This is a genomic window from Parabacteroides sp. 20_3, assembly GCF_964238835.1.
In the GTDB taxonomy this organism is placed as follows: domain Bacteria; phylum Bacteroidota; class Bacteroidia; order Bacteroidales; family Tannerellaceae; genus Parabacteroides; species Parabacteroides distasonis.
On record NZ_CAXSNO010000009.1, the window covers coordinates 173,015 to 230,685 of the forward strand.

General features: G+C 45.7%; 48 protein-coding genes and 1 pseudogene (2 of these 49 running past the window's edge). 18 read left to right on the top strand and 31 right to left on the bottom strand.

From position 1 onward, the window contains the following. The 16 genes from ACESPU_RS18025 to ACESPU_RS18100 all read right to left on the bottom strand — a co-directional run. Window positions 1–219 carry the beginning of a DUF452 family protein gene (locus ACESPU_RS18025; RefSeq protein ID WP_005864854.1) on the bottom strand. Its footprint begins 447 nt before the window's first position, so 219 of the gene's 666 nt are visible here — the first part of the coding sequence; the start codon lies at window positions 217–219; its stop codon lies beyond the left edge, outside the window. A gap of 25 nt (window positions 220–244) precedes the next feature. Then, window positions 245–1,450, bottom strand: a complete 1,206-nt coding sequence (locus tag ACESPU_RS18030; RefSeq protein ID WP_005864856.1) for an 8-amino-7-oxononanoate synthase — start codon at window positions 1,448–1,450, stop codon at window positions 245–247. A gap of 30 nt (window positions 1,451–1,480) precedes the next feature. After that, the gene (bioA, locus tag ACESPU_RS18035; protein WP_122368849.1) at window positions 1,481–2,761 is read right to left on the bottom strand and encodes an adenosylmethionine--8-amino-7-oxononanoate transaminase; all 1,281 of its coding nucleotides are present in this window, start codon (window positions 2,759–2,761) and stop codon (window positions 1,481–1,483) included. Further along, window positions 2,758–3,741: a biotin synthase BioB gene (bioB, locus tag ACESPU_RS18040; protein WP_373133580.1), complete on the bottom strand. Its 984-nt coding sequence runs from the start codon at window positions 3,739–3,741 to the stop codon at window positions 2,758–2,760. Before bioB ends, bioA begins: the two co-directional genes overlap by 4 nt. Window positions 3,742–3,747: 6 nt before the next feature. Next, window positions 3,748–4,212 carry a hypothetical protein gene (locus tag ACESPU_RS18045; protein ID WP_057326690.1) on the bottom strand — a complete coding sequence of 155 codons (465 nt, stop codon included), beginning with the start codon at window positions 4,210–4,212 and terminating at the stop codon, window positions 3,748–3,750. A gap of 31 nt (window positions 4,213–4,243) precedes the next feature. Beyond that, window positions 4,244–5,899: a peptide MFS transporter gene (locus ACESPU_RS18050; RefSeq protein WP_057326691.1), complete on the bottom strand. Its 1,656-nt coding sequence runs from the start codon at window positions 5,897–5,899 to the stop codon at window positions 4,244–4,246. Between the two features lie 26 nt (window positions 5,900–5,925). Next, the gene (locus ACESPU_RS18055; protein WP_008773393.1) at window positions 5,926–6,993 is read right to left on the bottom strand and encodes a DUF4831 family protein; all 1,068 of its coding nucleotides are present in this window, start codon (window positions 6,991–6,993) and stop codon (window positions 5,926–5,928) included. Window positions 6,994–7,153: 160 nt separating this feature from the next. Next, the gene (locus ACESPU_RS18060) at window positions 7,154–7,894 is read right to left on the bottom strand and encodes an endonuclease/exonuclease/phosphatase family protein (RefSeq protein ID WP_036651545.1); all 741 of its coding nucleotides are present in this window, start codon (window positions 7,892–7,894) and stop codon (window positions 7,154–7,156) included. 88 nt (window positions 7,895–7,982) lie between these two features. Further along, window positions 7,983–9,629 carry a RagB/SusD family nutrient uptake outer membrane protein gene (locus ACESPU_RS18065; RefSeq protein ID WP_122378797.1) on the bottom strand — a complete coding sequence of 549 codons (1,647 nt, stop codon included), beginning with the start codon at window positions 9,627–9,629 and terminating at the stop codon, window positions 7,983–7,985. 17 nt (window positions 9,630–9,646) lie between these two features. After that, complete coding sequence (locus ACESPU_RS18070; RefSeq protein ID WP_048927649.1) at window positions 9,647–13,048, bottom strand: TonB-dependent receptor; 3,402 nt, start codon at window positions 13,046–13,048, stop codon at window positions 9,647–9,649. Window positions 13,049–13,239: 191 nt separating this feature from the next. Beyond that, window positions 13,240–14,109: a FecR family protein gene (locus ACESPU_RS18075; protein WP_036612949.1), complete on the bottom strand. Its 870-nt coding sequence runs from the start codon at window positions 14,107–14,109 to the stop codon at window positions 13,240–13,242. 82 nt (window positions 14,110–14,191) lie between these two features. Next, complete coding sequence (locus ACESPU_RS18080; protein WP_083434115.1) at window positions 14,192–14,746, bottom strand: RNA polymerase sigma-70 factor; 555 nt, start codon at window positions 14,744–14,746, stop codon at window positions 14,192–14,194. A gap of 97 nt (window positions 14,747–14,843) precedes the next feature. Continuing rightward, a complete protein-coding gene (locus tag ACESPU_RS18085; protein ID WP_048927651.1) occupies window positions 14,844–15,698 on the bottom strand; it encodes a sugar phosphate isomerase/epimerase in 855 nt (284 codons plus the stop codon). Between the two features lie 21 nt (window positions 15,699–15,719). Continuing rightward, window positions 15,720–17,234 (bottom strand): Gfo/Idh/MocA family oxidoreductase, encoded by a 1,515-nt coding sequence (locus ACESPU_RS18090; RefSeq protein ID WP_005854795.1) that lies wholly within the window; start codon window positions 17,232–17,234, stop codon window positions 15,720–15,722. A gap of 29 nt (window positions 17,235–17,263) precedes the next feature. Then, complete coding sequence (locus tag ACESPU_RS18095; RefSeq protein ID WP_005864875.1) at window positions 17,264–18,532, bottom strand: DUF1080 domain-containing protein; 1,269 nt, start codon at window positions 18,530–18,532, stop codon at window positions 17,264–17,266. Window positions 18,533–19,226: 694 nt separating this feature from the next. After that, window positions 19,227–20,738: an NAD(P)H-hydrate dehydratase gene (locus tag ACESPU_RS18100; RefSeq protein WP_227805141.1), complete on the bottom strand. Its 1,512-nt coding sequence runs from the start codon at window positions 20,736–20,738 to the stop codon at window positions 19,227–19,229. Window positions 20,739–20,861: 123 nt separating this feature from the next. Between ACESPU_RS18100 and hpt the strand changes: the two genes are divergently transcribed. The 9 genes from hpt to rny all read left to right on the top strand — a co-directional run bounded on the left by hpt (window position 20,862) and on the right by rny (window position 27,408). Continuing rightward, window positions 20,862–21,398 (top strand): hypoxanthine phosphoribosyltransferase, encoded by a 537-nt coding sequence (hpt, locus tag ACESPU_RS18105; RefSeq protein WP_010183721.1) that lies wholly within the window; start codon window positions 20,862–20,864, stop codon window positions 21,396–21,398. A gap of 36 nt (window positions 21,399–21,434) precedes the next feature. After that, window positions 21,435–22,007, top strand: coding sequence for an adenylate kinase (locus ACESPU_RS18110; RefSeq protein ID WP_005854805.1), 573 nt, complete (start codon window positions 21,435–21,437; stop codon window positions 22,005–22,007). A gap of 15 nt (window positions 22,008–22,022) precedes the next feature. After that, window positions 22,023–23,183: a GTPase ObgE gene (obgE, locus tag ACESPU_RS18115; protein WP_005854807.1), complete on the top strand. Its 1,161-nt coding sequence runs from the start codon at window positions 22,023–22,025 to the stop codon at window positions 23,181–23,183. Then, a complete protein-coding gene (gene pgeF / locus ACESPU_RS18120; protein ID WP_036612935.1) occupies window positions 23,155–23,982 on the top strand; it encodes a peptidoglycan editing factor PgeF in 828 nt (275 codons plus the stop codon). The genes obgE and pgeF overlap by 29 nt, the downstream gene beginning before the upstream one ends. A 27-nt stretch (window positions 23,983–24,009) precedes the next feature. Next, window positions 24,010–24,699 carry a B3/4 domain-containing protein gene (locus ACESPU_RS18125; RefSeq protein ID WP_005854811.1) on the top strand — a complete coding sequence of 230 codons (690 nt, stop codon included), beginning with the start codon at window positions 24,010–24,012 and terminating at the stop codon, window positions 24,697–24,699. Window positions 24,700–24,821: 122 nt separating this feature from the next. Continuing rightward, complete coding sequence (locus ACESPU_RS18130; protein WP_005854813.1) at window positions 24,822–25,022, top strand: winged helix-turn-helix domain-containing protein; 201 nt, start codon at window positions 24,822–24,824, stop codon at window positions 25,020–25,022. Window positions 25,023–25,172: 150 nt separating this feature from the next. After that, window positions 25,173–25,466 carry a hypothetical protein gene (locus ACESPU_RS18135; protein WP_005864886.1) on the top strand — a complete coding sequence of 98 codons (294 nt, stop codon included), beginning with the start codon at window positions 25,173–25,175 and terminating at the stop codon, window positions 25,464–25,466. Between the two features lie 5 nt (window positions 25,467–25,471). Continuing rightward, complete coding sequence (locus ACESPU_RS18140; protein WP_005864888.1) at window positions 25,472–25,762, top strand: cell division protein ZapA; 291 nt, start codon at window positions 25,472–25,474, stop codon at window positions 25,760–25,762. Window positions 25,763–25,869: 107 nt separating this feature from the next. Further along, on the top strand, window positions 25,870–27,408 hold the full coding sequence (rny, locus tag ACESPU_RS18145; protein WP_005854819.1) for a ribonuclease Y: 1,539 nt from the start codon (window positions 25,870–25,872) through the stop codon (window positions 27,406–27,408). A gap of 63 nt (window positions 27,409–27,471) precedes the next feature. Here rny and ACESPU_RS18150 read toward each other — a convergent pair whose 3' ends face one another. From ACESPU_RS18150 to ACESPU_RS18160, 3 genes and pseudogenes are all read right to left on the bottom strand, one after another. Further along, on the bottom strand, window positions 27,472–29,340 hold the full coding sequence (locus tag ACESPU_RS18150; protein WP_005864890.1) for an LTA synthase family protein: 1,869 nt from the start codon (window positions 29,338–29,340) through the stop codon (window positions 27,472–27,474). Further along, window positions 29,337–30,953, bottom strand: coding sequence for an ABC-F family ATP-binding cassette domain-containing protein (locus ACESPU_RS18155; RefSeq protein ID WP_158532310.1), 1,617 nt, complete (start codon window positions 30,951–30,953; stop codon window positions 29,337–29,339). Before ACESPU_RS18155 ends, ACESPU_RS18150 begins: the two co-directional genes overlap by 4 nt. Window positions 30,954–31,113: 160 nt before the next feature. After that, a pseudogene (locus tag ACESPU_RS18160) lies at window positions 31,114–31,608 on the bottom strand (Bro-N domain-containing protein); the annotation flags it as partial. Between the two features lie 972 nt (window positions 31,609–32,580). On the opposite strand from ACESPU_RS18160, the gene purH reads away from it, so the two are divergent. From purH to rodA, 6 genes are all read left to right on the top strand, one after another. Then, window positions 32,581–34,104, top strand: coding sequence for a bifunctional phosphoribosylaminoimidazolecarboxamide formyltransferase/IMP cyclohydrolase (gene purH / locus ACESPU_RS18165; RefSeq protein WP_008780189.1), 1,524 nt, complete (start codon window positions 32,581–32,583; stop codon window positions 34,102–34,104). An 11-nt stretch (window positions 34,105–34,115) separates the two neighbouring features. Beyond that, entirely contained in the window at window positions 34,116–35,135 is a 1,020-nt protein-coding gene (locus ACESPU_RS18170; protein WP_008773378.1) for a rod shape-determining protein, read from the top strand. A 102-nt stretch (window positions 35,136–35,237) separates the two neighbouring features. After that, complete coding sequence (gene mreC, locus ACESPU_RS18175) at window positions 35,238–36,092, top strand: rod shape-determining protein MreC (protein ID WP_057326697.1); 855 nt, start codon at window positions 35,238–35,240, stop codon at window positions 36,090–36,092. Continuing rightward, entirely contained in the window at window positions 36,085–36,603 is a 519-nt protein-coding gene (gene mreD / locus ACESPU_RS18180) for a rod shape-determining protein MreD (protein WP_005854832.1), read from the top strand. The genes mreC and mreD overlap by 8 nt, the downstream gene beginning before the upstream one ends. Beyond that, entirely contained in the window at window positions 36,593–38,461 is a 1,869-nt protein-coding gene (gene mrdA, locus ACESPU_RS18185; protein ID WP_005864905.1) for a penicillin-binding protein 2, read from the top strand. The genes mreD and mrdA overlap by 11 nt, the downstream gene beginning before the upstream one ends. Then, complete coding sequence (gene rodA / locus ACESPU_RS18190) at window positions 38,451–39,896, top strand: rod shape-determining protein RodA (protein WP_057326699.1); 1,446 nt, start codon at window positions 38,451–38,453, stop codon at window positions 39,894–39,896. The genes mrdA and rodA overlap by 11 nt, the downstream gene beginning before the upstream one ends. Here rodA and gldH read toward each other — a convergent pair. The 3 genes from gldH to ACESPU_RS18205 all read right to left on the bottom strand — a co-directional run bounded on the left by gldH (window position 39,856) and on the right by ACESPU_RS18205 (window position 43,201). After that, window positions 39,856–40,428, bottom strand: a complete 573-nt coding sequence (gene gldH, locus ACESPU_RS18195; protein ID WP_009018219.1) for a gliding motility lipoprotein GldH — start codon at window positions 40,426–40,428, stop codon at window positions 39,856–39,858. The genes rodA and gldH overlap by 41 nt on opposite strands. Then, entirely contained in the window at window positions 40,349–41,839 is a 1,491-nt protein-coding gene (locus tag ACESPU_RS18200; protein WP_373133581.1) for a stage 0 sporulation family protein, read from the bottom strand. The genes gldH and ACESPU_RS18200 overlap by 80 nt, the downstream gene beginning before the upstream one ends. A gap of 174 nt (window positions 41,840–42,013) precedes the next feature. After that, window positions 42,014–43,201: an aminotransferase class I/II-fold pyridoxal phosphate-dependent enzyme gene (locus ACESPU_RS18205; protein WP_005854840.1), complete on the bottom strand. Its 1,188-nt coding sequence runs from the start codon at window positions 43,199–43,201 to the stop codon at window positions 42,014–42,016. 198 nt (window positions 43,202–43,399) lie between these two features. Between ACESPU_RS18205 and ACESPU_RS18210 the strand changes: the two genes are divergently transcribed. Continuing rightward, window positions 43,400–44,371 carry a diacylglycerol kinase family protein gene (locus tag ACESPU_RS18210; protein WP_005854843.1) on the top strand — a complete coding sequence of 324 codons (972 nt, stop codon included), beginning with the start codon at window positions 43,400–43,402 and terminating at the stop codon, window positions 44,369–44,371. On the opposite strand, the gene ACESPU_RS18215 is transcribed toward ACESPU_RS18210, so the two are convergent. Beyond that, window positions 44,356–45,069 carry a tRNA1(Val) (adenine(37)-N6)-methyltransferase gene (locus ACESPU_RS18215; RefSeq protein WP_034530446.1) on the bottom strand — a complete coding sequence of 238 codons (714 nt, stop codon included), beginning with the start codon at window positions 45,067–45,069 and terminating at the stop codon, window positions 44,356–44,358. The genes ACESPU_RS18210 and ACESPU_RS18215 overlap by 16 nt on opposite strands. 88 nt (window positions 45,070–45,157) lie before the next feature. Here ACESPU_RS18215 and lon point away from each other — a divergent pair, with 88 nt between their 5' ends. Then, on the top strand, window positions 45,158–47,629 hold the full coding sequence (lon, locus tag ACESPU_RS18220; protein WP_005864912.1) for an endopeptidase La: 2,472 nt from the start codon (window positions 45,158–45,160) through the stop codon (window positions 47,627–47,629). Between the two features lie 137 nt (window positions 47,630–47,766). Here lon and ACESPU_RS18225 read toward each other — a convergent pair whose 3' ends face one another. The 5 genes from ACESPU_RS18225 to ACESPU_RS18245 all read right to left on the bottom strand — a co-directional run bounded on the left by ACESPU_RS18225 (window position 47,767) and on the right by ACESPU_RS18245 (window position 53,044). Then, window positions 47,767–48,582 (bottom strand): sugar phosphate isomerase/epimerase, encoded by an 816-nt coding sequence (locus ACESPU_RS18225; protein WP_057319811.1) that lies wholly within the window; start codon window positions 48,580–48,582, stop codon window positions 47,767–47,769. 2 nt (window positions 48,583–48,584) lie between these two features. Beyond that, window positions 48,585–50,066 carry a Gfo/Idh/MocA family oxidoreductase gene (locus tag ACESPU_RS18230; protein WP_008773369.1) on the bottom strand — a complete coding sequence of 494 codons (1,482 nt, stop codon included), beginning with the start codon at window positions 50,064–50,066 and terminating at the stop codon, window positions 48,585–48,587. Window positions 50,067–50,098: 32 nt separating this feature from the next. Then, window positions 50,099–51,013 (bottom strand): endonuclease/exonuclease/phosphatase family protein, encoded by a 915-nt coding sequence (locus tag ACESPU_RS18235; protein WP_005854855.1) that lies wholly within the window; start codon window positions 51,011–51,013, stop codon window positions 50,099–50,101. A 69-nt stretch (window positions 51,014–51,082) separates the two neighbouring features. Continuing rightward, window positions 51,083–52,246, bottom strand: coding sequence for a Gfo/Idh/MocA family protein (locus ACESPU_RS18240; protein WP_005854857.1), 1,164 nt, complete (start codon window positions 52,244–52,246; stop codon window positions 51,083–51,085). A gap of 21 nt (window positions 52,247–52,267) precedes the next feature. Next, a complete protein-coding gene (locus ACESPU_RS18245; RefSeq protein ID WP_008773367.1) occupies window positions 52,268–53,044 on the bottom strand; it encodes a DUF1080 domain-containing protein in 777 nt (258 codons plus the stop codon). Between the two features lie 168 nt (window positions 53,045–53,212). Between ACESPU_RS18245 and ACESPU_RS18250 the strand changes: the two genes are divergently transcribed. Then, the gene (locus tag ACESPU_RS18250; RefSeq protein WP_005854860.1) at window positions 53,213–54,106 is read left to right on the top strand and encodes an AraC family transcriptional regulator; all 894 of its coding nucleotides are present in this window, start codon (window positions 53,213–53,215) and stop codon (window positions 54,104–54,106) included. A 74-nt stretch (window positions 54,107–54,180) separates the two neighbouring features. On the opposite strand, the gene ACESPU_RS18255 is transcribed toward ACESPU_RS18250, so the two are convergent. From ACESPU_RS18255 to ACESPU_RS18265, 3 genes are all read right to left on the bottom strand, one after another. Further along, on the bottom strand, window positions 54,181–54,771 hold the full coding sequence (locus ACESPU_RS18255; RefSeq protein WP_158532312.1) for a sugar O-acetyltransferase: 591 nt from the start codon (window positions 54,769–54,771) through the stop codon (window positions 54,181–54,183). 64 nt (window positions 54,772–54,835) lie between these two features. Next, complete coding sequence (locus tag ACESPU_RS18260) at window positions 54,836–55,765, bottom strand: glycyl-radical enzyme activating protein (protein ID WP_048927661.1); 930 nt, start codon at window positions 55,763–55,765, stop codon at window positions 54,836–54,838. Beyond that, a protein-coding gene (locus ACESPU_RS18265; protein ID WP_158532313.1) for a pyruvate formate lyase family protein crosses the window boundary here: on the bottom strand, window positions 55,755–57,671 show its 3' portion. It continues 363 nt past the right edge of the window; only the last 1,917 of its 2,280 coding nucleotides appear in the window; its start codon lies beyond the right edge, outside the window; its stop codon occupies window positions 55,755–55,757. The genes ACESPU_RS18260 and ACESPU_RS18265 overlap by 11 nt, the downstream gene beginning before the upstream one ends.

The window sequence follows — 57,671 nt, forward strand, 5'->3', positions numbered from 1 at the left end:
GGTGGCTACCCATACGCCTAAAGACCAAGCGACCAGATGCACCTCCTTATAGGGGGCGAACGTCTCTTCGAACCCGAGCGTCCTGTAATCGTAGGCAATCCATAGGTCTGTCTGCTCCGGTACTTCCAGATGGCGGAAAAGCTCCGGCGAGGTGGACCAGCCGGCGAGACAGAGGATCAGACTAGGGGATCGCTTATTTATTATCTTATCTATATACATACTATCAATTCAATTTATATACATACTATCTATCCAGTTCTCTATCCGGGGGGGTAGAGACGGGGCGTGTCCCGGTGGGAGACGAGGTACGCCCCGTCTCTACAATCAGTTGATGCATATTTTTTATCGTGAGGTTTGCCGTAAGGGAGAAGCGGATACGGGAGGTACCTTTGGGCACTGTCGGCGGGCGAACGGGGAGGCAGTAGAAGCCTTTTCGTTGTAGCTCTTCCGCTTTCCGTACGCAATCCTCGCTCTCTCCCACGATGAAAGGGATGATGTGGCTTTGGCTGATCTCGCCACCTTTGCTCGTTAAAGCTTCCGCTAACAATCGGCTATACGCTAGAAGATTCTCCCGTTCCTTCGTGAACGAGGGGAGTTGCTCCCAGATGAAGGAAGTCCATGCGATTTGGAACGGTGGCAGGGCCGTACTGAATATGAGCGGTCGCATCGTATTGACCAGATATTCCCGTATCGTATGGGAACAAACCAAATAGGCCCCCATAGATGCTAACGCCTTGCCGAAAGTACCGACCAATAGATCGATCTCTTGGATACAGCCTTGTTCCTCGGCGATACCTAGCCCCGTCTTTCCACGGGCTCCGATGGCATGAGCCTCGTCTACGTACAATAGGATATTGGGATATTGCCTTTTGATAGCTATCAGGCGGTTTAAATCCGCTACATCCCCGTCCATGCTGAAAATGCTTTCGGTCAAGATGATGATCGTCTCGTATTGACAGGCGTTCTTTTGTACGAGGCGTTCCAGTTGGTCATAGTCGTTGTGGCGGTAACGGAGGAATGGGGAGCCACTCAACAAGATGCCATCGATGATGCTGGCGTGCACCAGCTTGTCGGCGAGTAATAAGGTCTGTTTATCGGTTAAGGCCGGGAGGATTCCGGTGTTGGCATGATAGCCGCTATTGAAGATCAATGCGGCTTCCCGGTCGAAGGAGCGGGCGATCTGTTTCTCCAGTTTCGTATATACGGAGAAATTACCCGTTAGCAAGCGGGATGATGAGGAGGAGTAGGGATAGAAGCGGTCTTGTGTGGATGCTTGAAACTCCTCTTGTAAATCCTGCCGGCTGGCTAATCCAAGATAATCGTTGGAAGAGAGATTCAGCATACGCATTCCCTCTTTTAATATCCATATTCCTTGATGCTCGACTTCCGGTAGGTGCCTAAGATTCCCGGAGGCTCGTAAAGCCGTAAGTTGCTCGTTATATGATTTCATATATCTATATATTACCCGGTTGTAGATATGTTAATTATGCGTTAATACTCTCAATAATCCGGAGGTTAGTCTGGATAGTTCATACGTGGAGATAACGAAAGGAGGCATGAGATAAACCAGCCGTCCGAATGGACGTACCCATATCCCTTCCTCTACGAATCGACGTTGCAATACCGCCATATCCACCGGATGCTTCATCTCGATCACCCCGATCGCCCCCAATACCCGTACCTCAGCGACTTCAGGCAGCTTGGCGGCTGGCGCTAACTCCGCCCGCAATTGTTCCTCTATAAGCTTCACTTTCTCCTGCCAATGACTGGCGATCAATAAAGAGATCGAGGCCGAAGCGATAGCGCATGCCAAGGGATTTCCCATAAACGTAGGTCCATGCATAAAGCATCCCGCCTCGCCGGAACAGATCGTGTCGGCTATCGGCTTTGTCGTGATCGTGGCGGAAAGCGTAAGATAACCTCCCGTCAATGCCTTTCCGATACACATGATATCGGGTTCGACTCCCGCATGTTCCCATGCGAACAACTTTCCGGTACGCCCGAAGCCAGTCGCTATCTCGTCGAATATCAATAAGACGTTATACCGGTCGCAAAGTTCCCGGGCACGAACGAGGAAAGTGGGGGAGTAGAAATACATGCCTCCTGCCCCCTGTACGACCGGTTCCAAGATCAAGGCGGCGATCTCGTCGGCATGCCGCTCTAGTAAATCCCGCAAGGGAGCCATGGCCTCCTCTCTCCATTCCTCGCCGAATCGGACCGAAGGTTGAGGTATGAAGTATTGGATGGGTAGGCTTCCGGAGAAGATCCCATGCATACCTGTCACCGGATCGCATACCGACATGGCGTGCCAAGTATCCCCGTGATAACCGCTACGGATCGTGGCGAAGGTATGTTTTCCCGGTATGCCTTTGGACTGCCAGTATTGGATCGCCATCTTTAAGGCTACCTCCACGGCGACCGAGCCGCTATCCGCTAGGAATATCTTTTCTAGGGAAGGGGGCAATAGCGGTAGTAATTTAGCGGCCAACTCGACAGCCGGCTCGTGCGTGAATCCCCCGAACATGATATGGCTCATCTTATCCAGTTGGGTTTTAGCCGCCGCGTTAAGTACCGGATGGTTGTATCCGTGGACTGCCGCCCACCAAGAAGACATTCCGTCTATTAGCTCCCTGCCGTCCGCAAGGGTTATCGTTACGCCCTCCGCTTTGGATACCGGATAGACGGGAAGTGGATCGATGGTCGAGGTGTAGGGATGCCATAGATGATCCCGGTCGTATTGTAAAAGTTCGGTTGTTGTCATTTTTCCCAATCGGTGTTTTCGGTGAGTGAATAGCCTTCGGAGGTAAATAAGACTTTGTCTTCCTCTACCTTGCTTCCGATAGTCGTTAATAAGTCTCCGATGATCGCGGAGTTAATCCCGATATATAGGGATTTCCGTTGCGTGGCCTCGCTTAATTGTGCCCGTCCGCCGGAGAAACGGAGAAATGCGTTCGGATTGATCAAGCGGAAAAGGGCGATCGTTGTTAGCCATTCCTCTTCTTCTAGGATCTGTGTATTCTCCATAGGAGTTCCCGGTATCGGCTGTAATAAATTGAGAGGGATGGATAAGACACCTTCTTGCTGTAAGAAACAAGCCATCTCGATTCGCTCCTCCATCGTCTCGCCCATGCCGATAATGCCACCGCAGCAGATACGGAAACCGATTTCCCGGGCGGTATGGATGGTTTCCATCTTCTGCTCGATCGTATGCGTGGAACAGAGTTGACGGAAATAGGAAGGGGCGGTCTCGATATTGCAGTGATAATTCTCCACTCCGCTATCGTAAAGCGATTGGAGTTGGGAGCGGGTTAGCAATCCCATGGAGGCACAGCATTTAATATCGCTTTGCCGCTTGATTTGCCGGATCGTATCGGTGATCTGTTCCAATTCTTTATCCGATACTCGCTTACCGCTAGTCACCAAGGCAAAACGCCGGATACCCTGTTTCCGGTTATATACCGCATGATAGACACATTCCTTGGGCGGAAGCAAAGGATATAAGTTTACGAGGGTCTTGTAATGTCCCGACTGCGCGCACCATTTACAATCCTCGCTGCAATTACCGCTTTTGGCGTTGATGATGGAACAAGTGTCGAACTTATTCCCCATAAAATGGCGGGTGATTTGGTGGGCGGCCTTGTAAAGCGCCTCTTTGTCCGGGTGATTCGCCAAGCTTAAAGCCTGTTCCTCAGTAATTTTCCCACCCTCTAGGATGTACTGCTTTGCTTCTTCTATTGTCATTTTCTCTCATTTAATAATTCCGTGTATATATATACCCAGTTGTAGAGACGGGGCACGCCCCGTCTCTACAACCGGATGGAAATAAGAAAGGCGGGAAGTATTCTTTCGGATACTTCCCGCCTTTACTATATTATATAATGTATAGTGAGCTACACGATGAGCCGGATGAGCGATCTCATTTGATACTAATACCGGGAGTAATGCCGTAAACAGTCCATGCGATACCGCGAGGCTCCGTTTGTTCTCCTCGGTATTCTCCCTCTCCTCGTTATCCTCTTCGAAAAATCCGTCCGTGAACGTACCGATACCGGTATGTAAAGACTGGTTCTTTTTCTCGAAGCGATCGGCTACGGAAAAGGATAATTGTCCGATCGTAACAGCCCTCTGTATACTGATGAAAGCCGCATACGCCTTCCGGCTCCATCTTCTGAAACGGAGTGCCTGCGAACGATATGTATACGACTTCCTCATCCTCTAATTTTCAATTCTCAATTCTCAATTGTCAAGCCACTTTATCCAGTTTCTTCATGATAGAAAACATGAACAACGCAGACAGTAAGCAAAGAACGATCAACACGCTCCATACCATCCATAATTGCATGCTTCCCCACAAATAACCGATGATAGCGACCAGATAGTTACCGATAGCCGTAGCCACGAACCAACCACCCATCATCATACCTTTGTATTTAGGAGGAGCCACTTTGGATACGAAAGAGATACCCATCGGAGAAAGCAATAATTCGGCGAAGGTCAATACCAGATAAGTTGAGATCAACCAGTTCGGAGAAACCAATACCTGCAATTTGCTATCCGCCGCTAAAGCGTCCGGTGTAGGCAAGCCCATAGAACCGATCGCCAAGATCAAGAAACCGCAAGCGGCGATCATCATACCCAATCCGATCTTACGAGGAGCGGACGGCTCTTTCTTCTTATTAGCCAGATAACCAAAGATCGCCAACGATACCGGAGTCAATACAACCACGAAGAACGGGTTAAATTGCTGGAAGGTCTGCGGAAGGATCGTTACGGTTTCCGGCAGAGCCATATATTTGATACCTAGAGCGGCTAATGCGCCCACGGTCACGATGCTGGCGATCGTCTTACCTTTGCTCGTTGTGGATTGTGCGATAGCGAATCCTCCATACACGGCGATAACCAATAATGTTAAGTTAATCACATCAAAGCCGATACGATCCAGTCCGGTCACTTGGTTGGCCGTATAGTCGCGAGCAAAGAACGTCATTGTCAGACCATTTTGATGGAAAGCCATCCAGAAGAACAATACCACGGCGAATACCAGCAGCAAGGCGGTGATACGTTGTTTCGTCTCGGCAGGTGACAATTCCTCTTGCGGAGCGTGGGAAGCCTGTGCTTGTTTGGTATTGACATCCGCATGCTTAAAGGTAGAGCGGAATCCCATATAGATAGCCATCGATATGATCAATGAGATACAAGCTACGCCGAATCCATAGTTGTATGCCTCGGACAACTTCTCGATATACGTGGAACAGAACGTAGCCATATCGCCAGTGAAACCTTGTGCGCTTTGCAGAGCGGCGAGTGCCTCTTTGTTCTCTGCGGAGATTGTTCCGTTTAAGAATTGGTGAGCGAGTGCCGGAATTTGTGACTCGTAGAAAAGGTTATACTTACCCAACATCCAGTCTGTCATTTTAGTGGCAGCCGTAGGTGCGTACATGGCACCGATATTGATCGCCATATAAAACAAACTAAAGGCTTGGTCACGTTTACTTCTATATTCCGGGGCATCATAAAGATTACCTACCATCACTTGTAAGTTACCTTTAAATAATCCGGTACCGCAAGCGATTAGCGCTAGCGAGCCGAACATCATGATTTTTCCCGAGGCGGCATCTGTTGGGATGGCTAATAAAAGATAACCGACAAACATGATGATGATACCCGAGGTAACCATCTTTCCATAACCGAACTTATCGGCCATCATACCGCCAATCAATGGCATAAAATACACGAACGCTAAGAAGCTAGCGAAAATCGTTGATGTCTCAGCGGCCGTATAGCCGAATTTCGCTTGCAAGAATAATGTGAAAATCGCAAGCATCGTGTAATAACCGAAGCGTTCGCCCGTGTTTGCGAGTGCTAGGGCATAGAGACCTTTAGGTTGTCCTTGTAACATGTGTTTTAGATAATATTAGTTTATACTTATTGAATAATTTGCTTTATGGCGCCGGTTTCCGGATAGAAAAGAACCTTGACAGGGGCTTTCTTATCCTCAAACATAACAGGGGCTAATCCTTCCCGTGTTCCGAATTGAGTGATTTGGGCCTCTCCTTTGTAGAGTGTTTTTTTGTTCATTAGTATTTCTATGCTGGCTTTTCCCGGAACATTGTAGACGATTCCTTTCAATGATTTGTCTTTCTTCTCGGCTTCCTTGGCATCAAGGATCGGAGCTCTTTCTGTCGCTTTCAAGTTCATATAGACAGGGGTACCGCCCAAATCGTCAGCGTCTACGATACCTAGCTGCTTGGAGAAACGGAACAATACTTCTTTGTCTAGGTTGTCGTGAGGGATAATGCTTACCTCATAATGCTCGGTTTCTTTGGTCAAGATTCCGGTGAATAGGTTTGTTAATGCTTTTTCTTGCTCCTCCAATTGCTGGATCACCAGTTTCATGGCTTCACCATCGGGGGGTAAATTATCCGCCTCGCCGGTCAAGATGTTCAAACGGCTTTCCCGGATACGGTAAATTTGTTTAGCGGCCACCTCCGCTTGTTTGGCGGTGGAGCCTGCCATTAGTAATTCCTCCGAGAAAACGGAAGCGTCTGTCACTTTTTGCTGAGGACCTTTATTTTTCTTTACAGCATCTAGCTCGGATTCAACAGGCGTATATTCTGCGTTTATCGAGCATAATAATCCATCTTCGGTAAGATAAGCGTAAGGGGCGACCGTACCTTGCTTGAATTCTACGATATAGGTATTATCCGCATCGGGTAATCCCCGGTTGATCAGACTGATTTTTCCGAGATCGAAATAAACCTTGTCTTCCGTGACTGCATCCTTTACGCCTAGATACTTCTCTGCATATTGGTAGTAAGGCCCGGCTTTACAAGTTACTTTCGTCACTTCGGCGTCTACGACTAGCGAGGTCTTGGGCAACGAGTAGGTGATTCCGAAATTATTTGCTTTTACGGCGTTCTTTTTTACCACCTTGGTTTGTGCCATAAGCGGCATTCCGAGGAGTAAACTAGCTATAATGATTATATTCTTCATATCCCAGTTTATTTTAATTCTGTAATATTATTGCGCAAAACTAGGAAATATTTTGCTTAAAACCAATTGGAAGCATTCTTATTGCATGAAAATCCCGGACAACGTTAAGAATTTCTAGATTCGTATTGTTCGGGATTCTGAGGATGTCCGGGGAGAAAGCTTAAAATAGCACGTCTATATAGATCGGCAGGTGATCGGACGACTGGATATCGATCACTTGGTCGTTGATAATCCTAAATTCATGCTTTAGGTCGCCGAAGATATAATCTAAACGCAAGCGGGGATGATCCGAGGGGTAGGTCTCTAACGTAGGGTCGGATAAGAGCCTCCACGTTTGTTTCATCGCCTTGAATTCTTTAGAGTCTGGCTCCATGTTGAAGTCTCCGGTGATCAGGATTGGTTTGTTTTCTCTTTTCATCGTCTCATTGATGAGTCGTATAGAGGCCAGGCGAGAGTCTGGGTCGAGCGAGAAATGTGTGTTACACAAGGTATAGTTCGGATATTCGAGACAAAGGAAGGTACGTGGCTCTTCCTTTCCCGGCAGGGGTATGTATTGGTAGCTGCGAGGTTTCTTGCGGGAGAGTGCGGCGATTCCGTATAATCCCTTAGAACGTTCTGTGGCGGGTGCGAAGATTGGATACATGCCGGTCAACCGTGCCAATTCTGCATATTGGTTGATCCATCCAGAGCGTTCGCATACACTGTCCACCTCTTGTAGCCCGACATAGTCCGGCTGGACCTTGTTGATCACTTCAGCGATTCGCTTCAAATTGGTCTGTTGGTCCATACCGATCCCGATGCGGATGTTGTAGCTCATGATTCTTAACGATTGTCGTGTCTTGCATAGGCCACTTCCCAAATTTAGGAGGGCGATGGTTAGGAGAAATAAGATTCGTTTCATGGATTTCTAAGGTATTTCGTGAATAGAAACCCCCGCAGACAACAAGAAAGGACTGTCTGCGGGGGGCTACAGTTATAAAAATTGAAGATTAATAATTATCGTTCTGTGTTAATGCGCCTCCTACATAGTCGATCTCGCTTTGTGGAATCGGGTAGGGGTATGTCTTATCGGTGACGAGTGTCCCGGCACCGGAATACTTGCCCTCATCAGTCTTGCCGAATTTCTGCATCGTAGATACGAAGGTGCCCCAGCGAATTAAGTCGTAGAAGCGTAATCCCTCGCCTGCAAGTTCGATACGGCGTTCGTGGCGAACGGCGGCACGCAGATCATCGGAAGCTTTCACTTTATACTTAGCGTTGAAAGTATCTTCGGTCACTCGATCGCTCTCCTTGAGATTGAACTTACGGTATTTTGCGTAGCTATCTGTCAAGGAGGTTGTCACGAAGGCACGGTAACGTACTTGGTTGATCAGGTCGGCCGCCAGTTGTTTGTCGCCATCCGTCTCGATCAGGCACTCAGCGTACATCAGCAATACATCGGCATAGCGGATGTGATAGTGGGTCCAATCTGTGTTCAATAAATCGTTTAGTGGCCGTCTGGAGAAGTCTGGATACTGCTTGCGGCTGTGTTGCTGTGGGAAATTGTCGTAGCCGGAATAGTCGTGTACCTCTTCGGAACCATCGTTCTTGACGAATATATCGCCGGATGACAATACCGTGTGTACCAAGCGTGGATCGCCTACCTCATATTCGTCTACCAAATCCTTCGTCGGACACTCGCCGCCCCATCCGCCGGCAATACCGCGACCGACATTCATTTGTGGACAAACGCTACCGCCAGTGTAGCTAGGAATGTAAGAGCGCAGGGTGATGAAGACGGACTCTTTTGACATATAGCCCTCTGTAGCGCTATTGAATAGCTTCTCGTAGTCATCTACTAATTCATAGCTTCCGGATTCGACAACTGCCTTCAGGTCTTTCAGAGCCTCTCCGTAGTTGCCGTAGAACATCAATACCCTAGCACGGAAAGCCATGGCGGCCTCTTTGGTGATTCGCCCAATCTCGCTGGTCGGAAGGCTTTTTGCATTAGGTAGATTAGGTTCGGCAATTGCGGTGTTCAGGTCTTTCAGGATAAAGTTCATGACCTCCTCCTTGCTGGATTTCGTGATCGTACTTTTGTCGACGACTTCCATGGGCTTGTCAATTAGTGGAATATTCTGGAAGATTGTAGCTAGGTCGTAGTAATAGAACGCACGCATGAATTGAGCCTCTGCGATCCATCGCTGTTTGGTTTCTGTGCTGACCAAGCCTCCGGCATCATCGATCAATTCTGATTCAGGTGTGATTAGCGACAGGAATACGTTGCAGGCTGAGATCGCTGTTTGGTAGCGATGAGTCCAAAGGTCGGACAAGACTTGATTAGTCGCCATTGGTGTTCCGCGGGCGATTTCCGTGATACGAACGCGGTCTCCTGCATCAGAGCCGCCTTTGGAGCAGTCATCACTCAATTGATCTCCCAAGACAAATTTCATGTCCTGATAGTTCCAGCTATCCTGTAAGGGCTGATAGCAATTGACCAAAAGTTTGTAGCCGGCATCCTTGGTACTCAGATAAGTTACCTCATCCAATGTTCCCAATGGCGGGCGGTCTAGAAAGTCGCTGTTACAGCTTGTCGTAAGGGCACCGACGCATGCGATCGATACAAGTAATTTCCCTATGTTAACTATAGATTTCATAATAATTCATTTTAAGATTATAATTTCAAACTAAGACCGAACATGAATGTACGCGGTTGCGGATAGAATCCCATATCACAGCCTTTGTAAAGAGGCGAGTTATTGATCTCTCCGATCTCAGGATCTAGTCCGGAATAACCGGTGATCGTGAATAAGTTCTGTGCGGCAACAAAGAAACGAAGGTTGTTGATCGTGATCTTCTTAGTCCATTCGGACGGAAGCGTATAACCGATTGTCAGGTTCTTCAAACGAACATAAGAACCGTTTTCCACATACCAATCGGACATTTCCAAGTTCATGCGGCTATCCGCATCGATTGCGAAGTTCTCGTTTGTACTACCTGGTCCGTTCCAGTAGGTTGTTAATATATCTTTCGGAGCATTGTACCAACCGGTACCTGAATAGATGTCATATTTCAATATGTTTAAGATGTCGTTGCCGACTGATCCTTGGAAGAAGGCGGAAATGTCGAATCCTTTCCATTCTGCGCCTAAGGTCAAACCAAAGGTGAAGTCTGGATGAGGATTTCCTGTCATCGTGCGGTCTTCGTCGTCTAGTTTACCATCTTTGTTTAAATCTTGGAACTTTAAGTCGCCCGGCTTTGCGTTTGGCATTACCATTTGACCGTTGTTCTTGTAGTTGTCGATCTCTTCTTGGGTCTGGAAGACACCATCGGTTTTATATCCGTAGAAATAACCGATCGGTTGTCCTGGCTCTGTCATCGTATAGGAGAAGTATCCTAGATGGATGCCTTTACCCGGAATATTCGCTCCACTGCCTAGGCTTTTTACCTTATTTTTATAGGTGGATACGTTTCCGTTGATATGATATTGGAAGTCGTTCCCGATCTTACCGTCGTATCCTAGCGTTACTTCAAAACCTTTATTGCTTACGCTACCGGCATTCATCCACGGCGTGTTGGGGAATCCTAGTGAACTGGGCACGGGTACTTGCACCAACATATCACTTGTCTGACGGTCAAAGTAGTCGAAGGTTGCTCTCAAGGAACCTTGGAAAAAGGCCAAATCCAATCCGAAGTCCAGTTGGCGAGTAGTCTCCCATTTCAGATCCGGATTACCCACCTGCGTACGTCCGGCATACAAGTTCGTCTGATACGGATTACCGAAGAGGTAGTAGCTACCATTTCCGAATGTATTCATATAGGCTCCGGAGGAGATAGTCTGGTTACCGATCTCACCCCAAGCTGCTCTTAACTTACCTTGTGACAGCCACTCAAGGTTATTCATGAAGCTCTCTTCCGAGAAATTCCAACCGGCGGATACGGAGGGGAAGCAACCCCAGCGATTACCATCCGCAAATTTAGAGGATCCATCCCAACGGATATTGGCTGTGATCATATAACGGTTGTCAAAGGAATAAAATACACGACCGAAATAAGAATTCAGCGTACTTGTGGCGTAGTAGCCTGATGCGGCGGGATTCATGGTACCGGCGTTGATGATCTGCTGGTTCGGGTTGTTGTTGACCTGTCCTTCTTTATAGGCGTAGATCTCTTCGTAGCGTTCTTTCTCCGCGGAGGTACCGACCATGGCTGTTACCGCATGTTTGTCGAATTTTTGATTGTAAGTTAGGTAATTGTCGAATACCCAGTAATCTTTATTCGCTACGCTCCGACTGGCGCCCGCATAAGTGGAGTACTCATCTCCATCCAGATAGTAAGAAGGACGGAAAGAGTCGCTTTGGTTACGGACTAAGTCAAGAGCGATACTGGATTTGAAGGTTAAGAAGGGTAACAACTTGACTTCGCCGGAGATATTACTTTTCGTGGCGATCCCGTGCCATTGATTTAATGCGGAGCGGTCTACCTGTCCAACCGTGTTCGGTTTGTTTGAGTAAATCACGCCTGTATAGCGAGACCAAGGATTGGTCGGCTCATAACCACCCATAATCCGGTTTTGCAAGAAATCTGGGATATCCACTAGGTTGTCGCGATATACCGGAGTGATTGGGTCTGCCGCAAGGGTACTGAACACGGTTGCTGTGTAAGAGTTATTCTCATCTAGGTTGCGCCTGGATTCGTACGTGACGTTCACATTTGCGGAGAGGTTCAACCACTTGGTTACCTCAGAGTCTACGTTCAATCGACCGGAGAGGCGTTCATAGTCGGAACCTTTCAAGATTCCTTGTTGATCCATATAGCCAAAGCTAGCACGGTATCTGAGTTTCTTCATACCTCCAGAGAAAGCTAGGTTGTAATTCTGACTGATAGCTTCCTTGGGTTTACGGGTACTCTCTTTCCACCAATCCGTACCGGATCGTCCTCCGTTTTTCCCTAGGAAAGTAAGGATCTGCTCTCGCTTCTCTGATGTGGCGAAATCATCGATCAAGGCTTTCCCGGATGCGGCGTAAGCCCGGTTCTTATATTCCATGAAACCTTCGGCGTCTAGCATGTCATACGTTTTCACTACATCTTGGAAACCAATGTTCATATCAAACTCGATGTTGCTTCGGTAACTCTCGCCGGAAGCTCCTCGCTTTGTGGACACTAGGATCACACCGTTGGCAGCACGGGCACCATAGATCGCTTGTGCGGAAGCGTCTTTCAATACCTCTATGCTCTCGATATCACGGGCATTTAACCAACCGATATCACCTTGAGGTAGACCATCTACTACATACAACGGATCATTATTATTGATAGTACCGACACCACGGATACGGACATTACCGAGTGAACCTGGGCTACCGGAACTAGATGTTATGGTTACACCGGCTGCTTTTCCTTGCAAGGCGTCGGCAGCGCTGCGAAGCGGTAGGTTCGAGATCTCATCTCCTTTTACTTGAGAAACAGCTCCGGTTAAATCTCTTTTCTTGAAGGAACCGTAACCAACAACTACTACCTCATCCAACTTTTGAGTGTCTTCCGCTAAAGTGACGTTGAGGTTACTTTTATTGCCTATGTTGATACTTTGTTGGAGATAGCCGATGTACGAGAATTCAACGGTAGCGTTGGAGGGAACATTCTCTAGAATGTAGTTTCCGTCCATATCGGTCATAGATCCGATTGTCGTACCTTTCACTACAACGTTTACTCCGATCAGAGGCTCCCCATCTTGTCCTACTACTTGTCCGGTTAGCCGTTTGCGATTTTGGTTGGTGGATGGCAACTCCGTATCTTTCATGGTCTTGTTGGTAAGTACTACGTGATTCTTGACGATCTTATACGTAATATCCGTACCTCTAAAGACATTGTTTAATACTTGTTCTATGGATTCTTCATGGATATTGACATCAACCCGTTTATTCAAATTGATTTGATTGTCATTATAAAAGAATTTATATTCACTTTGGTCTTCAATCGCCTTAAAAACTTCAGTGATAGTTCCTTTTGTGATATTTAAGGATATAATTTGTGCTGATGCCGCTACTGTGTACGGCTGGAAAAAGGTTAAGCACAAACCTAAAAATAATGATTTTTTCAGGGTTCTGTAATTAGTTCTACCGGAACTCCCTATCTGATTAGCCATAATTAATAAATTTAAGATTAATAATAAGATCTAACAATGTTACGTTTTTATCCGTATTACACTAAAAATCATCCATTTCTCATAAGCAAGACTGTTTTTAAGATTAATAATTCAATGATTTATTATTTGATTACTATAGTATCTTTCAGTATTTGATAGCGAATGCCCGTATTCGTCTTTATCACATTGAGAATCTCCGATAAATCTTCGTTGTTACGGAAACTTCCGCTAAACCTTAATTTTTTTATCCCTTGATTTTCATAACGAAATACAACGTTATAGTTCCTTTCCAACAACTTTGTTATATCTTGCAGATACATCATTTCAAAAGACAAGAAACCTCCTCTCCATTGAGCGAATAGTTTCTTATCGTAAGGTACTACTTCTATCTTATTTCTACTTTTATCATAAACCGCCACTTGGTTAGGCTCAAGTAAGACCTCTTGTTTAGTCAACGTAGGTTGTACGGCGACCTTTCCATTGAACAAAGTTGTGGTTAGTTGCGAGTCTTCCATATAAGCGGAAACATTAAAGGCCGTACCAATCGCTTTCACATCGATACCGTTTGCCTTTACAACAAATGGTAAGTCTTTATTCTTTGCGACTTCAAAATAAGCTTCTCCATCCAAATAAATGCTACGATTGGAATGGCCATAGTTCTCCGCATATTCTAAAGTTGTACAAGAGTTAAGCCAAACCCTCGTACCATCCGGTAATTGCAAATAGCTCTTCTCACCTTTGCTCGTTACTAATTTATAATTTCCAACTGTCGATAAGTTCTCTTGATTCGTAAGATACAACGTTGATAGTGAAATACCTATACCCAAAAGCACAGCAGCGGCATATTTCATGTATTGAAGGAATAGCCTTCTTGTTTTCATTTTGGAAATAGTTTTTTTCTCTATGGATGAAAACAAACGCTCCCACTCCCTATCAACATCTACTTCGTCTTTGAGACTTTCCGCAATTATATTTTTTATATATTCTTTCATTGTTTTTTCTCGATTCTATATGTATGACACTTCAAAACGATGTGCTACTTACAAGATTGATAGATTTTTGTATTATATTTTTTCAAGAAACCAGATAGTCTTTCAATCTACTTTTCAAAATCTTAAGGGCTCTATATATCTGTGTTTCCACTGTACGGACGGAGATAGCCAATTTATCTGCGATCTCTTGGTTCTTGAGTCCATTTATACGACTCAATTTAAAAATGGATTTACATTGATCTGGTAATTCCTCTATCGTATTTTCCGTGATTCGTTCTATTTCAAAAATACTAAGTATCGAATAAGGATCATTATCTTCCACAGCCTCTTGTTTATCCATCTCTGATATTTCATATCGGGGAATGTCAATGGTTCCGGTAGAACGAAGGTAATTGAGGCATTCGTTCTGTATAGCCCTGTATAAATAAGCGTTTAAAGACGTGTGAATATCGATGTTCTCACGCTTTTCCCAGAAGCGGAGGAAGACGTTTTGTAAGATGTCTTTTGCGTCTTCCGGGTCGGGGATAAATTTTCGGCAATGTATATAAAGTTGGAGATAAACAGACTTGAACAGGGTATTAAAGGCGGCTATATCTCCTTGTTTGATCAATTCGATTATTTTGTTGTCAGATGCCATTTTATTCCCGTGTATTATTAGAAAGGTGGAGCGTATAGGCAAGGAGAACATTCCTTGGGCCTATACGCTTACTGCCTGTCAATTAATGCTAACCCTATTATAAGATTTCGTTTGCGGTTTTATTGAAATATTGGATACATTCTTTAATATCCGGTACTGAGTTTTCCCAGTTGTATTCATACTCGATAGAGAATACTCCCTTGAAATTCTGGGATTTGAGTTCTTTCAACATTTCCTTTACATCTAGGATGCCTGTGCCCCAGATCACGTCGTGCTGCTCATTCTCTCCTGCTTTTTTCGGGGCGATATCCTTGAAATGCAAAGAGATGATTCGACCTTTGAGTTGCTTTAAGCAATCAATCTGGTTTAGCCCCTCCCGACGCCAATGCCCCACATCTGAACAAGAACCTAGCAAGTGGCTGCGTCCGGAAATGGCTTTCAACAAGTTCTCCGGTTTCCAATACTCGGAAGGCTGCGGGTGATTATGGACGGAGATCTTAATGTTGTATTGCTTGGACAATTTTTCTACCAGGTCCCAATCGCTTAAAGCCGGTTCGCAAGTAATGAACTCTAGGTCCATCGCTTTCGCGAATTTGAACATCTTTTCCCAATCGGACGACTTTTCGGCTACATACACCCCGGTTCCTACGATCTTGATACCTTTGGATGCCGCAAGCTCCTTGATCTCTTTCTGAGTTTGTGCATCGAGGTTAAAATCGAATACTTTATCTCCCCATTTACCACCGAGCTTATGGCCGGGATAAATCTCGATGTATTTCAATCCCAGTTCTTGTGTCTTATCGAGAGCTTCCGTCAAAGGGAACAGGTGGAAACTATAGGATTGCATCCCTAGACGCCATCCGTTCTTCTCGGCCTTCGTTTGCGCTTCGGTTGGAATAGCCAATAGGCAGCAAACGATCGCTATCATTATTTTATAGATATGTCTTATCATATTCGGTTGTTATTAAAAGGTTTATCTTGGCATATCCGGCAGAGAGAAACCGTTGTTATACGTATGCTTGATCCATTCGTTGGCCATCTCCGCAGCGTTAAACTCGGCGAAGCGACGGTCGAAACGCGGATCTCCGTCAATTACCTTGAAATCATCCACCGTGACGATCTTGATCTTATCGTTCGGGGAGATGTTCGTAAACCGCATATTCTCTCCATCCCATTGCAACTCACGATGCAAACCTTGCAGTCCGGAGAGGCGAACGGCCAAGACTCCCATCACGACCATCTCGTTGAACGGACCGGAGAATTGGAAGTTGGATGAGGCTTCCGTACGATTTTCCGGGGATTCCTTACATGCACGGATCCAGTCTTGCTCATGGGCGTTGGTAGACCATATGTCTCCATTGCCACCTTTCACTCTCGGGATCGTCGGTTTGGGCTGGTTGAAATGTTCCATGTCGGAAACCGGTAATAAGGTCGGGTTCATTCCGTAACAGCCTGTCATGATCTTTCCTTTCGTTCCGATGAAGATGATACCGCCGTTCTCGTCGCCCATCATCTGCCCGTCTTTCAATTCTTCCGGACGGGGAGGCATCAAGCCACCATCGTACCAATAGACTTTTACTTCCGGCATCTTGACATTTCCTTTGGGCGGACGTGCGGGGAATGTATACGTTACGATCTGTGCGTGAGGAGGGGAGTACAGATTACTCAAAGTCGAGCTGCCGATTACGCTGGTCGGATATTTTAAGTCGAGTGCCCAATACAACGGGTCCATGATATGGCAAGCCATATCGCCCAAGGCCCCGGTTCCGAAGTCCCACCATCCACGCCAGTTCCAAGGGGTATAGACCGGATTATAAGGCCGCTTTTGAGCCGGGCCGATCCATAAATCCCAATCCAGTGTCTTCGGGCACTTCGGGGTATCGTTCGGCTTCATCAAGCCTTGGGGCCAGATGGGGCGGTCTGTCCAACAATGTACCTCATATACATCGCCGATTACGCCAGACTGTATCCACTCCGCGATCTGCCGGCACCAGTCGAATGAGTTACCTTGGTTACCCATTTGGGTGGCTACCTTATATTTCTTCGCCAGTTTGGTAAGCAAACGCGATTCGTAAACGGAGTGGGTAAGCGGTTTTTGCGTATAGCAATGCTTGCCTAGCGTGATTGCGTGGGCGGTCACGCCGGCATGTGTATGGTCTGGGGTGGCTACCATAATCGCGTCGATGGACTTACCCATCTCATCGAACATGACACGCCAGTCTTTAAAGCGTTTAGCCTTCGGATAGTCCTTGAAGGTCTTGTCCGCATAGTGCCAATCTACATCGCATAAAGCTACGATATTCTCCGTGTTCATGTTGGCGAGGTTACGACGTCCCATACCGCCGACACCGATACCCGCGATATTCAGTTTGTCACTAGGAGCTGTATAGCCAAAGGATTTACCGAGCACGGAACCCGGAACGATCGTTAGTCCGGCTGCCGCTACGGCTCCGGTCTTGAGGAAACTTCTTCTCGAAATGTTTTTCATAACTATTAAATTTTAAGAAAACGATAATTCTATAATGTTTGTAAATGAAGGTTGCGCCAAAGAACCTTGATGCCGCCACCATCATGTATTTGTAACGCGATACGCCCTTGACCGGCTCCGATCTTTTCATCCCGGATGTTTACCATCTCCTCTCCGTTGAGCCAAGTCTGTACATTATCTCCTTGTACCCGGATACGCATCGTGTTCCACTCTCCTTGTTTTAGGATGTTCTCCTTCTCGTCCGGGATCTGTATCAACCATCCTCGTCCGTAGGATTCGTAGATACCGCCCGTGTCAAAGCCTTTGGGGGCGACTTCCACTTGCCAGCCGTTTACCTTTACATCTTTTTCTTCTACAAAGGAACGAATAAATACGCCAGAATTACCATCCGCTTCCTGTTTAAATTCCACGGTAAGGTCAAAATCGTCGTAATATTCCCGGGTGGCTAGATAGCCGTATTGTTTATCCGGGCCACTTTCGCATATTAATAAACCATCTTTTACATACCATAATTCTGTGCCGTATTTATCCCAGTTCGTAATGTCCTCGCCGTTGAATAAACGAGCCTCTCGTGTCTTGCGGGGAAGTTCCTTGATCTTGATATTACGGAACCATGCGGGATAACCGTGGTCTTGCAAACAAATCAAGCCTTTATGCGCTAATCCGTATTCAGGAGCGTTCGCCCATTTACCGCTGTTCTTACGGGAGAACCAATCATCAGACCATGCATCGAACTCTACGGTTTTGTGCCCGTTCATAAAGTAGGTGACATGTCCGTTGTCAAAAATAATCTTAGAGTTGTTCCATTCGCCGGCCGGATGTACTTTTATCGTGTTGAAGTCCGGTAAATACATCGCGTAATCCACTCCGCAACGTTGCCAATCTTCCAATGGCTCCGCGAAATTGATATCATCAATCAATTGATACTCGGGGCCGGTAACGTAGGGAACCGGGAATTGAGGACGTTCTACCACATGATATAATAAACCGCTATTTCCTCCTTTCGAGATTTTCCAGTCCCACGAAAGCTCAAAATTCTCATAAGCCTTGTCGGTGACGATGTATCCGCTGGCATCGCTACCTTGCCCGTCCGCTTGGATGGTTCCGTTTACAACTTCCCAAGGTCCGGTCAAGGCGGTTCCGTTATAATCCCGCCAGCCATCCAAGGTTTCCCCATCGAATAGAAGTTCCCAACCTTCCGCTTTCTCTTGTTCGGTCAATGTGTTATGCTTCGTGTTATCACAGGCGATTAAACCGAAAGCAGCTGTCATTACGAACGATACGATTGTTATTTTCATGTACGTATAGCTTTATTGTTAATACAAATTTGTCGGTGTTTTATATATGAGACAACTCTGGGGCAAGGGATACGTAAGCTCTTTTTCCTTTTTTATTTATTTTAACGGAAGTGTATGGCAATCGGTCATTTATTAGTCGGCAAACGCAGTAGTACTGACTTTGCCAAGTAATATATACTAACATCGCCAACGCAGTATATCTGATTTGGATACACTAAATACATTATATGATGTAGCCAAATGTTGCTGTAATAGTTATGGTATCAACGACTGAAGCTTTTCTTTACAGAAAATACTACAATAAGCCAGTAATCGAATACTTTATTTAAAGTGTTGATAATCAATATTGTGAAAATATCATGATGTTTATGCTGAAACACGTACGTGTTTTCGAAAAAAGTCGTACATGTTTAAAAAAATTCATGTACGTGTTTTTCTATAAAATGATAGGGATACAACTATACATGTTTAAAAGTTACAATAACTCTACTTTACAGGGCTTTGTCATAAAAGATATCGCTGACAATTATCGAGTGAGTAAGAAAAGGTTGAAATGTGATAGCAAAAGGCGTTGGGGTACCATGAAAATTTACTACCACCATTCTATATGTACACTGTAAGTCCGTATAATATATGGAATAGCGGTAGTAATTGTAACAAACGAGAGTAAAAACGCCCGTTGTTTTTGCTGGATTTATTTGATTTGCTTAAACGCTTTTCCGAGCATATCCGTGATGTCGCTGGCGATCATGCTCTCTTCCGAGCGGAAAGCGGCGGCGAGATCACCGGCTGTGCCGTGCAAGAATACTCCGACTACAGCGGCAGTTTCCGGAGAATAGTCTTGCGCCAATAAGCCGAGGATGATACCCGTCAGCACGTCTCCGCTACCGGCGGTTGCCATGCCCGGATTTCCGCAACTATTGAAATAAATGTTTCCTGCCGGAGAACAAATAGCGGTATAAGCACCTTTCAATACGATACAAATCTTATGTTCGGCGGCGAAAGATTGCGCTTTCATCAAACGGTCGTATGAGTTCGTGCTTTCACCCGCTATCCGGTCGAACTCCTTCGGATGGGGAGTGAGGATGCTCCGTGGCGGGATCTTATTGAATAAGTCCTTGTTGGATGCCATTATATTAATAGCGTCCGCATCGATAACGACTGGTTTTGTGCTGGATTGCAGGATACGTTCGATCGCTGCTGCGGATTCTAAATGCTGTCCGAGTCCCGGTCCCATACCAACAGCGGAGTAACTACCTATCTCGGGAACCGTAGAGAAATAATCAGGATTTGCGTCTAGACTTAACATCGCTTCCGGGAAAGCGGTCTGGAAGATTGATTCGCCTCGGGTCGGGATATGCACGGTCAATAGTCCGGCTCCACTCCGTAAGCATGCCTTCGCGGATAATAGGGCGGCTCCCATTTTTCCTTTACTTCCGGCGATCAATAAAGCATGTCCGAACGTTCCCTTATGGGCGAAACGTTTGCGAGACTTTAACGAATAGGATATATCTTCTTCCGTAACCAATGAGTAAGGGGAAGCCGTCTCATAAATTGCGTCCGGATGGATTCCGATATCCAGTATTTTCCACTCGCCTACGTATTGCTCATTCTCCGGAAAAAGAAACGCCAGTTTCGGGAAACCGAATGTCAAGGTTAAACTGGCCTTGATGATCGCCTCCGAGTCATTCTTACGATTATCTTCCCCGAATAAGCCGGAAGGAATATCGATCGCTACGACTTCCGCCTCAGATTGGTTAATATAATTGACCATAGCGGCGAAACCTCCTGTGAGAGGACGGTTTAATCCCGAACCGAACAGGCCGTCGATCACCACGTCCCGGTCGGTTAGCGTCGGCGGTTCAAAGTCTCGGACCACTTCCGTAAATTCGATTCGTTCGATGTCGAGCAGACGCTGCTTGTTTTGCTCACACTCTACGGACAGATGCTCCGTCGGGTTGAATAAATACGTCTCTACCCGGTATGATTCCTCGTTCAAAAGGCGGGCGATGGCCAAAGCGTCGGCTCCGTTATTGCCTTGACCGGCGAAAATCACGATGCGGACCTGCTTGGAGTAGCGCCGGCAAAACTCATGGACGAACGTCGTAGCGGCACGCTCCACTAAGTCGATCGAACTAATTGGCTCGTGTTGAATCGTATATTGGTCGAGCTCCTTTACCTTGTCTGTAGCGAATATCTTAATCATAATTCTAGATGTCTGGGGTTTTATTCTGCTTACAAATGTATAACAAACTTTGGTATGTTGCTACACTTTTTTGTGCATCGCCGAAAAAGTTGTACATTTGTCCCCTCGAAAACCGAAAGATTTATGGACAGAATTCGTCTAAAAGACAAAGAATTTGAACTGTTTATTCCGGAGTCGGATATTCAGGCGGCTATCGCTAAAATGGCCGTTCAGATTAAAGCGGATGTGGAAGGGAAAAATCCTCTATTCGTGGGTGTGCTAAACGGGGCTTTTATGTTTGTCGCCGAGCTGATGCGTGAGCTGGATGTTCCGTATGAGCTGACATTCGCTCGTTATTCCTCGTATCAAGGAACTTCCAGTACGGGCATATTGAATGAGATCATGCCGGTGCAGGCTGATATTCGCGGACGTATGGTGATCTTATTGGAGGATATTATCGATACGGGCTTTACGATGAGCTACGTGATGGAGAAGCTTCGGAGCGAGGGTGCCGCCGATGTAAGATTGGCAACGATGCTTTTCAAGCCGGAATCCTTGAAATGCGAGTTGACTCCGGATTATGTAGGCTTACAGATACCCGCTGATTTTATCGTGGGACATGGTTTGGATTATGATGAGTTGGGCCGCTCATATAAGGATATCTACAAGGTTGTGGAATAAAATAGTATACATTATATATAATAAAGGAACAATAGTATGTTGAACGTGGTTATTTTTGGTGCTCCCGGTTCAGGTAAGGGAACACAAAGTGAGTTGATTATTAAAGAATACGGTTTGGATCATATCTCTACTGGCGATGTATTGCGTGGCGAGATGAAGGCTGAGACAGAACTGGGCAAGATCGCTAAGGATTATATTGAGAAGGGACAATTGGTTCCGGACGAGTTGATCGTTGATATGTTGGCGAATGTATTGGATAGCAAGAAGCCGGCTAAGGGCGTAATCTTCGATGGTTTCCCTCGTACGATCCCTCAAGCGAAAGCCTTGAAGAAGATGTTGAACGAGCGTGGAACAGACGTTTCCGTTATGTTGAACCTTCAAGTAGAGGAAGAGGAGTTGATCAAGCGTTTATTGGAGCGCGGTAAAGTATCCGGACGTTCTGACGATAACTTGGAGACGATCAAATCCAGACTGGATGTTTACCATACTCAAACAGCTCCTTTGGCAGACTACTATGTAGGTGAAGGCAAGCACGTAGCCATCAAAGGGATGGGAACAATCGAGGAAATCTTCGGTCGTATCAAAGAGGCGGTTAATAACGTAAAATAATTGAAATAAACCAATATGGCTGAATCGAACTTTGTAGATTATGTCAAGATCTATTGCCGCTCAGGAAAGGGTGGAAGAGGGTCTTCTCACTTCCGTCGTGAGAAATACATTCCGAAAGGAGGTCCCGACGGGGGCGATGGAGGGAGAGGAGGTCATGTGTATCTCCGTGGTAACCGGAATTACTGGACGCTCCTTCACTTGAAATATGAGCGTCATATCATGGCCACCAATGGTGAGAGTGGTAGCGCGAAGCGTAGCTCGGGTAAAGACGGGGAGGATCGAGTAATCGAGGTTCCTTGCGGTACGGTTGTTTACGATGCTGAGACCGGAGAGTTTATTTGCGACGTTACGGAAGACGGTCAGCAAGTGATGTTGCTGAAAGGCGGTCGTGGCGGTCTGGGGAATTTTAACTTCAAGACGGCTACCAATCAAGCGCCCCGTTATTCGCAACCGGGTGAGCCGGCATTGGAACGTACGGTGATTCTTCAGTTGAAATTGCTGGCCGATGTCGGTTTGGTAGGCTTCCCGAATGCGGGTAAATCTACCTTGCTTTCTGTCGTATCCGCCGCTAAACCGAAGATCGCTAATTATCCTTTTACTACGTTGGAGCCTAATTTAGGCATCGTGAGTTATCGCGATAACCGTTCGTTCGTAATGGCCGATATACCGGGTATTATCGAAGGAGCAAGCGAGGGAAAAGGTTTGGGACTTCGTTTCTTACGTCATATCGAACGTAATTCATTGTTATTGTTCATGGTTCCCGCTGAGGCAGACGATATCAAGAAAGAATATGAGATCTTGCATAATGAGTTAGTGAAGTATAATCCGGAATTGCTGGATAAACGCCGTGTACTGGCCATCACCAAGAGCGATATGCTGGATGAGGAATTGATCGAGGCTTTGTCGCAAGACTTGCCGGAGGGAATTCCGTATGTCTTTATATCTTCTATCACGGGACTGGGTATTGTCGAGTTGAAAGACCTTTTATGGAAAGAGCTGAATAAGGAGAATTTCCATGAGGCAGAGCGAATTGTCCATAAGAATATAGATGTAAGTACGTTGGAATTTGAGGACGACGACGAATACATCTTCCCCGTGGATGAGGACGAGGATGACCCGGATGAGGAATACGAGGAATACTGGGACGATGATGAAGATGAAGATACAAGAAAATAAGCAAATAGAGGTGTCGCGGTTCTCCGGGTTAAGCGGATACCGCGACATTTCTCATTTTACGACAACACGTCATGGCGGCGTGAGTACGGGAACGTACGCTTCGATGAATCCGGGCGTTTATACCGAGGATGATCCGGGCTTCATCCGGAAGAACTTGGAACTTCTTTCGGATGCGGTCGGGATTTCCCTAGAGAATATGGTTATACCTCATCAGACCCATGAGGATCGAGTATTGGCGATCGATGCGTCTTTCCTTTCGCTGAATGATAAAGAGCGGAAGCAGCGTTTGGAAGGCGTGGACGCTTTGGTGACGAATGTTCCGGATGTATGTATAGCCGTATCTACGGCGGATTGTGTCCCTGTCTTGTTATATGCGCCGGATCGTAAAGTGGTAGCTGCCGTCCATGCGGGTTGGCGGGGTACGGTTTTACACATAGCTCGTAAGGCGGCAAGCTTGATGATCGAGGCATACGATTGCGATCCTACTCAATTGGTTGCCGGAATAGGTCCCTCTATCAGTCAAGCGGCATTTGAGGTGGGAGAGGAAGTCGTAAAAGCTTTTCAAATGGCGGGCTTCCCAATGGAGCGGATTCTTCGACGTAATGCGGAGACTCAAAAAGCGCATATCGATCTATGGGAAACCAACCGTTTACAATTGTTAGAGGCAGGATTGCTCTCCGGGCATATAGAGATCGCTGGCATCTGTACTTATATTCGGTATGAGGATTATTTCTCCGCTCGTCGCCTCGGTGTCAAAAGCGGCCGGATCCTTACCGGGATATGCTTGAAAAAATCTTAGTTATATTGGCTCAAACTTATAATAGACATGATTTCAATCACTCTTTCATCTGAGATATCGGAGGCTTGCCCCGATCTTCACGTGTTGGCTATCGCCTGCCAAGTAAAGAATACGGAGCCCGATGAACGACTTTGGGAAGAAATAACCCGTGTTGAGGAGGACATCCGTTCTACCTGTAAGATAGAGGATATTAATAAGTGGACTCCTATTTTCGCTACCCGTCAGGCTTATAAACGTCTGGGGAAAGATCCGAACCGGTATCGCCCTTCCGCCGAGGCGTTAAGACGACGGATACTTCGCGGGCTTCCTTTATATAAGATAGATACCTTGGTGGATATCGTCAATCTGGTTTCTATCCGTAGCGGTTATTCTATCGGAGGATTTGACGCGGATAAGATTGTAGGTGGATTGGAACTAGGTGTCGGAAAAGAGGGGGAAATTTATCACGGTATCGGACGTGGTGAATTGAATATCGCCGGTCTTCCAGTCTACAGGGATGGAGTAGCGGGTGTCGGAACGCCTACCAGCGATGAGGAACGTACCAAGATTGAAATGTCGACCACTTCATTGTTAATGATTCTGAATGGTTATTCCGGTAAGGAGGGCTTATTGGAAGCGGGTGGTTACTCGGTTGACTTATTAAAAAGATATGTCTCAGCGGTAAACGTGGAAGCGGAACTGATATGCCGAGAAAACAGAGGAAAAATAACGTTATAACCGTGTTAATATTGTTTACAAAGCGAAAAATGTCCATCTTTTATGCTAAAAAACATCTATAATCTTTTGTTTTAATCATTTAATCTATAAATTTGTCCCCAGTAATCAAATGTTATCATAAAATGATTGAATTAATTGGTACAAACGCCGGCCTTGTATGGAACGTTTTAAATGAAGGCGGTAAAATGAGTTTTAAGGCAGTGAAGAAAGCCACGAAGATTAAAGCGGAAAAAGATATGTACGCCGCTTTTGGTTGGTTGGCGAAAGAAGGTAAATTAGCTTTCGAGGAGATTGAAGGTGAAATGTATGTTTCTTTAGTGTAAACAAGAGGAACGTTTACAAGAATTAGGGAGGGCTGTTCGATTTTTTTGGACGGCCTTTTTATTTGTCCATACGTTTTCTGTCAAAATAATTAAGTCTACAGTTGGTTAATTCAATTCAAAAACTTACTTTTGTGTAGAATTTGGTGTGAAATGACCGAAGATCATAAGAGATTGTTAGCTGTATTTGAGGTTAGAGTTCGTGATTTGATGGCGTTATGCGATCAGCAGAAACGTAGAATTGACGAACTTACAGCTGCTTTGAGCCTTAAAGACGAGGAGTTGCGGCAGGCGAAGGATATGATTGAAGGATTGAATGCCAAATGTGATAACATGCTGACGGCGCGAATTGTTTCTACGAACGAGGAAGAGATGAAGAACGCCCGGATGCGGTTATCAAAATTAGTGCGGGAAGTAGACAAGTGCATCGCACTTTTAAATGAATAGAAGCGATGGACGAAGAATTTCTTATAAATATAGTGATAGCCGGAAAGAAATATCCGCTTACGATCAAACGTCATGAGGAAGAGTTGGCACGTGCCGCCGCTGATCAGATCAACAGCAAGATTCTTCAATACAGGCAGCATTTTGCGGTCGAGGTGGATACGAAAGATTTGTTAGCCATGGTGGCTTTTCAACTCTCGATGCATAATCTGGAGTTGGAAAAACGGAATGATACAAATCCTTTTACGGATAAGATACAGGAGCTTACAACCGAGTTGGAAGGATATCTGAAGAAATAACATACATATTGTAAGAAGAGAGTTTCCGCACTGCTTTGCACGGTGAGACCGTGTGATGGTAGTGCTTTTTTTGTATATAAATAAATGAATCTTAAATTATTAGTTAAATGGTTGGAATGTATATAATCATACCGATAGTAACCTTCATCATTGGTGGGTTGCTTGCGTGGCTGGGCATGCGTTTCCTTCTGAAGTCGAAGTACGACTCCGTGCTTCAAGAGGCGGAGAAGGAGGCCGAGGTGATAAAGAAGAACAAGATGCTGGAAGTAAAGGAGAAGTTTCTTCATTTGAAAGCGGACTTGGAAAAACAGGTATCACAGCGTAACGCTAAGATCCAGTCTGTCGAGACTAAATTGAAACAAAGAGAACTGACGATGAATCAACGTCAGGAAGAGTTACAGCGTAGGAATAACGAGGTAGAGGCTGTAAAGGAGAATTTATCTTCTCAGTTGGAGTTGGTGGAGAAGAAGAAGCAAGATTTGGATAAACTTCATCAGAAGGAAGTGGAGCATTTGGAAGCTATCTCCGGGTTGTCCGCCGAGGAAGCCAAAGAGCGTTTGATCGAGTCCTTAAAGGATGAGGCAAAGACGCAAGCCGCTTCTTACATCAACGAGATCGTCGAGGAGGCGAAGATGACCGCTAATAAGGAGGCGAAGAAGATCGTGATCCAGTCTATCCAACGGGTAGCGACGGAGACGGCTATCGAGAACTCTATTACCGTGTTCCATATTGAATCGGACGAGATCAAAGGACGTATCATCGGTCGTGAGGGACGTAATATCCGTGCTTTGGAGGCCGCTACCGGTATTGAGATCGTGGTGGATGATACGCCTGAGGCTATCGTTCTTTCTGGATTCGACCCGGTTCGTCGTGAGATCGCTCGTTTGGCTTTGCATCAATTGGTGCAGGACGGACGTATCCATCCGGCTCGTATCGAGGAGGTGGTAACGAAGGTGAAGAAGCAAGTGGAAGACGAGGTCGTAGAGACCGGTAAGCGTACTGTGATCGATTTGGGAGTGCACGGTTTGCATCCGGAATTAATCCGTATGATCGGTAAGATGAAGTATCGCTCTTCTTATGGACAGAACTTATTGCAGCATGCTCGTGAGACGGCGAACCTTTGTGCCGTGATGGCTTCTGAGTTGGGCTTGAACCCGAAGAAAGCGAAACGTGCCGGATTGTTGCATGATATAGGTAAAGTGCCCGATGATGAGCCGGAATTGCCGCACGCTATCTTGGGTATGAAGCTTTGCGAGAAATATAAGGAGAAACCGGATATTTGCAACGCCGTAGGCGCTCACCACGATGAGGTGGAGATGCAGACGCTGTTGGCTCCGATCGTACAGGTTTGCGACGCTATTTCAGGTGCTCGTCCGGGCGCACGTCGTGAGATCGTAGAGGCTTATATCAAGCGTTTGAATGATTTGGAACAATTGGCTTTATCGTATCCGGGTGTTGTCAAGACTTACGCTATCCAAGCGGGTAGAGAGTTGCGCGTAATCGTTGGCGCTGATAAGATTGACGATAAGGACACCGAGAACTTGTCCGCTGAGATCGCTAAGAAGATTCAGGATGAGATGACTTATCCGGGACAGGTTAAGATCACGGTGATCCGTGAGACTCGTGCGGTAAGCTACGCTAAGTAAGAATATATTTAATATAAATAAAAAAGGCCGGTTTGTGTAAGTCGGCCTTTTTTATATCTGTCGTTATCGATTTCCCAGATCGTCGTATAAAGTTTGTAATAGGACTTTTCCTTTCTCCAAGCGGGTCTCGTTTCCGCTTTCAGGTTCTTCTACTAAAATCTTGTTCCCTTCATTGTCGTATACGGAAACACCGGATTCGTCTATAAAGCCAAATCCATTATTGAATGTATAAAAGGCGTAATGCGGGACGCAAGGATTCAATATATCTTTGCTGAATGAGAACTCATCCGTGGGGAGACCCATCTGATTTAATAAGGTGGCTGCCAAATCGGTTTGGTTCGCATACGTATCGATCACTTTAGGTTCGGCGATCGCTCCGCCTAGCCATAGCATAGGTATGTGGAAACGTAAAGGTCCGTACTCCTGCATGTTTTCAGGGTAACGGTATCCGTGGTCGGAGACAAAGATGACTACCGTATTTTTCCATGCCGGCAGTTCCTTGAACGTATCAATGAAATTACCGATACAGCTATCCGTAAACGCGACGGAGTTTAGATAAGGATGCTCCAAATGGTGAAACGGGACCTCGAATGGCTCATGGCTACTTAATGTCAGGAATGTACTTAACCAAGGTTTGCCGTCGACTGGTCTTTGCTTGATATCCTCGTAAAGATGCGAGAACGTGATATCGTCGTTTGCTCCCCATTTACTCAGACGGCTGCTCAAGGGAAAATCACGGTCTGCCGTTATCTTGCTGTAGCCGGAACTATAGAAATAACTTTGCATATTCGTGAAATTGATATCACCTCCATAGAGCATATCCGCCGTATATCCTTCTTTGTTAAGACTCTTTGCGATAGATGGAAGGGTCTGGCTTTTCACCGGATACTTCATGATGGAGGTGGTGGGTTGGGCTAAATAGCCGTTCAATACGGAGACTAAGCCTCGGTCGGTACGGAACGAGTTGGCATATAGGTTCGTGAATAATACACCTTCTTTGCTCAGCCGATTCAAGTTCGGCGTAATTCCCGGCTCACCACCAACAGCCTCGATAGCATTTGCCGTGAAACTCTCCATGATGATAATGAGAATATTGGGACGAGTCGTTGTCAATAGCTTGACAGGCTCTGTAGGTATGGAATCTCCCGGGCATAAGGAGTCTTGGGCTTGAATGAGCGTATCGAATAAGGCTTTCCGCTTTTCCTCCGGATAGAAATCGAATTGCGAGGCAAAATCCTGTTGCTTACTCAATGAGGCTATCAGACTGAAACACGGGTTGATCGCCGAATGATTCAAGAACTGGTTCTGGCTGAAATAAACCATGCCGACATTTGCCGTAGACGTAGTTACGCCTCCCCGGATCGGAATAAACAATATTCCCCCTGCTAAGAGGATGGCGAAAGTACTTCCCAATTGTTCCAATCCCGTAGGTGGAAAGCTAGGCTTTACTGGCGCGAACCGGAGGATGAAGGTGAACCAAGCATAGATACCTAGCGCATATGCCACGAATACCAATAATTGGATAAAGAACATTCCCAGCGGAACGCTCGCCATCGCATCGGCGGGCGATTGTAGGTAGAAGAATAAGGTAGCGTCCAACCTGAATCCCCAAAAGCTATATAAAGCCACATCTACGGAAAAGATCGCGGATACCAGAATTCCCATGATCAAGAAGTTCCCTTTCAATACCTTCTTTAGCCAAACGCCCGGAATCCAAACTGATACTAAAGTCAATAGGAGAGGGATGGCCGTAAGGTATCCCGCTATCGTACAATCCAGCTTCAGCCCATGAAGCATAACCTGTAGGAAGTCCGTGAAGGTACAAGCCTCGGACAACGCATGCTGATAAAACATAAATACCGGTTTTTGAATAACAAAAACCGGTAGCCATGCGATAAAAACGATTAGTATGAATAATAATCTTTTTTTCATTTCGAATATAACTTTTCCCGTAACTCCGCGATAGCCGGATCTGTGATGTAATCATCGTAATCCATCATCTTATCGATGATACCGTTAGGAGTCAGCTCGATGATACGGTTCGCCACGGTTTGTATGAACTCGTGGTCATGGCTGGAGAACAGGATATTTCCCTTGAATGTCTTCAATGTATTATTGAAGGCTTGGATGGATTCCAAGTCCAAGTGGTTGGTCGGAGTATCCAAGATCAAGCAGTTGGCGTCGGTGAGCATCATACGTGAGATCATACAACGCATCTTCTCACCTCCGGAAAGTACGCTTACCTTTTTCATGAGCTCCTCGCCCGAGAACAACATACGTCCGAGGAAGCCTTTCAAGAATACCTCGTTAGTATCCGGCGAGAACTGGCATAACCAATCGAGCAGGTTGATATCTGTATTGAAATATTTGGAGTTATCGAGAGGAAGATAAGAGGTCGTGATCGTCTGTCCCCACTGATACGTACCGGCATCCGCTTTCTCCTCACCGTTGATGATCTGGAACAAGGCGGTCATGGCACGAGGGTCGTGACTGATAAATACGATCTTGTCATCCTTCTCCACGAAGAAGTTCAAGTCCTTGAACAATACCTGTCCGTCGATACTCTTCGACAATCCTTTCACCTCAAGGATCTGGTTGCCCGGTTCGCGGTTAGGCGTGAACAAGATTCCCGGATAGCGGCGTGAGGACGGTTTGATCTCCTCGATATTCAGCTTCTCCAACATCTTCTTGCGACTGGTGGTCTGCTTGGACTTCGCTACGTTGGCGCTGAAACGGCGGATAAATTCTTCCAACTCTTTCTTCTTTTCCTCGGCTTTCTTATTCTGGTTCTGCTGTTGACGAAGGGCTAACTGGCTAGACTCGTACCAGAAGCTATAGTTTCCGGCGAATAATTGTAATTTACCGAAGTCGATATCCACGGTATGCGTACAAACGGAGTCGAGGAAGTGACGGTCGTGGCTAACAACCAATACGGTATGCTCGAAATTAGAGAGATAATTCTCCAACCAAGAAACCGTCTCAAGGTCCAAGTCGTTCGTCGGCTCATCCAATAATAGGTTATCGGGCTGTCCGAACAAGGCACGGGCCAATAAGACACGTACTTTCTGCTTACCGCTCAAGTCCTTCATATACATATAATGCAAATCCTCCTTGATGCCTAGTCCGCTCAATAGGTTGGCGGCGTCGCTCTCCGCGTTCCAGCCTTCCATCTCGGCGAATTTCTCTTCCAGTTCCGATACGCGGATACCGTCGGCGTCGTTGAAATCAGGTTTCTCGTAAAGGGCGTTTTTCTCGCTCATCACCTCCCACAAGGTCGTATGTCCCATCAATACGGTATCCATAACCGTATATTCATCGAATGCGAAGTGATCTTGGCTCAATACGGAAAGGCGTTCGCCCGGTCCTAGGTTAACGCTACCTCTGGTAGGGTCTAATTGCTTGCTGATTACACGGAGAAACGTAGATTTTCCGGCCCCGTTAGCACCGATAATACCGTAGCAATTGCCCGGTGTAAACTTCATGTTCACATCCTGAAAAAGGATGCGTTTTCCAAACTGTACGTCCAGATTGTTAACTGTTATCATATTTCGTATACCTATTAAATTGCGATTGAGGATGCAAAGGTACGAAAAATATTGTTTATCTTATCATTGGATGTCATACATCCCGCTCGTTCTCTCCCTTTTTTAGGCTAATTATCTTTTGGGCGTTGAGCGGTGAGATAACGCTTTTCCCGGTTTTGGCTTCCAGTCCTCTCTTCTTCCATTCGTCTGTTAGATCTTTCCGTATCTCGATGGATTTCAATCGTTGGTTGATCCAATTATCCGAATAGCCCAATCGTTTATAATCGGCCATGGCTTGCTCGATAGACAACTCCGGATCTTGCATTTGAGCCAAACGTTCCTTCGCTACTTGGGCGATCCATAATTTGAAAGGTTCGGCCTTGGGAGATGGTACTGATTGGATAAGGCGGAAGAGTTGCTCGGTATTGGCTACGTCGGTTAAATATTTCTTGCCATCAGCGGCCTGCATTTTCAGTTGACTACAGTTTGTAGTCAACTCGCTACCTTCTCTTTTTAATCTGGTTTTTAATACGCTCCAGTACTTTCTAGGGTTGGGACTATCTGTTAAAATAGATATAACATCAACAATCGAGAAATACCATTCCTCTTGTTCGTCATCCTATATGGCGCGAACTTTTCTTTCTTCGAATAAGCGGATAGATTCTTTTTGTGTCATTTGTAGTTGCTTTGAGTAATTATAAACAAAGATAAATGAAAATTTAGTATATCCATAGTTTAATAGTTTGATTAAAAGTTTATTTATTGCAAAGTAAGCGTATTAATCTTATTCGAACAAATGGTATATGATATAAATTTAAGTGGAGGTGTGATTTAATACGTTAGTAGTAAGACTTGAATTATTCCTTATCACTTGTTACGGGAGGACGGTGGCTTTATAAAAACAAAGGAGAAGAGGCTGTTTTCTTGTTTGGCTTTAGGAGATAGGTGTCGGTTAAAGGGCTATATTCGTGATAAATTGATTAAAAGATGCCCTTTGTGCTGACACATCCCTTTGACGGGAAGTGTGAAATAGTGCGATTGCGAGGGTGAAAAGCTCCGATTAAGGATGTTTTTGGGTATAAAAAGGTAAGTTTTGCCACACGTATATAGGTATTGTTAGATGTTTACGGTAGCGTTATAGCTTACTTACGGCCGTATTGTTAGTTACTTACGGTAGTGATCGGCGTTACATACGGATGGAAAGTCCCTCGTTTCCTAATGAAAAACGTGATTCTTACGTATTCGGAGGCGAAAAAGAGGGGTGGTCTCATCTGGAATAAAAGCTCGAAAAACGATATCTATTTGTAATATAACTGATTGCTGATTTTTATTCTCAAATTTGGAAGCCGACTGTACTCTGGGGCGAAATATTCGATTCTCTGGAGCTTTAGAATACAAAATGTCAGAATGTCAAAATGGATGATCTTCTATTATTAACAAAGGAAATCTCATTATCTTAGGGCAATGTCATAGGTTGTAGAGACGGGGCGTGCCCCGTCTCCCGTATCATGTGCGATGGATTCATGTTTCTTTGGCTATGGATGAAATTTGGTATGGTTGCCTTGTTTTTATCTGAATAATAAGGCTGGATTGGAAATAAATATCTACTTTTGTGCTCTAAAACATTAAAGTAAACGAAAATAGAAAGATGGCTGCAACGAAACGAATGAAACGTGCCTTGGTCTCTGTGTTTCACAAAGACGGGCTGGACGAAATCCTAAAGAAATTGCATAGCGAGGGTGTGAGCTTTGTATCAACAGGTGGTACTCAATCATTTATCGAGTCATTGGGTTTGCCTTGTGATGCGGTAGAGGACTTGACTTCTTATCCGTCTATTTTGGGCGGTCGTGTGAAGACGCTTCATCCGAAGGTGTTCGGTGGTATCTTGGCTCGCCGCGAGAACGAGAATGACCAGAAACAATTAGCCGAATATGAGATCCCGGAGATCGACTTGGTTATCGTTGACCTATATCCTTTCGAGGAGACTGTCGCTTCCGGCGCTGAGGAACAAGCGATTATTGAGAAAATAGATATAGGCGGTATCTCTTTGATACGTGCCGCCGCGAAGAACTTCAAGGATGTGGTAATCGTAGCTTCCAAGGCTCAATACCAGCCGTTGATGGATCTTTTGAACGAGAAGGGCGCTGAGACAAGCATCGAGGATCGTAGATGGTTCGCCAAAGAGGCGTTCGCCGTTTCCTCGGGTTACGACTCCGCTATCTTCAATTATTTTGATGGCCGCGAAGGTTCCCATTTCCGTGCAACGGTAGATAGTCCGATGCATTTGCGTTATGGCGAGAATCCTCATCAAGCCGCTAAGTTCTATGGTAAGTTTAACGATATGTTCGATCAAATCCATGGAAAAGAGATTTCTTACAACAACTTATTGGATATCGACGCTGCCGTGAACTTGATCGATGAGTTCGACGAGCTGACGTTCGCTATCTTAAAACATAATAACGCTTGCGGTATCGCTTCCCGCGGTAATGTGGTTGAGGCTTGGAAAGAGGCTTTGGCCGGTGACCCAGTTTCCGCTTTCGGTGGCATCTTGATCACGAATACTACGATTAACAAGGAAGTGGCCGAGGAGATCCATAAGATCTTCTTCGAGGTGATTATCGCCCCGGCTTACGACGCTGACGCATTGGAGGTACTTCAACAGAAGAAGAACCGTATCATCTTGATCCGTAAGGATTGCAAGACTTGCCCGATGCAGTTCCGTTCTTTATTGAATGGTGTCTTGATGCAGGAGAAGGACTTGAGTATCCAAGGTAAGGCTGATTTGGAACCTATGACGGATAAGCAGCCGACAGCCTCGGAGGTTGAGGACCTGTTGTTCGCTAACAAGATCGTGAAGAACAGCAAGTCCAACGCGATCACCTTGGTGAAGAACAAGCAGCTTTGCGCCAGCGGTATCGGGCAGACCTCTCGTGTGGACTCTTTGAGACAAGCCATAGAGAAGGCTAAATCATTCGGCTTCGACTTGAATGGCGCCGTGATGGCTTCCGACGCTTTCTTCCCGTTCCCCGATTGCGTTGAGATCGCAGATCAAGCAGGTATCACGGCCGTAATCCAGCCGGGAGGCTCTATCAATGATAAGTTGTCTGTCGAGTACTGTAACCAACATGGTTTGGCTATGGTGAAGACAGGTGTTCGTCATTTTAAACATTAATAATAAGACTAATGGGATTGTTTTCTTTCACACAAGAAGTTGCCATTGATTTGGGTACCGCTAATACCATTATCACGTGTAATGATAAGATGGTGGTAGACGAACCTTCGGTGATTGCTTTGGATGCTCGCTCGGACAAGGTGCTGGCTGTCGGTAAGGTGGCCCGTGAGATGTACGAGAAGACGCACCCGAATATTCGTACCGTACGACCGCTTCGTGAGGGAGTTATCGCGGATTTCTACGCTGCCGAGCAAATGATTCGCGGCTTTATCAAGATGGCGAGCGGAAGGAAGCGCTGGTTCGCTCCGTCCTTACGTATGGTGATCGGTATCCCTTCTGGTAGTACGGAGGTAGAGATACGTGCTGTGCGAGACTCTGCCGAGCATGCCGGCGGACGTGATGTGTACATGGTTTTTGAACCGATGGCTGCCGCTATCGGTGTCGGTATAGATGTCTTGGCTCCCGAGGGTAATATGATCGTGGATATAGGAGGTGGTACTACCGAGATCGCTGTCATATCCTTAGGTGGTATCGTGTCGAATAAATCAATCCGTATGGCGGGAGACGATCTAACGGCTGATATCGTGGAGTATATGCGTCGCCAACACAATGTGAAGGTGAGTGAGCGTATGGCCGAGCGTATCAAGATCAACGTGGGCTCCGCGCTTACGGTATTGGAAGACGCTCCGGAGGATTACGTGGTTCACGGCCCGAATCAGATGACTGCCTTACCGATGGAGGTACCCGTCTCTTATCAGGAGATCGCCCACTGCTTGGATAAGTCTATCTCGAAGATCGAGGCGGCTATCTTGAGTGCCTTGGAGCAAACCCCTCCCGAGTTATATGCCGATATCGTGAAAAACGGTATCTATTTGGCTGGAGGTGGCGCTATGCTTCGCGGTTTGGATAAGCGTTTGCGGGATAAGATGAATATCCAGTTCCATATCGCCGAGGATCCGTTGCATGCCGTGGCTAAAGGTACGGGAGTCGCTTTGAAGAATGTGGAGAAGTTTAATTTTTTAATCCGATAAGAGTAAATAATTGGGAATTGAGAATTGAAAGTTGAAAACTAGCGAGCCGATAGGTCTGTTTTTTTTCAATTTTCAATTCTCAACTTTCAGTTTTCAATTCCTATGCGTAAGTTACTAGAATTCCTGATCGGGAAGAGGCATTGGTTTTTGTTCATTCTGCTTGAGGCTATTTCGTTGATGTTGGTCTATCGTAATAACGCATACCAACGGAATATTATATTCAGCTCAGCGAATGTCGTGACAGGATATATCGCCTCGATATCCGGATCTGTTACTTCTTATTTGAATCTTCGGGATATCAATAAGGAGTTATTGGAGCGTAACGGACAGTTGGAATTGCAAATGCTGGATCTGCAAGATCAGTTAGATGCGCTGATTGCGGATACGGTTAGTTTTAAGGGATTCGCGCCGGATTCGACGGAGCAATTTCCTTATTCGTTTGTCGTGGCGGATGTAGTGAACAACAGTGTCACGCATTTGTCCAATTATATTACCGTGAATAAAGGGAAGCTGGATGGGATCATGCCCGATATGGGAGTTGTCTCGGAACGAGGTGTGGTTGGTATCGTATCGACGGTTTCCGATCATTTCTCCGTGATCATTCCGTTGCTGAATCCTAAGTTTCGGTTGAGTTGTAAGGTGTTAGGTAGTAGTTATTTCGGGTCATTAAGCTGGAATGGGCGCAATACGCTGTACGCCAACCTCGATGAGTTGCCGCGTCATGTGGAGTTCCAGAAAGGCGATACGATCGTGACGAGCGGTTACTCCGCCGTATTCCCCTCGGGTATTATCGTAGGTACGGTCGCTGATTTCGAGAAACAACACGATGATAATTTCTATTCATTACAGGTCGAGCTGGCTACGGATTTTCAAGCGTTGAACAACGTGCGTATTATCAAGAATTTCCGTCAGACGGAGCAAATTGGTGTAGAACAAGAGGCGAAAAGAAATGATTAATAATTTACTGCGTGGTTTCATATATTTCGTGGTGTTTGTGTTGATTCAGGTCTTGGTCTTGAACAACATTCATTTCTTGCGGATCGCTACCCCGTTTCTGTATCTCTATTTCATTATTAAGATGCCGGTCGGTAGCTCACGGACGCAAGTCGTTTTCTTCTCTTTCATAGCCGGGGTGGTTATCGATACATTCAGCAACACACCGGGTATGCATGCGGCCGCCTGTACATTGGCGGGATTTTGCAGGGAGCCGTTAATCCGTGTATTCATGGGGAAAGATTTGCCGGAAGGTATTTACCCGTCTTATAAGACCTTTGGTTTCGGAGGCTTTTTCCGATATGTGTTATCGTTTGTGTTGATACAACATACGACTCTTTTTGTGATTGAGTCGTTGACTTTATTTGACCCGTTGTTTCTGGTTGTCCGTATCCTCTCGAGCGTGGTGATGACAACCTTATTGATTTGTACGGTAGAAGCATTCAATATAGAGTCTCAGAAAAGTGGAGAATAATACCAAGTATGAGTTTGAGAACAGGCGCTATGTCTTAGGTGGGGCGGTGATCCTGTTGGTTATCATCTTTATTATCCGTTTGTTCATCCTTCAGGTGGTCGACAACGATTATAAAGCTTGGGCGGATAGTAACGCTTTCTTGAAAAAAACCTTATATCCTTCCCGGGGTATGATGTACGATCGTAATGGTAAATTATTGGTCTATAACCAGCCCGCTTACGACGTGATGCTTATCATGCGTGAGATACAGCCTTTCGATACCCTCGATTTCTGTGATGTGCTGGGCATCACGAAAGAGCAATTCCTCAAACGTATAGCGGATATTAAGAACCGGCGGTTAAATCCCGGTTATTCTTCCTATGTCCCTCAAGTATTTATGAACCAGCTTTCCGCACAAGAATATGGCGTGTTGCAGGAGAAGTTATACAAATTTCCCGGCTTCTATATCCAGAATCGCACGATCCGCCAATACGAGTATCCCAATGCCGCTCTTGTGCTGGGAAATATCGGCGAGGTAAACCGGAAAGATATAGAGAATGACGCTTATTATACACAAGGCGATTACTCCGGCAGGACCGGGATCGAGCAATCGTACGAGGAATATTTGCGGGGCGTGAAAGGAGTCGAGATCCTGTTGCGTGACGCTCACGGACGTATCAAGGGGCGATACGAGGAAGGCATGCACGATATCCAGCCTGAATCCGGCAAGAACTTGAAATTATCCTTGGATATGGACTTGCAGGCTTATGGGGAGAAGTTAATGCAGAATAAATTAGGGGGTATCGTGATGATAGAGCCGGAGACAGGGGAGGTACTTTGTATGGTTTCCGCTCCTACATATGATCCGAGTATCTTGATCGGGCGCCAGCGGGGAAAGAACTACGTGGCTTTGCAGAAGGACCCGTTGAAACCTTTATTCAACCGCCCGCTCATGGCGCAATATCCTCCCGGATCTACATTTAAACCGACTCAAGGTTTGATCTTCTTGCAAGAAGGGGTGATTACTCCGGAAACTCAATATACCTGTGCGCATGGATATACCTTCCGGGGAGGTAAGCCGGCTTGTCACGGGCATCCGTCTCCTCTGAATCTGGTCGGGGCGTTGGCGACCTCTTGTAACTCTTTTTTCCCTTGGGGACTGCATGATATGATCGACAGCCGGAAGCGATATCCGTCGGTACAGGAGGCTTTTGAGGTTTGGAAGAATTATATGGTTTCTATGGGGTATGGCTATAAGCTGGGAATCGATCTTCCGGGGGAGAAGCGAGGGTTCATTCCGAATAGTAAGTTCTACGATAAGGTGTACCGGGGACGTTGGAATTCCAGTACGGTTATCTCGATCGCTATCGGTCAGGGTGAGATATTGGCTACGCCTTTGCAAATCTGTAATTTGGCGGCGACTGTCGCTAATCGGGGATATTATATTACTCCGCATGTCGTGAAAGAGATTCAAGACACCCCGCTGGATACATTATATAGTAAGAGGCATTATACATCGGTGGATACGCATTATTATAGTTATATTGCCGAGGGTATGCGAGGGGCTGTTACGGGAACCGCTTATGGTGGAACCTGTCGTGGGGCGGCTTTACCGGATATCGAGGTTTGTGGAAAGACGGGAACGTCGGAGAACCCGCATGGTAAGGACCATTCTATTTTTATGGGATTCGCTCCTTATCAAAAGCCGAAGGTCGCCATTGCCGTGTTTGTGGAAAACGCCGGATTCGGTGCTACCTATGCGGTGCCTATCGGTAAATTGATGTTGGAGAAATATTTGAAAGGAGAAATATCCGAGGCTAACAAGGCGACGGAGGAATATATTATGAATGCCGTAATACTACCGAACAATGCGCTATAGGAAAACGGAAATATGGAAGTCGGTAGACTGGATTACCATTTTGTTGTATTTGATTATGGTAATCGCCGGTTGGTTTAGTATTTGTGGGGCGAGCTACGAGTTTGATAACGTTGGCTTGTTCGACCCGTCGGGCCGTCCGGGGATGCAGATGATTTGGATCGGTACCTCACTCGCCCTTATTTTCGTCATATTGATGCTGGAAAGTGACTTCTTCGATATATTCGCCTATCTGATCTATGCGTGCGTGATCGTATTGTTGATCGCCACTATATTTTTAGCACCTAATATCAAGGGATCGCATTCTTGGCTCGTATTGGGACCTATCCGTTTGCAACCAGCGGAGTTGGCTAAGTTCGCTACCGCTTTGGCCGTGGCGAAGTTTATGAATGGCTATGGCTTTAAGCTAACGACGGTCAAGAATTTCTCAATCACTTTGTTCTTGATCTTCTTGCCGATGGTTTGTATTCTTTTACAGAAAGAGACGGGGTCGGCATTGGTTTACTTGGCATTCTTCCTGATGTTATACCGGGAAGGAATGACTGGATATATTTTGTTGATAGGAGTTTGTGCGGTCGTCTTTTTCGTTACGGGAATGAAATATTCAGAGGTGATGGTGGGTATTACCCCATTGGGTGAATTAATCGTCTCTTGCCTTGTCTTATTAATAACCATGGGATTAGTTGGGAGTGTCCGTAAGGATTATATAAGCGTTAAGATCATGCTTGGGGGAATTGCTTCGACATTCTTGATCGGGTATGTCGTTTCTTTGTTTGTCCCGGTAAACTTCGCTTGGATATCGATAGGCTTGGTAGGAGCCGCGTCAATCTATTTATTCTATTTATCCATTCGAAACTGGGTATGGCATTATGCGTTAATCGCTCTGTTCGCTTTAGGTTCTATCTGTTTCCTATTTTCTGTGGATTATGTGTTTAATGACATATTGGAACCTCACCAACAAATTCGTATTAAAGTCTCTTTAGGCTTGGAGGATGATCCTAGCGGGGCGGGGTATAATGTGAATCAATCCAAGATCGCTATCGGTTCCGGAGGATTATCCGGAAAAGGATTCTTGAATGGGACGCAGACCAAATTGAAGTATGTGCCGGAACAGGATACGGATTTTATCTTTTGTACGGTAGGCGAGGAGCAAGGCTTTTTTGGAGCCTCTGCCGTATTGATCGTATTCGGACTTTTTATTCTTCGTCTGATTGTATTGGCGGAGCGGCAAGATAATGCTTTCGGGCGAGTCTATGGCTATAGCGTAGCCTCCATATTCTTTTTCCATCTGGCGATTAATGTCGGCATGGTGACGGGATTGACTCCGGTTATCGGCATTCCCTTGCCTTTCTTTAGCTATGGAGGTTCCTCGCTCTGGGGATTTACGATCTTATTGTTTATTTTTCTTCGTTTGGACGCTTCCCGGAAGGAGCGTTAGTGGAAGAAGGTAAGACCCGTAAGCCGATTTCCTGAATGCCCGGAAGTTGGTCGTTACGCATCCCCTGCCGGAAGCTAAAGGTATATTGCCCTTTAACGGGGAAATAGTAAGCAGATCGTATCGGGAAACTGGATTGAAACAGGGAGATCCCGTGCCCATACCATTTCCCAAACTCATCAGCTAACATACATTCGATCGTATCCCTTTTTAAAGGACCTATCGGAAGTTCCTCGCTGCAAAATACCCATAGGTTCTGATACGGATACATATTATTGTTCCGTACTTCCAAGGTTAGGTCGTACGGAACCGATATATCCTCAATCAAGAAAGTGAAATAGTACTCCTTATTCTTCTCCCACGAGGTGTTTTGGATAGCTTGATACTGATCGTATACAGCTTCATTCTCGCAAGAGAAGCATAAGAAGCATGTTACACAGGCGGCAATGAACTTTTTAAGCCTCAGGCTTTGTCTCTGGCCTATTCTCCGTTTTATCAGGTCTGGCCTGTTTGATCGGTTGCTGAGGTTTGTCATTATTCGCAGGCTTGTCATTGTTGGATTGCTTATCGTTATTAGCTCTCGGCCTTTGTTTCGGGCGATTGTTTCGGTTGTTCTCCCGATTCTCCCGACTGTTTTCCCGGCTATTATCTTTGTTATTCTCCCGGTTATTCTCTCTGTCCCGGTTATTCTCACGATTGCTATTCCTATTATTTCCTCCGTTGCGGCGATTATTGCCACCGGCTCCGTTTCCTCCGTTGTTCTTATTCTCAGAAACAGGTGCGTCGGTGTTGGTAACTGCCGTCGCGGTGGTGTTAGCTCCGTTCCCGTTTCCATTGTTCTCGCCATTATTCTTGTTGGCAGGACGTTTTTTCTTTTTCTTTTTAACAGAGTCGAAACGTGTGACGCTATCTTGCCCAAGAATATCTTGAGCGTCTCGTTTCGGTGGTTGTGGCTTCGTATCCGCCTCTAGAGATATCGGCTTCATGCCTTTCTTATTCATGTTAATGACATCGAAAGCACGGCTTGCCGGAATCGTGATAAGATTAGCCGCAAATGATTTATCCGTAGAATAGGTAATTTCCCGTTTGAAAATATCCGTCTTGAAATGATAGTAATTATTATCTTTGGTCTCCAAGACAATCTCCCGGGAGGGAAGGCGTTTCTGGGCTTCCACATATGTATCTACCTCATAATTGATACAACATTTCAATTTAGCGCATTGTCCGGCCAATTTCTGGGGATTCATGGAAATATCTTGATAACGGGCAGCTCCGGTAGCGACCGATACAAAACTTGTCATCCAACTGGAACAGCAAAGTTCTCTACCGCAAGGGCCGATACCACCGATACGTCCGGCTTCTTGACGAGCACCGATCTGCTTCATCTCGATACGAACACGAAAAGCCTCCGCTAGCACTTTAATTAGTTGACGGAAATCTACACGTTCATCCGCTATATAATAAAAGATCGCCTTATTACCGTCACCTTGATACTCTACATCACCGATTTTCATATTCAATCCTAAATCGGCTGCGATTTGTCGCGAGCGAATCATAGTGGCATGTTCCTTTGCTTTCGCTTCCTCATATTTCTCGATATCGGTCGGTTTTGCCTTTCGGTAAATCCGTTTTGGCTCAGCTTCCGTGCGCACGTTGTTCTTCTTCATTTGCAGCAGAACCAATTTTCCCGTTAAAGAAACCGTACCGATATCATGACCGGGACTTGCCTCTACGGCTACTATATCACCTTTTTCCAAAGGTATTTTAGCACTATTCAAGTAATACCCTTTGCGGGTATTTTTAAATTGAACCTCTACGAAATCAGTCGAGCCTTCCGCGTCGGGTACATCGCACAACCAATCATAGGTATTCAGTTTATTGTTTTGCCTTTTGCTGCAACCTTTGCAGCCCATATGGCTACTTCCTTTATCTAATATGAAATCCATTTATTTTTAATTTGTAAGAGGGCCATCGACATAACCGCCCAATTTATCTAAATATGCAAAAATAGTGATTTATTCCCATTCAAAATCATAGTTATGATTTTTTCAGTTATAAAAAAAGACCCGAAGATAGGTGTTATACCTAACCTTCGGGCCTTTTCTTATATATTTACACGATTAGTCTACCAACCCATGGCTCTTGAATACCTTGTGGATTGTCTCCAAAGCGTAATCTAGTTGCTCTTTCGTGTGGGTAGCCATAAGGGAGAAGCGGATCAGTGTATCCTCGGAAGCAACTGCGGGAGCTACTACCGGGTTTACGAAGATTCCGGCCTCAAATAATTCTTTTACGATAAGGAATGTCAAGTCGTTGTCACGGATAAACAACGGGATGATCGGGGTAGAAGTATGTCCGATCTCACAACCCATGTTACGGAAACCATCCAATGCGTAATGAGTCAAATCCCATAAATGTTGGATACGTTCCGGTTCGCTTAACATGATATCTAATGCCGCGTTCGCTGCGGCAGTAGCGGCAGGCGTATTGCTTGCGCTAAAGATATAGGAACGGGAGTGGTGACGTAAGTAATTGATAACCGGTTCGTCTGATGCGATAAAACCACCGATAGAAGCGAAAGACTTACTGAAAGTTCCCATGATCAAATCAACATCGTTCGTAACGCCGAAGTGATTACAAGTACCGCGGCCATGATCACCGAATACACCGATACCATGAGCCTCGTCAACCATTACACTTGCGTTATATTTCTTTGCGAGAGCTACGATTTCCGGTAATTTAGCGACATCACCTTCCATGCTGAAGACACCGTCGATAACGATAAGTTTCACCTTGTCTGGCTCGCATTTCTGGAGTTGTTTCTCCAAGGAGTCCATATCGTTATGCTTGAATTTCAATTTCGTGGAGAAAGAAAGACGATGTCCTTCGATAATGGATGCATGATCCAACTCATCCCAAAGGATATAGTCCTCACGTCCGGTGATACAGGATACAACACCTAGATTAACTTGGAAACCTGTAGAGTATACGATGGCGTCTTCTTTACCAACAAATTCTGCTAAACGTTTTTCCAACTGGAGGTGTAAGTCCAACGTTCCGTTTAAGAAACGTGAGCCGGCACAACCTGTACCATACTTTTTAATGGCCTCGATCGCTGCTTCTTTTACTTTAGGATGATTGGTTAATCCTAAGTACGCATTAGAACCAAACATCAAGACTTTCTTCCCGCTGATTAGAACTTCCGTGTCCTGATCGCTCTGGATTTCCCTGAAGTAAGGATAGATTCCCATTGCCATGGCTCTTTGAGGAGCGTCGTACTTTGCTAGTTTCTCTTGTAAAAGTTTCATATTATTATAAAAGAGAATGATTTATCTCGCTATTTATTTATTCTAATAAAGAACACAGGTTCGCCGCGTACATAATCCCATGTTTCGGCAAATCCAGCCGCAAAAGTAGTAAAAAAATAACTTATAGTAGTCGAAATGCTTTAAAAGTTTTATAAAAGCATTATTTTTGTCCTCTCAAATAAAAAAGAAGAAGTGAGGATGAGCGAACGGGATATAAAAGTACAAGCTATCATAAACCCTATATCAGGTGTAGGGTCGAAGCGCAAGATACCTAAGATGATCGAAGGGATCTGCTCGAAAAAGAACTGTTCGTTAAACATTTCTTTTACAGAGTATGCAGGCCATGCCAGCGAGTTGACTCGGCAAGCCATAGAGGAAGGAGCTGAATATATTTTGGCGGTAGGCGGTGACGGGACGGTGAATGAGATAGCGAGAGCTATGATCCATTCGAACGCGATCTTAGGTATTATCCCGAAAGGTTCGGGCAATGGCTTAGCTAGAGAATTGCACATACCGATGGACGTGAAAAGGGCTATCGATCTGATCGCGAAAGGGCATGTTACGACGATAGATTGCTGCCGGGCGAACGGACAGGTCTTTTTCTGTACCTGTGGAGTCGGTTTTGATGCCGCCGTCAGCCAGAAATTCGCAAATGAGAAACGGCGCGGGTCTCTTACTTATATAAAGAATACGATAGAGGAGTATCTGAGCTATAAGCCTGAGCCTTATGAATTGGTGGTGGATAATCAGACGATCAAGGAGAAGGCGTTTCTAGTCGCTTGCGCGAATGCTTCGCAATATGGTAATAACGCGTTTATCGCTCCGCACGCAAATATACAGGACGGACGGATGGACGTTACGATCTTATCCCCTTTTATGCCATTGGATATCGCTCCTTTGGCCATCCAATTGTTTACCAAACAGATTGATCGGAATAGTAAGATTAAGACGATGAAAGCCCAGCAAGTCACGATTATTCGCCAACATCCGGGCGTGATGCACTTGGATGGAGAACCGATCATGGCAGATCGCCGTATCGATATTACGGTGGAACCGAAGGCCTTACATGTGCTGACTCCGGAGGTTGTGTCTTTCACCAAGGAGGTACATAATTTATTTGACGAGGTAACTCGCTTCTTCGATAAAAAACTTCCTTACATTTTCAAGTAAAAGTCTTTAGCTATAGCGGTGAATTCATCGCTATATCGATGCCGCTCGATTTCTAGGGTCAGATGAGACGACTTGGGTTTTGCTACCGGCGTCGCTGAGAGTTCTATTAATAAACGCTTAGGAGGGGCGTCCGGTATGGGGGAAACGTGGGCTTCTCTCGATGGCGACAAAGACTCTTCTCGAGCGAGGTCTATTAAAGACTCCCGTTGATCGAAGGGAAGCACCAAGGCGATATTTCCTTCGGCTGCCAACAGTTTGCGGCTATCACGCAATAAATCCGGGAGTGATAGAGTATCCGTATGCCGGGCTAGATTACGTTTAGTATCCGGGCATTTCAATGAATCAATAAAATAGGGTGGGTTGGATACGATCAAGTCATATTTGATATTCTCATCCGGCATATATTCGGAGAGCGAGGTTTGATAGACTTGTATCCGGTTGGCGAAAGGCGATTTCGCGATGTTTTCCCGAGCTTGTAAACATGCGTCTGAATCTATATCGATAGCGTCTAGGATCGCGGTGCTACGCTGCGCCAGCATGAGGGCGATCAATCCCGTTCCGGTTCCCACATCCAAAATCCTCTGACATCTCTCTATGCTAGCCCACGCCCCAAGCAAAACGCCATCCGTTCCGACTTTCATGGCACATTTATCGTGCCATACCGTAAATTTCTTGAATTGAAAATAAGGATTTGCCATATCTCTATCGATTGTATGCCGCGAAATTAGTAAGAATTGAATGAAAAGCTGTAACTTTGGCACGTTTATTGTGTTAACATATACAATGATGAATGTATATATGAAAGAAAAGACGAGAGTATTTTGCCAGAATTCGTTTGATGACTTGGATGACAATATTGGTATCGTAATGCCAATTCTTACAGAATGCGATGTAGATGAGGATTTCACAGAAGGAATAGAGAAAGTTGGAGACACTATACCCATTCTTCCGTTAAGGAATATGGTACTCTTTCCGGGTGTAGCCATGCCGGTGATTATCGGGCGTCCTAAATCGATGCGCCTGATCAAAGAGGCTGTACATAAAAAGAGTTTGATCGGAGTTGTTTGCCAGAAAGAGATGGATACGGAAGATCCGGTTTTAGAGGATTTATATACTACCGGGGTAATCGCTGACATCGTTCGTGTCTTAGAGATGCCGGACGGTAGTACTACTGTTATTCTTCAAGGTAAGAAACGCTTTGAATTGAATGAGTTGACCGAGACAGATCCGTATCTTTCCGGTAAGATCACCGTGTTGGAGGACACGAAGCCGGACAAGACAGACCGCGAGTTCGAGGCTTTGATCTCAACGATCAAGGATTTGACCATCAAGATGCTTGGGGCCGTGGCCGAACCTCCCCGGGATTTGATCTTCTCGATCAAGAATAATAAGAATGTCTTGTATGTGGTCAATTTCTCTTGTAGCAATATACCGAGTGGATCGGCCGAGAAACAGCAATTGTTATTGATCGGGGACTTAAAAGAGCGTGCGTATCGGTTACTTTTTATCTTGAACCGCGAGTATCAGCTGGTTGAGTTGAAAGCTTCCATCCAGATGAAGACGCATGAGGATATCAATCAACAACAAAAAGAATATTTCCTTCAACAGCAGATCAAGACCATTCAAGAGGAATTGGGCGGGAATATCAATGAGTTGGAGATAAAAGAATTACGGGAGAAAGCCAGTCGTAAGAAATGGCCTGCCGAGGTAGCGCAGGTCTTTGAGAAGGAATTGCGAAAATTGGAACGATTGCATCCGCAATCTCCGGATTATTCCGTACAGACGCAATATGTCCAGAATATTGTTAACTTGCCGTGGAACGAGTATAGTAAGGACAATTTCAACTTATCTCATGCCCAGAAGGTCTTAGATCGTGATCATTATGGTTTGGAGAAGGTGAAAGAGCGTATTATCGAGCATCTGGCCGTATTGAAACTGAAAGGGGATATGAAATCTCCGATCATTTGTTTGTACGGTCCTCCGGGAGTCGGCAAGACTTCATTGGGGCGTTCCATCGCAGAGGCTTTGCGCCGTAAATATGTACGTGTCTCTTTAGGTGGATTGCATGATGAGGCCGAGATTCGCGGACATCGTCGTACCTATATTGGTGCTATGTGCGGACGTATCATCCAGAATATACAGAAGGCGGGAACATCGAACCCTGTCTTTATCTTAGATGAGATCGATAAGATCACGAATGATTTCAAGGGGGATCCAGCATCCGCTTTATTGGAGGTCTTGGACCCGGAGCAGAATAATGCGTTTCACGATAATTATCTGGATATCGATTACGATTTAAGCAAGGTAATGTTTATCGCTACCGCTAACAATTTGAATACGATTTCCCAGCCGTTGCTGGATCGTATGGAACTGATCGAGGTGAGCGGTTATATCATGGAGGAGAAGGTAGAGATCGCAGCGAAGCATCTCGTGCCTAAGCAGATGGATGTACACGGCTTGAAGAAAGGTTCCGTGAAATTCCCCAAGAAAACCTTACAAGTGATCGTTGAAGCCTATACACGCGAGAGCGGTGTCCGGGAATTGGATAAGAAAATCGCCAAAATCATGCGTAAGCTAGCCCGTAAGGTCGCTAGCGATGAGCCTATCCCGACTAGTATTAAGCCGGAGGATTTGTATGAATATCTAGGGGCGGTCGAATATTCCCGCGATAAATATCAAGGGAATGACTATGCCGGCGTGGTTACGGGATTAGCTTGGACGGCTGTTGGTGGTGAGATTCTTTTCGTGGAGTCGAGCTTAAGTAAAGGTAAGGGATCAAAGCTTACTTTGACCGGGAATCTGGGAGATGTGATGAAAGAGTCTGCCATGTTGGCACTTGAGTATATCCATGCGCATGCGGCTCAGTTTAATATCAACGAGGAGTTGTTCGAGAACTGGAATGTGCATGTCCACGTACCGGAGGGGGCGATCCCGAAAGACGGACCGAGTGCCGGAATAACGATGGTGACTTCTCTTGTCTCCGCCTTTACTCAGCGTAAGGTGAAAAAGAACTTGGCTATGACGGGCGAGATTACGCTGCGTGGCAAAGTGCTTCCCGTGGGTGGTATCAAGGAGAAGATCTTGGCGGCTAAACGTGCCGGGATCAAGGAATTGATTCTTTGCAAGGAGAATGAGAAGGATATCAATGAGATCAAACCGGAGTATTTGAAAGGCTTGGTGTTCCATTATGTGAGTGATATTCAACAGGTGGTAGATCTTGCGTTGCTGAGAGAAAAGGTGGATAATCCCTTGTTCTGATAACGACTTTTTAGGCATATATAGGTGTGGGCTTATACGTATATACGTGTAGGCCCATATTAGTATCGGCGTAAGCCTATACGTATATACGTGTGGGCCTACGCCGATATAGATGTTTTTAAGGGAAGCGTATACTTCTATTTAGAGCATTTTCGTAGGAATTCCAAGCTGTTGCGTATCTCTTGGATATCGGATTTGAAATCATCGTACTCAATGGAGATAAGCCCGTTGAAATGCTGACGCTTCAGCTCGTTGACGAACGCTTTTACCGGTAAGATCCCGGTTCCCCATGTGGCGTCTTCCATCTTGTCGGTGAGGTCTTTCAAATGCGCCACCTTGATGCGTCCGGATAACTTCTGGAGATTTTTGAGCGGATCTTCACCCACCCGTTTCCAATGGCCGATATCGGCGCATACTCCCATCAAGGGAGAACGGCCTTTCAGCGCTTTCTCTACCACCTCGGCACTTGCATAAATGCATGGACTCGGATGGTTATGGATCGCTACCTCCATATCGTACTTCTTGGCGAGGGATTCGATGTAGTCCAACTGGTTTAACTCCGGTTCGACAGTCACGATATGCGCGCCTATTTTATGAGCGAACGCGAAGAACTTATCCCATTCCTCGTTAGTCCCATAAGAGGCTACACCAAAGGCGATCGGTTTGATCCCCCTTTTCTTGAACTCATGGCGTAATAAAGCGCAGTCATCATCGCTCAAGTCGTAATTTAAATACGTCTCTTTTGGGAACGGAGCGCCCAATTCTTGGAAAAAGAAAGCCTCCGCATACCCCATGCCCAGTTGCTGGGTCTTATCCAAGGTCTCCATCAACGTAAGATTGTGGAAAGTCCAAGTCTGTATACCCACCTTCCAGTCCGCTTTTTGCGCCGCCAGCTGTACGGCCTGCCCAAGGAGCATGACCGTACATAGTGCTAATATAATATATCGTTTCATACTTATACCGGCATTTCCGGAAGGCTCCAGCCTTCACGATAGGTATGTCTGATATATTCGTTGGCAGCCTCTAGCGCATTGAACTCCGCGTATTTCGTATCGAAATAGGGGTGACCGTCTATCACCTTGAAATCATCGCTGGTTACGATCTTCAATACGTCGGAAGAGGATATATTGGTGAAACGCATGTTTTGGGCGTCCCACATCAATTTCTTGTTCAAGCCTTGCAGACGGATCGCCAATACGCCTAATAACACCATCTCGTTGAATGGTCCGGAATAAGCGAAGTTGGAAGTTCCTTCCACACGGTTCTCCGGCGATTCCTTACAAGCACGGATCCAGTCTTGCTCATGGAAACCGTCGAAGTATCCGGTAGCGTTCGGGATACGGCGCAAATATGGGGCTACTTGAGGTACACGGCCGGATAATAACCGGGAGTTGAAACCTCCGCAATCGCAGATCAACGTGTCTTTAGTACCTACAAAGATACATCCACCCAAACCGTCACGCATCATATCTACGCCATCCGGTAATAAGTCCGGACGCTGAGGAAGCATACCGCCATCGTACCAATATACTTTCACTTCCGGCAAGGCTACCTTTGGAAGATTGTCACGAGCCGGGAAGCGGAATTCTACCACCTCCGATTGAGGAGCGGATTCCGTATTGATCTGGGTAGAACGGCCTTGTACACGATCCGGATAACCTAACTTCAAGGATTGGTAAACCGGATCGAGCACGTGGCAAGCCATATCTCCGAAAGCTCCGGTTCCGAAATCCCACCATCCACGCCAGTTCCAAGGGGTGTAGATCTCATGGAACGGACGCATGGCGGCCGGGCCGATAAATAAGTCCCAATTCATCGTCTTCGGACAACGTTGTTTTTCGGTTGGGCGCTGTAATCCTTGCGGCCAGATCGGACGGTTGGTCCATGCGTGTACTTCTTTTACTTCACCGATCTCTCCGTTCCAGATCCATTCGCATAATTGACGGACACCATCGCCGGAGTTCCCTTGGTTACCCATCTGGGTCGCTACCTTATATTTAGCGGCGAGTTTTGTCAATAAACGGCTCTCGTAAACAGAGTGGGTAAGCGGCTTTTGGCAATATACGTGTTTACCCATTGTCAAGGCCGTGGCCGCGATCGTGGCATGAGTATGGTCCGGAGTAGCTACCATGACACCGTCGATCTGGTCGCCCAACTCATCGAACATCTTCCGCCAGTCCCAATAACGTTTAGCGTCCGGGAATTCCTCGAAGCAGTTCTTCGCGTATTTCCAGTCGATATCGCAAAGCCCGATGATGTTCTCGGTTTTCATGCCGACCAAGTTCGGGTGGCCTTTACCACCGATACCGATACCGACAATATTCATTGTATCACTTGGTGCCTTATGGCCTAATCCAGCGATCGTTTTAGAGGGGACGATTGTTAGACCAGCTGCCGCTACGGCTGCTTTTTTCAGAAAATCTCTTCTTGATTCCATGTTGTATAATTTGTTTTTTTTAGTAGTTACTGTTAGAAATTGAAACAGGAGGTTACCATTCTATGATCTGAAGGGTAAGGGGAGACTACCACGTCCGAGGTGGCCTCGCTTTCGCCTGTGATAAATGAGTCTGTTACCTTACATCCGGAATATAGTACGAAATCCAGACGGTCTAGTATTTCTTGTTCGCTAGGAACGGGAGTCCATGTATAGCCGGGTGTGGAGACCTCGTCCGGATGGATTGTCCGGTAGGAGTCGTTCATCCCGATCTCAGAGAAAGCCTTGGTTGCCGGCCACTCCACCTTGATCTTGTGGATACCGGCATCGGCGGCCCGTTGTGTCCAGTCCAAGAAAGAAGGCTCATTAAAATCTCCTGTTAAAAAGACAGGATAACCTTCTTTCATGACTTGCTGTATATCCTTTTGATAACGAGTTACTTCTTCACGCCGGGCCTCGTTGGCGAACCGGACAGCTTCCTCCTCGGTATCGATAAACGGATAATCGCCATAAGGAATCCCATTCAATTGATAAGGCTGATACGGGATATAATATAGATGGCAATTAAACATCCAGCAGAATTTGTCTTTGCCTACCTGTATCTTCACCCCGTAGCGGGAAGCCGTACTGTCGACGACCGGATAACGAGATAAGATATAATGTCCCTCCCCTTGGTTGAAAAGGTGGAAACCTAGGGATTCCGCGATTTCCGGTACATGATCGTGCTTGATGCCGTCTTCTTCATAGATATGCCCTTCTTGGATTCCTACGATATCCGTCTGGCTAGCCTCGATCACTTTCGCTGTCTGGCTAGGGGGAAGCTTTCCCCCTAGGGTATTCAACCAAATATTGAAACTACTGACTTTTACCGTTGCCGGCTTGTCGCTACATGCGCTCAATGCACAACAAAGTATGGCTACGCAGCATAAAATTTCACTTATCTTCCTCATGTTTCTCTGGTATTTACAGGAACAAATATATTAAATGTCCCGTTCTTTTCACTACTAAGACTTCTTAATTTATTTTACCATCGGCCAAGGAAACTTCGATACAAGCTGGATGCGTTGACCTGTAGCTTGTGATTTTCGGGCGGCCTCGATAATCTCTAATACGTGTAACGCATGCTCGACATTTATACGTGGTTCCGTGTTTAATGCCATGTGTTTGCTGATATCGGAAGCACCTTCTTGCCAAACATAGCCATTGGTGTCCGGAACGAAACGCTGGGGTACCGGATGATCCATCGTCGATAAGTCCACCCCGTTCGGTGCCCAGTCGTAACCTACCATATGCATATTGCCGTGGGAACCGTATAAGGAGATCGTCGCTTTCTCCTGTCCTTTACCTAAATGTCCGTATGGATCGAAATAGTTGAAACCACACTCGATATGAGAAAGGACTCCCTTTTCGTGTTCCATGATAATCATGGCATTATCTTCTTCTCGAACTTTGATCTTGCCCTTATCGTCTACGGTTCTCTCCGGGGTTACGATTGTAGTCATGGCAACAACGGATTTAGCCGGTCCCAATAATCCGGTTAGGGTAGCGATGTTATAGACTCCTAAGTCGGGCATACTGCCACCTAGCGGTTCGTAGAAGAAAGCGGACCAAGAAGGACCTTCATGTCCGTAATGTCCGTGCGCGCATGCCAGATTACCTAGGGTTCCTTTATTGATTTGTTCGGCCATAAAGGCAAATTGAGGACTGTTTACAACGGCAGGCGCACCCCAGATACGAAGCCCCTTGCTAGTAGCGAGATCGTATAATTCTTTGCCTTCCTTATAGGAATTCGCCAAAGGTTTCTCGCTCCAGACATTTCTTCCCGCCATCAAAGCCTTACGGTTTAACTCTCCGTGAACCTGCATATCGGTCAATGTAAGCATCAAGTCGAACTTGGAACCACTAAGCATATCATCGATATGCTTGTACCATTTAGGTATATTATATTGCTTGGCAGCCTTTTGAGCACGATCCGGTTTGATATCGCAACAAGCCACGATTTCTACATACGGGCATTTCGATATATGGGGAAAATATTGGGTAGATACACTTCCGCAACCGATAACGGCTACTTTCACCTTTTTACCTTCCGATTCGAATTTCTCCGCATAGGCGGAAAGGGGTGATAGTAGTGACGCGAGACTTGCCGCGGCCGATACTTTAAAGAATTCTTTTCTATTCATGGCATTGATTTCTTAATACAATTAGTCTAAATCCTTAATCTTTACATTCTTGAAATATACTTTACTTCCATGGTCCTGAAAACAAAGTTTACCGGTGGTAGAGATACCGTAATCGGGGAAAGCTTCCCATTTACCGCTATAACGACGCATCTTCCAATCTTCGGACCCTTCCTGGAAAGAGAATAGTTTTTCTCCGTTCAGCCAGTGCTCAACATATCCATCCTTGTAAAGTACCATAGAGGAGTTCCATTCTCCCGGAGGGTTCACCTGTTTGGTTTCCGGTACATACATAGCGTAGTTGCAACCCGTTTTCTGCCAGTCTTCCAATCCCTCTTTTCCGGTCTCGCTGACCCAAGGATAGTTATCGTCATCGATCAACTGGTATTCCGGGCCGGTTTCAAAAGGAGCTTTGTATTTAGGTCCTTCTTGTACGTGATATAAGAATCCGGAGTTTCCTTGCGCTCCGATTTTCCAGTCCCATTTGATCTGGAAGTTATGGTAATTCTTAACGGTAACGATATCGGTACTTACCTTGATCGTGGTATCCGCTATCACGTCACCACCGTTTCCGTAGCCGACGATCACCCCGTCTTCTACCTGCCATCCCTTGACATCACCCCCGTTGAACATTTTCCAACCGGTAAAATCCTTGCCATTGAATAACAAGGTATAGCCTTCCGCTTTTTCCTCCTCAGTTAATACATTATCTTTTACTTCCGTGGATGAGGAACGACTCCCACATGCAACCATACACACCCCGTAAATGGTTACTAGAAAAATAGATACGATCTTTTTCATATATTAGAATATTTAGTTTAATTATCTCCTTATGATAACGCCATTTGATATGGTTTATTTGTTCATTGGCAAAAATACTGCACATAAAGGATTTGGATAATAGAGTATCTAGCTAAAAAAAATGGATTATCTTTGCGTTATTCAGTAACCATCTAAAAGTTCTGGTTTATGGCGAAAATAAAGCATGGTTTTTCCGGTCAGCGGTTGATTGTCTATCCTTTCTACGTTATAGAACAAGCGTTGAACAACCCGTTAGTCGCGGACTTGGTCGTACACTCTATGGGGTATTTTCCGAAGGCGGAAAGCCATTATATTGATCGTGCGTCCGGTTGTGGAGAGTACCTTTTAATTTATTGCACCAAAGGAGAGGGCTGGTACGTGTTGGATGGAAAACGATATGTCGTACCCGAGAATCATTTTTTCATCCTCCCGGCAGAGAAGCCCCATCAATATGGTTCGAGCGAGCATGATCCTTGGTATATTTATTGGGCACATTTTAAAGGGAAAAAGGCGAAGTATATCAGCGATCAACTGCAAGGGGTGATCCCGATCGACATGGATGATAATTCCCGTATCGGCGATCGTATCGCCTTCTTCGATGAACTATTGAACGTGTTGGAGAGCGGGACGGATGAAGCTACGGTTAATTATGTCAATTTAAGTTTCAATCATTTGATCGCCTCTTTCCTCTATGTGAAGACGTATAGGGAGGCTAAATTCTCCAAAAGCAAGGCGGAGAATACGTTCTTTATTAGTTTGGCGACCCACTTCATGACGGAGAATCTGGAAAATAAATTGACATTAAAGGAATTGGCCTCTCATTTCGGCTATTCGGAATCTTATATGTACAGGCTTTTCTTCAAGGAAACCGGTTATGCTCCGATGAATTATTTCTTGCATATGAAAATAGACCGGGCTTGCCAGCTATTATTACATACGAATATGAAGATCAATCAAGTCGCCTTGAAACTGGGCTTTGACGATCCCTACTATTTCAGCCGTATCTTTAAGAAGATAGTAGGGACATCACCCAAGGATTACCGGCACTCGTTACCGAAGTGAGATATTTACGATGAACCTAAACGGGAATTTAGGGCTGCCCTAAACGAGGGCTTAGGGATACCCTAAACGGGAGCTTAGGGCTGGCGGTATTTATTCCGGTCGGCTTCCGTTATTTTCCGGATTACACGGCAGGGATTGCCGGCAGCTATAACATTGGCCGGAATATCTTTGGTTACGACACTACCTCCGGCGATTACCGTGTTATCGCCAATGGTCACCCCCGGAAGGATACTGGCTTGCGCACCGATCCATACGTTATCGCCGATAGTCACGGGAAAAGCGTATTCCAAACCCTCATTACGTTGCTTTACGTCAAAAGGGTGGCCGGCGGTATAGATGCCTACGTTCGGGGCGATGAATGCGTTATTGCCGATACGAACTTTCGCTCCATCCAAGATAACGAGATTCACGTTGGCGAAGAAATTATCCCCAATCTCGATATTATAGCCATAATCGCATTGGAAAGGGGATAGGATAACGGTGTTCTTCCCTTTCTTGCCTAGAAAAGAGGTTAGAATCCGATCTTTTTCTTCCTCTTGGTCGGGGGGCAATTGGTTGTATTTGAAAAGGACGCATTTCGCTCTTTTCATCTCATCTTGAAGCTCACTATCATGATTCGCATTGTATAATAGACCTTCCGCCGCTTTCTCTTTTTCTGTTTTCATATGTCTCTTACTAAGATTTATAAAACGATGATTTGCGCGAAGATACTATTTTATTGGGAGGAGTTTATCCTCCGATTCGTATTTCCAAACCCATTTTTTCCCCCATCTCCTTAAAGGGGAACAGCTCTTCTTTGGCTAGCATTTGCTCGCAGGGATAAGGATAGGTGAGACCTAATTGCTCGTATTTATCTTTTCCCAATGTATGGTAGGGAAGCAGGTGTACGCATTTGATACGATTTTCTTTCGCCAGCATGAATATTTCCCGAAGCGTATTCTCATTGAAATTGAAACCGGGGATTACCGGTACACGGATCGTTACTTTATTAGCGCTCTTACTGGATATATACCGTAAATTCGTGAGGATCGTATCCAAGTTCGCTCCGGTTTCTTTCTGAAGTAAATCCTTGTCCGTATGTTTGATATCGAACAAGAACAAATCGATAAGCGGAAGCGCTTGCTTTATCTTATCAAGATTCACTTGCCCGCAAGTCTCTACGGAGGTATGCAGTTTCTCGTTCTTGCATTGGATCAGCAAATCCATCAATCCCTCGAATTGCGTGAAAGCTTCCCCTCCGGAAAACGTAACCCCTCCACCGGAATTCAGGTAATAATCCCGGTCACGTAAAAGGATTTCCATAACCTCGGATGAGGTAATTGATTCACCGACAAACTTAATAGCGTTCTGCGGGCATATACGCTCGCAAGCCTTGCACGCCACACAAGCCTGCCGATTAAATACCGGATAATGATCTTGGATGGAGATATTTCCCCGTGTACAAATCGCCTCGCAACGTCCGCATCCGATACATTTATTCTTGATATGGAGCAGATGCGGTTTCCTTTTCTGGGATTCCGGGTTGGAGCACCATGGACAATGTAGGGGACAACCTTGAAGGAAAACGACGGTCCGGATGCCCGGGCCGTCGTGAACGGCGAACCGTTCGATCTCCATGATTGATAACCTATTCTCGCTAACCTTATATTTATTCATCATATAATACCCTGCTTAAAAGTTCCTGTTGAATATTGGGAGATAAATCGACGAATACCGCGGAGAACCCGCTTACCCGGACGATTAGGTCCGGGTAATTTTCCGGGTGCTCTACCGCGTCTTCTAAAACTCCCTTATCTACTACAGTCACCATCAAATGGCAACCCCCTTTCGCAAAATAAGTCTTGAACAGGCTCTTGATGACAGCCCTGTTCTCGTTGAACATGGAAGGAGAAAACTTAATGTTTTGTACCGAGCCTCCATGATACTTGGCGTCGAACTTCGCCAAGGAATTCAGCATGGCCGTGGGGCCGCTTTTATTCGCTCCCCCTTGCGGATTATTGGCAGGATTCATATACATGCACGATAATCGCCCGTCGGGTGAGGCGGCGGTCCGGTTTCCCCATTCCGTGTTTAATTGATTATTGCTGATAACGATCAAGAAGTATTGCATACCGATGGCGATACCGCGATTGCGTACGCCTTTCGCTACGAACTCGTACAAATCGTTGGCCATCGTATCGGCAGTCTCAAGGTCGTTACCATATTTATCACAGTTTAGGCAATCTTTTCGTAAAGCCTCATAGCCGTTAAAATTAGCTAGCATGGCATCATTCAATTGCCGTAACGTGTATTTTTTTTGATTGAATACCAGATCCCGGATTACCCACAGGGAATCGGAAGTGTTGATATTGCCATACGTCTCGTTTGTCCCGCCTAGATAACGTACGCCTCCGTCCAAAAGCGCTTTTCCCCGTGCGATGCAATCATCGGTCAATAGGCTGGTAAACAAGAAACTTACGTGCTGGTTCATCACCTCATACGAATGGTATTGGGCTTTGACAGACAGATCCAGATAATAATCGAGTAAAGCCTTGTAACCGTCATAGAATTCCTCGAATGTCTGATACTCCTCTAATTTCTTTAGAGGTACCGGCCCGGATTTACGTTTACCGTCAATCGGGTCGATACCATCATTCATATAAATCGTAAGTAGTTTTAGTAAATTGATGCAGATGTTGGGCGTACCCGTACTTTGTCCTTGTATCACGAACTCGGTACACCCGAAAGGCACGTATTGTTCCGCTGCTTTCTCGTCTACACGCATTCCGTACATGACGGCCGGGACGTTTACGTCGTCATTGTAAAGGGTCGGGTAAGTAGCTCCCGCACCCAAAGCGTCCAACGCTTCGTCCCAGATTTCCTCGGAGGTATCTTTATCGAAACGCAAGGTGAATTGTGGCTCTACATACCTGCAATTTTTCGCTACTTTCATGGCGATATGCAGGAATACGTCGGCCTCTTTCGGATGTTTGCGTCCTTTACCGCCTACGATGATACGTCCGTTTACGGTTGTACGGCGATTTTCAATCATGGTCCAAAGCGAGTGGATATATCGGTATGCCTCTTCGTCGGTCAATCGCCCGGACTCGAGATCGGCTACTAAATAAGGGCCTAGATAATCATCCAGACGACCGTAGTTTATAACACCAGCCAACAAAGCGAATAACCAGAATAACTGCATCGCTTCATGGAACGTACCGGGTTTCTTCTCCTTGATGTTCTCTAGGGCTTGGCAGATACGCTCTAATTCTTTTTGCCTTTTCTCGTCGGCTGAAGCCATTTGATCTCTAGCGTCTTGCTGGAGATGAGAAGCACAATCTACAAAAATATCCAGACATTGGATGCCTGCTTTGTAAAAGTTATTATCGGGTTGCTCTTTGAGTTTCTCCTGTAAATCAGAGCGAAGGCCACCGATGCCCTTATCCAATAGTTTCGGGTAATCCAGCATCATTCCGGATAGACGTGCGGTAGCGATCATCGGGTATTCGCAGTCGATGAACATACCCAATGTATCCTCGGTGAGGACCTCCTTGTTGAATTGGGTCTTTAAATCGTGATCCAACCA

What these genes read in the sequence shown, in the direction of transcription:
- ACESPU_RS18255 (WP_158532312.1), bottom strand. Translation starts at nt 54,771, where the DNA reads ATGAAAACAGAAAAAGAGAAAGCGGCGGAAGGTCTATTATACAATGCG.
- ACESPU_RS18100 (WP_227805141.1), bottom strand. Translation starts at nt 20,738, where the DNA reads ATGATTAAGATATTCGCTACAGACAAGGTAAAGGAGCTCGACCAATAT.
- pgeF (WP_036612935.1), top strand. Translation starts at nt 23,155, where the DNA reads ATGATGAAGATGAAGATACAAGAAAATAAGCAAATAGAGGTGTCGCGG.
- ACESPU_RS18235 (WP_005854855.1), bottom strand. Translation starts at nt 51,013, where the DNA reads ATGAGGAAGATAAGTGAAATTTTATGCTGCGTAGCCATACTTTGTTGT.
- ACESPU_RS18260 (WP_048927661.1), bottom strand. Translation starts at nt 55,765, where the DNA reads ATGATGAATAAATATAAGGTTAGCGAGAATAGGTTATCAATCATGGAG.
- ACESPU_RS18140 (WP_005864888.1), top strand. Translation starts at nt 25,472, where the DNA reads ATGGACGAAGAATTTCTTATAAATATAGTGATAGCCGGAAAGAAATAT.
- ACESPU_RS18225 (WP_057319811.1), bottom strand. Translation starts at nt 48,582, where the DNA reads ATGAAACGATATATTATATTAGCACTATGTACGGTCATGCTCCTTGGG.
- ACESPU_RS18090 (WP_005854795.1), bottom strand. Translation starts at nt 17,234, where the DNA reads ATGAAAAACATTTCGAGAAGAAGTTTCCTCAAGACCGGAGCCGTAGCG.
- obgE (WP_005854807.1), top strand. Translation starts at nt 22,023, where the DNA reads ATGGCTGAATCGAACTTTGTAGATTATGTCAAGATCTATTGCCGCTCA.
- ACESPU_RS18065 (WP_122378797.1), bottom strand. Translation starts at nt 9,629, where the DNA reads ATGAAATCTATAGTTAACATAGGGAAATTACTTGTATCGATCGCATGC.
- rodA (WP_057326699.1), top strand. Translation starts at nt 38,451, where the DNA reads ATGCGCTATAGGAAAACGGAAATATGGAAGTCGGTAGACTGGATTACC.
- ACESPU_RS18135 (WP_005864886.1), top strand. Translation starts at nt 25,173, where the DNA reads ATGACCGAAGATCATAAGAGATTGTTAGCTGTATTTGAGGTTAGAGTT.
- ACESPU_RS18085 (WP_048927651.1), bottom strand. Translation starts at nt 15,698, where the DNA reads ATGATAAGACATATCTATAAAATAATGATAGCGATCGTTTGCTGCCTA.
- ACESPU_RS18205 (WP_005854840.1), bottom strand. Translation starts at nt 43,201, where the DNA reads ATGAAACTTTTACAAGAGAAACTAGCAAAGTACGACGCTCCTCAAAGA.
- bioB (WP_373133580.1), bottom strand. Translation starts at nt 3,741, where the DNA reads ATGACAATAGAAGAAGCAAAGCAGTACATCCTAGAGGGTGGGAAAATT.
- ACESPU_RS18095 (WP_005864875.1), bottom strand. Translation starts at nt 18,532, where the DNA reads ATGAAAATAACAATCGTATCGTTCGTAATGACAGCTGCTTTCGGTTTA.
- ACESPU_RS18155 (WP_158532310.1), bottom strand. Translation starts at nt 30,953, where the DNA reads ATGATAACAGTTAACAATCTGGACGTACAGTTTGGAAAACGCATCCTT.
- rny (WP_005854819.1), top strand. Translation starts at nt 25,870, where the DNA reads ATGGTTGGAATGTATATAATCATACCGATAGTAACCTTCATCATTGGT.
- ACESPU_RS18210 (WP_005854843.1), top strand. Translation starts at nt 43,400, where the DNA reads ATGAGCGAACGGGATATAAAAGTACAAGCTATCATAAACCCTATATCA.
- ACESPU_RS18240 (WP_005854857.1), bottom strand. Translation starts at nt 52,246, where the DNA reads ATGAATAGAAAAGAATTCTTTAAAGTATCGGCCGCGGCAAGTCTCGCG.
- ACESPU_RS18050 (WP_057326691.1), bottom strand. Translation starts at nt 5,899, where the DNA reads ATGTTACAAGGACAACCTAAAGGTCTCTATGCCCTAGCACTCGCAAAC.
- ACESPU_RS18030 (WP_005864856.1), bottom strand. Translation starts at nt 1,450, where the DNA reads ATGAAATCATATAACGAGCAACTTACGGCTTTACGAGCCTCCGGGAAT.
- ACESPU_RS18245 (WP_008773367.1), bottom strand. Translation starts at nt 53,044, where the DNA reads ATGAAAAAGATCGTATCTATTTTTCTAGTAACCATTTACGGGGTGTGT.
- ACESPU_RS18080 (WP_083434115.1), bottom strand. Translation starts at nt 14,746, where the DNA reads ATGGCATCTGACAACAAAATAATCGAATTGATCAAACAAGGAGATATA.
- ACESPU_RS18200 (WP_373133581.1), bottom strand. Translation starts at nt 41,839, where the DNA reads ATGGATTTCATATTAGATAAAGGAAGTAGCCATATGGGCTGCAAAGGT.
- mreC (WP_057326697.1), top strand. Translation starts at nt 35,238, where the DNA reads ATGCGTAAGTTACTAGAATTCCTGATCGGGAAGAGGCATTGGTTTTTG.
- ACESPU_RS18130 (WP_005854813.1), top strand. Translation starts at nt 24,822, where the DNA reads ATGATTGAATTAATTGGTACAAACGCCGGCCTTGTATGGAACGTTTTA.
- ACESPU_RS18045 (WP_057326690.1), bottom strand. Translation starts at nt 4,212, where the DNA reads ATGAGGAAGTCGTATACATATCGTTCGCAGGCACTCCGTTTCAGAAGA.
- ACESPU_RS18055 (WP_008773393.1), bottom strand. Translation starts at nt 6,993, where the DNA reads ATGAAGAATATAATCATTATAGCTAGTTTACTCCTCGGAATGCCGCTT.
- ACESPU_RS18110 (WP_005854805.1), top strand. Translation starts at nt 21,435, where the DNA reads ATGTTGAACGTGGTTATTTTTGGTGCTCCCGGTTCAGGTAAGGGAACA.
- bioA (WP_122368849.1), bottom strand. Translation starts at nt 2,761, where the DNA reads ATGACAACAACCGAACTTTTACAATACGACCGGGATCATCTATGGCAT.
- ACESPU_RS18250 (WP_005854860.1), top strand. Translation starts at nt 53,213, where the DNA reads ATGGCGAAAATAAAGCATGGTTTTTCCGGTCAGCGGTTGATTGTCTAT.
- ACESPU_RS18170 (WP_008773378.1), top strand. Translation starts at nt 34,116, where the DNA reads ATGGGATTGTTTTCTTTCACACAAGAAGTTGCCATTGATTTGGGTACC.
- purH (WP_008780189.1), top strand. Translation starts at nt 32,581, where the DNA reads ATGGCTGCAACGAAACGAATGAAACGTGCCTTGGTCTCTGTGTTTCAC.
- ACESPU_RS18150 (WP_005864890.1), bottom strand. Translation starts at nt 29,340, where the DNA reads ATGAAAAAAAGATTATTATTCATACTAATCGTTTTTATCGCATGGCTA.
- ACESPU_RS18125 (WP_005854811.1), top strand. Translation starts at nt 24,010, where the DNA reads ATGATTTCAATCACTCTTTCATCTGAGATATCGGAGGCTTGCCCCGAT.
- ACESPU_RS18230 (WP_008773369.1), bottom strand. Translation starts at nt 50,066, where the DNA reads ATGGAATCAAGAAGAGATTTTCTGAAAAAAGCAGCCGTAGCGGCAGCT.
- ACESPU_RS18060 (WP_036651545.1), bottom strand. Translation starts at nt 7,894, where the DNA reads ATGAAACGAATCTTATTTCTCCTAACCATCGCCCTCCTAAATTTGGGA.
- lon (WP_005864912.1), top strand. Translation starts at nt 45,158, where the DNA reads ATGAATGTATATATGAAAGAAAAGACGAGAGTATTTTGCCAGAATTCG.
- ACESPU_RS18075 (WP_036612949.1), bottom strand. Translation starts at nt 14,109, where the DNA reads ATGAAAGAATATATAAAAAATATAATTGCGGAAAGTCTCAAAGACGAA.
- ACESPU_RS18215 (WP_034530446.1), bottom strand. Translation starts at nt 45,069, where the DNA reads ATGGCAAATCCTTATTTTCAATTCAAGAAATTTACGGTATGGCACGAT.
- hpt (WP_010183721.1), top strand. Translation starts at nt 20,862, where the DNA reads ATGGACAGAATTCGTCTAAAAGACAAAGAATTTGAACTGTTTATTCCG.
- gldH (WP_009018219.1), bottom strand. Translation starts at nt 40,428, where the DNA reads ATGACAAACCTCAGCAACCGATCAAACAGGCCAGACCTGATAAAACGG.
- mreD (WP_005854832.1), top strand. Translation starts at nt 36,085, where the DNA reads ATGATTAATAATTTACTGCGTGGTTTCATATATTTCGTGGTGTTTGTG.